At 50.8% G+C, this 57,671-nt stretch carries 47 protein-coding genes and 17 pseudogenes (1 of these 64 running past the window's edge); 30 read left to right on the top strand and 34 right to left on the bottom strand.

The genetic code is table 11. The annotated features are described in order from the left end of the window. Together IB144_RS26415 and IB144_RS26410 are read right to left on the bottom strand one after the other, a co-directional pair. A protein-coding gene (locus IB144_RS26415) for an alpha/beta hydrolase (protein WP_065808204.1) crosses the window boundary here: on the bottom strand, positions 1–298 show its beginning. The gene continues 710 nt to the left of window position 1, outside the view; the window shows 298 of its 1,008 coding nt (coding positions 1–298); its start codon is at positions 296–298; its stop codon lies off the left edge, out of view. A 216-nt stretch (positions 299–514) separates the two neighbouring features. Then, a complete protein-coding gene (locus IB144_RS26410; protein ID WP_064175060.1) occupies positions 515–1,282 on the bottom strand; it encodes an alpha/beta hydrolase in 768 nt (255 codons plus the stop codon). A 152-nt stretch (positions 1,283–1,434) separates the two neighbouring features. Here IB144_RS26410 and IB144_RS26405 point away from each other — a divergent pair, with 152 nt between their 5' ends. Further along, on the top strand, positions 1,435–1,902 hold the full coding sequence (locus IB144_RS26405) for a MarR family transcriptional regulator (RefSeq protein ID WP_064175061.1): 468 nt from the start codon (positions 1,435–1,437) through the stop codon (positions 1,900–1,902). Positions 1,903–2,264: 362 nt separating this feature from the next. On the opposite strand, the gene IB144_RS26400 is transcribed toward IB144_RS26405, so the two are convergent. After that, positions 2,265–3,401 carry an MFS transporter gene (locus tag IB144_RS26400; protein WP_149358968.1) on the bottom strand — a complete coding sequence of 379 codons (1,137 nt, stop codon included), beginning with the start codon at positions 3,399–3,401 and terminating at the stop codon, positions 2,265–2,267. A 52-nt stretch (positions 3,402–3,453) separates the two neighbouring features. Further along, a complete protein-coding gene (locus IB144_RS26395; RefSeq protein ID WP_104158589.1) occupies positions 3,454–4,182 on the bottom strand; it encodes a class I SAM-dependent methyltransferase in 729 nt (242 codons plus the stop codon). A 772-nt stretch (positions 4,183–4,954) separates the two neighbouring features. Here IB144_RS26395 and IB144_RS26390 point away from each other — a divergent pair. Continuing rightward, positions 4,955–9,186 (top strand): annotated as a pseudogene (locus IB144_RS26390) (sulfite reductase subunit alpha). A gap of 6 nt (positions 9,187–9,192) precedes the next feature. Here IB144_RS26390 and IB144_RS26385 read toward each other — a convergent pair. Beyond that, a complete protein-coding gene (locus IB144_RS26385; protein WP_130972266.1) occupies positions 9,193–9,321 on the bottom strand; it encodes a TOBE domain-containing protein in 129 nt (42 codons plus the stop codon). A 19-nt stretch (positions 9,322–9,340) separates the two neighbouring features. Here IB144_RS26385 and IB144_RS26380 point away from each other — a divergent pair, with 19 nt between their 5' ends. Then, on the top strand, positions 9,341–10,309 hold the full coding sequence (locus tag IB144_RS26380; protein ID WP_004099053.1) for an IS5-like element IS903B family transposase: 969 nt from the start codon (positions 9,341–9,343) through the stop codon (positions 10,307–10,309). Between the two features lie 92 nt (positions 10,310–10,401). Here IB144_RS26380 and IB144_RS26375 read toward each other — a convergent pair. From IB144_RS26375 to IB144_RS26360, 4 genes and pseudogenes are all read right to left on the bottom strand, one after another. After that, positions 10,402–10,622 (bottom strand): annotated as a pseudogene (locus IB144_RS26375) (DNA polymerase V subunit UmuC); the annotation flags it as partial. 2 nt (positions 10,623–10,624) lie between these two features. Continuing rightward, positions 10,625–11,152, bottom strand: a pseudogene (locus tag IB144_RS26370) (DUF969 family protein); the annotation flags it as partial. Then, positions 11,127–11,624, bottom strand: a pseudogene (locus tag IB144_RS26365) (IS5 family transposase); the annotation flags it as partial. The pseudogenes IB144_RS26370 and IB144_RS26365, both read right to left, overlap by 26 nt. 1,056 nt (positions 11,625–12,680) lie before the next feature. Further along, entirely contained in the window at positions 12,681–13,250 is a 570-nt protein-coding gene (locus IB144_RS26360; RefSeq protein WP_223168864.1) for a hypothetical protein, read from the bottom strand. 419 nt (positions 13,251–13,669) lie between these two features. On the opposite strand from IB144_RS26360, the gene mobI reads away from it, so the two are divergent. The 4 genes and pseudogenes from mobI to IB144_RS26340 form a co-directional block, all read left to right on the top strand. Beyond that, a complete protein-coding gene (mobI, locus tag IB144_RS26355; RefSeq protein WP_223168865.1) occupies positions 13,670–14,290 on the top strand; it encodes a conjugative transfer protein MobI(A/C) in 621 nt (206 codons plus the stop codon). A 20-nt stretch (positions 14,291–14,310) separates the two neighbouring features. Next, complete coding sequence (locus IB144_RS26350) at positions 14,311–15,099, top strand: hypothetical protein (protein WP_023288262.1); 789 nt, start codon at positions 14,311–14,313, stop codon at positions 15,097–15,099. A gap of 13 nt (positions 15,100–15,112) precedes the next feature. After that, positions 15,113–15,478, top strand: coding sequence for a hypothetical protein (locus IB144_RS26345; protein ID WP_228725304.1), 366 nt, complete (start codon positions 15,113–15,115; stop codon positions 15,476–15,478). A gap of 1 nt (position 15,479) precedes the next feature. Then, a pseudogene (locus IB144_RS26340) lies at positions 15,480–15,851 on the top strand (transposase); the annotation flags it as partial. Between the two features lie 54 nt (positions 15,852–15,905). Here the strand turns inward: IB144_RS26340 and IB144_RS26335 are convergent. The 4 genes and pseudogenes from IB144_RS26335 to IB144_RS26320 all read right to left on the bottom strand — a co-directional run. Next, positions 15,906–16,874, bottom strand: coding sequence for an IS5 family transposase (locus IB144_RS26335; protein WP_181578647.1), 969 nt, complete (start codon positions 16,872–16,874; stop codon positions 15,906–15,908). Between the two features lie 146 nt (positions 16,875–17,020). Then, positions 17,021–17,440, bottom strand: a complete 420-nt coding sequence (locus IB144_RS26330; protein ID WP_011251286.1) for a helix-turn-helix domain-containing protein — start codon at positions 17,438–17,440, stop codon at positions 17,021–17,023. Further along, a complete protein-coding gene (locus IB144_RS26325; protein ID WP_011251285.1) occupies positions 17,437–17,748 on the bottom strand; it encodes a type II toxin-antitoxin system HigB family toxin in 312 nt (103 codons plus the stop codon). Before IB144_RS26325 ends, IB144_RS26330 begins: the two co-directional genes overlap by 4 nt. Before the next feature lie 204 nt (positions 17,749–17,952). After that, positions 17,953–18,390 (bottom strand): annotated as a pseudogene (locus IB144_RS26320) (DDE-type integrase/transposase/recombinase); the annotation flags it as partial. A 113-nt stretch (positions 18,391–18,503) separates the two neighbouring features. Here IB144_RS26320 and IB144_RS26315 point away from each other — a divergent pair. From IB144_RS26315 to IB144_RS26300, 4 genes and pseudogenes are all read left to right on the top strand, one after another. Further along, the gene (locus IB144_RS26315) at positions 18,504–18,842 is read left to right on the top strand and encodes a transposase (RefSeq protein WP_023288266.1); all 339 of its coding nucleotides are present in this window, start codon (positions 18,504–18,506) and stop codon (positions 18,840–18,842) included. Beyond that, complete coding sequence (gene tnpB / locus IB144_RS26310; protein ID WP_149358976.1) at positions 18,839–19,186, top strand: IS66 family insertion sequence element accessory protein TnpB; 348 nt, start codon at positions 18,839–18,841, stop codon at positions 19,184–19,186. Before IB144_RS26315 ends, tnpB (IB144_RS26310) begins: the two co-directional genes overlap by 4 nt. Before the next feature lie 48 nt (positions 19,187–19,234). Next, positions 19,235–19,828 (top strand): annotated as a pseudogene (locus tag IB144_RS26305) (IS66 family transposase zinc-finger binding domain-containing protein); the annotation flags it as partial. Between the two features lie 206 nt (positions 19,829–20,034). Beyond that, a pseudogene (locus IB144_RS26300) lies at positions 20,035–20,394 on the top strand (LysR substrate-binding domain-containing protein); the annotation flags it as partial. 161 nt (positions 20,395–20,555) lie between these two features. Here the strand turns inward: IB144_RS26300 and IB144_RS26295 are convergent. Then, positions 20,556–21,992 (bottom strand): PLP-dependent aminotransferase family protein, encoded by a 1,437-nt coding sequence (locus IB144_RS26295; protein WP_149358977.1) that lies wholly within the window; start codon positions 21,990–21,992, stop codon positions 20,556–20,558. Positions 21,993–22,090: 98 nt separating this feature from the next. Here IB144_RS26295 and IB144_RS26290 point away from each other — a divergent pair, with 98 nt between their 5' ends. The 4 genes and pseudogenes from IB144_RS26290 to IB144_RS26275 all read left to right on the top strand — a co-directional run bounded on the left by IB144_RS26290 (position 22,091) and on the right by IB144_RS26275 (position 25,552). Continuing rightward, a complete protein-coding gene (locus IB144_RS26290) occupies positions 22,091–22,879 on the top strand; it encodes an arylamine N-acetyltransferase (protein ID WP_023288270.1) in 789 nt (262 codons plus the stop codon). 367 nt (positions 22,880–23,246) lie between these two features. Next, positions 23,247–24,215, top strand: a complete 969-nt coding sequence (locus IB144_RS26285) for an IS5-like element IS903B family transposase (protein ID WP_000654804.1) — start codon at positions 23,247–23,249, stop codon at positions 24,213–24,215. A gap of 58 nt (positions 24,216–24,273) precedes the next feature. Next, positions 24,274–24,573: pseudogene (locus tag IB144_RS26280) on the top strand (integrase core domain-containing protein); the annotation flags it as partial. Positions 24,574–25,291: 718 nt separating this feature from the next. Next, positions 25,292–25,552: a hypothetical protein gene (locus tag IB144_RS26275; RefSeq protein WP_149358982.1), complete on the top strand. Its 261-nt coding sequence runs from the start codon at positions 25,292–25,294 to the stop codon at positions 25,550–25,552. A 109-nt stretch (positions 25,553–25,661) separates the two neighbouring features. Here IB144_RS26275 and IB144_RS26270 read toward each other — a convergent pair whose 3' ends face one another. The 4 genes and pseudogenes from IB144_RS26270 to IB144_RS26255 all read right to left on the bottom strand — a co-directional run bounded on the left by IB144_RS26270 (position 25,662) and on the right by IB144_RS26255 (position 27,469). Next, positions 25,662–26,132 (bottom strand): RES family NAD+ phosphorylase, encoded by a 471-nt coding sequence (locus IB144_RS26270; RefSeq protein WP_004144067.1) that lies wholly within the window; start codon positions 26,130–26,132, stop codon positions 25,662–25,664. Further along, positions 26,129–26,572 (bottom strand): antitoxin Xre/MbcA/ParS toxin-binding domain-containing protein, encoded by a 444-nt coding sequence (locus IB144_RS26265; RefSeq protein WP_023288274.1) that lies wholly within the window; start codon positions 26,570–26,572, stop codon positions 26,129–26,131. The genes IB144_RS26270 and IB144_RS26265 overlap by 4 nt, the downstream gene beginning before the upstream one ends. Before the next feature lie 99 nt (positions 26,573–26,671). Beyond that, a pseudogene (locus tag IB144_RS26260) lies at positions 26,672–27,184 on the bottom strand (DUF4113 domain-containing protein); the annotation flags it as partial. Positions 27,185–27,283: 99 nt separating this feature from the next. Then, on the bottom strand, positions 27,284–27,469 hold the full coding sequence (locus IB144_RS26255; protein ID WP_071953846.1) for a DUF2188 domain-containing protein: 186 nt from the start codon (positions 27,467–27,469) through the stop codon (positions 27,284–27,286). Between the two features lie 19 nt (positions 27,470–27,488). Here IB144_RS26255 and IB144_RS26250 point away from each other — a divergent pair. Together IB144_RS26250 and IB144_RS26245 are read left to right on the top strand one after the other, a co-directional pair. Next, positions 27,489–28,325: pseudogene (locus tag IB144_RS26250) on the top strand (IS5 family transposase); the annotation flags it as partial. 32 nt (positions 28,326–28,357) lie between these two features. Next, the gene (locus IB144_RS26245) at positions 28,358–29,326 is read left to right on the top strand and encodes an IS5-like element IS903B family transposase (RefSeq protein WP_072193976.1); all 969 of its coding nucleotides are present in this window, start codon (positions 28,358–28,360) and stop codon (positions 29,324–29,326) included. A gap of 122 nt (positions 29,327–29,448) precedes the next feature. Here IB144_RS26245 and IB144_RS26240 read toward each other — a convergent pair whose 3' ends face one another. After that, the gene (locus IB144_RS26240) at positions 29,449–29,997 is read right to left on the bottom strand and encodes a GNAT family N-acetyltransferase (RefSeq protein WP_023320124.1); all 549 of its coding nucleotides are present in this window, start codon (positions 29,995–29,997) and stop codon (positions 29,449–29,451) included. Between the two features lie 602 nt (positions 29,998–30,599). Between IB144_RS26240 and IB144_RS26235 the strand changes: the two genes are divergently transcribed. Next, positions 30,600–31,514 carry an IS5 family transposase gene (locus IB144_RS26235; protein WP_327629989.1) on the top strand — a complete coding sequence of 305 codons (915 nt, stop codon included), beginning with the start codon at positions 30,600–30,602 and terminating at the stop codon, positions 31,512–31,514. Between the two features lie 220 nt (positions 31,515–31,734). Here IB144_RS26235 and tkt read toward each other — a convergent pair whose 3' ends face one another. Genes tkt through IB144_RS26220 form a run of 3 tightly spaced genes read right to left on the bottom strand, consistent with a single transcriptional unit; the run spans position 31,735 to position 35,191 of the window. Continuing rightward, positions 31,735–33,732, bottom strand: a complete 1,998-nt coding sequence (gene tkt, locus IB144_RS26230) for a transketolase (protein ID WP_148722914.1) — start codon at positions 33,730–33,732, stop codon at positions 31,735–31,737. A 21-nt stretch (positions 33,733–33,753) separates the two neighbouring features. Then, positions 33,754–34,704 (bottom strand): transaldolase, encoded by a 951-nt coding sequence (tal, locus tag IB144_RS26225; RefSeq protein ID WP_064357833.1) that lies wholly within the window; start codon positions 34,702–34,704, stop codon positions 33,754–33,756. A gap of 22 nt (positions 34,705–34,726) precedes the next feature. Further along, positions 34,727–35,191, bottom strand: a complete 465-nt coding sequence (locus IB144_RS26220) for an RpiB/LacA/LacB family sugar-phosphate isomerase (RefSeq protein ID WP_064357835.1) — start codon at positions 35,189–35,191, stop codon at positions 34,727–34,729. 345 nt (positions 35,192–35,536) lie between these two features. On the opposite strand from IB144_RS26220, the gene IB144_RS26215 reads away from it, so the two are divergent. The 5 genes from IB144_RS26215 to IB144_RS26195 all read left to right on the top strand — a co-directional run bounded on the left by IB144_RS26215 (position 35,537) and on the right by IB144_RS26195 (position 40,934). Beyond that, positions 35,537–36,649 carry an alcohol dehydrogenase catalytic domain-containing protein gene (locus tag IB144_RS26215; RefSeq protein WP_064357907.1) on the top strand — a complete coding sequence of 371 codons (1,113 nt, stop codon included), beginning with the start codon at positions 35,537–35,539 and terminating at the stop codon, positions 36,647–36,649. 75 nt (positions 36,650–36,724) lie between these two features. Continuing rightward, a complete protein-coding gene (locus IB144_RS26210; RefSeq protein ID WP_064357836.1) occupies positions 36,725–37,984 on the top strand; it encodes an MFS transporter in 1,260 nt (419 codons plus the stop codon). 111 nt (positions 37,985–38,095) lie between these two features. Further along, positions 38,096–39,100, top strand: coding sequence for a dihydroxyacetone kinase subunit DhaK (locus IB144_RS26205; protein WP_064357838.1), 1,005 nt, complete (start codon positions 38,096–38,098; stop codon positions 39,098–39,100). Between the two features lies 1 nt (position 39,101). Next, entirely contained in the window at positions 39,102–39,752 is a 651-nt protein-coding gene (dhaL, locus tag IB144_RS26200) for a dihydroxyacetone kinase subunit DhaL (RefSeq protein WP_064357840.1), read from the top strand. A 219-nt stretch (positions 39,753–39,971) separates the two neighbouring features. Next, positions 39,972–40,934 carry a sugar-binding transcriptional regulator gene (locus tag IB144_RS26195; RefSeq protein WP_064357841.1) on the top strand — a complete coding sequence of 321 codons (963 nt, stop codon included), beginning with the start codon at positions 39,972–39,974 and terminating at the stop codon, positions 40,932–40,934. Here the strand turns inward: IB144_RS26195 and IB144_RS26190 are convergent. Both IB144_RS26190 and IB144_RS26185 read right to left on the bottom strand, forming a co-directional pair. Beyond that, complete coding sequence (locus IB144_RS26190; RefSeq protein ID WP_310902697.1) at positions 40,928–41,125, bottom strand: hypothetical protein; 198 nt, start codon at positions 41,123–41,125, stop codon at positions 40,928–40,930. The genes IB144_RS26195 and IB144_RS26190 overlap by 7 nt on opposite strands. Further along, positions 41,107–41,228 (bottom strand): annotated as a pseudogene (locus IB144_RS26185) (hypothetical protein); the annotation flags it as partial. The pseudogene IB144_RS26185 and the gene IB144_RS26190, both read right to left, overlap by 19 nt. Positions 41,229–41,293: 65 nt before the next feature. Between IB144_RS26185 and IB144_RS26180 the strand changes: the two are divergent. Genes IB144_RS26180 through IB144_RS26170 form a run of 3 tightly spaced genes read left to right on the top strand, consistent with a single transcriptional unit; the run spans position 41,294 to position 43,629 of the window. After that, positions 41,294–41,698 (top strand): transposase, encoded by a 405-nt coding sequence (locus tag IB144_RS26180; protein ID WP_000839182.1) that lies wholly within the window; start codon positions 41,294–41,296, stop codon positions 41,696–41,698. Continuing rightward, a complete protein-coding gene (gene tnpB, locus IB144_RS26175) occupies positions 41,695–42,042 on the top strand; it encodes an IS66 family insertion sequence element accessory protein TnpB (protein ID WP_000612626.1) in 348 nt (115 codons plus the stop codon). Before IB144_RS26180 ends, tnpB (IB144_RS26175) begins: the two co-directional genes overlap by 4 nt. Positions 42,043–42,090: 48 nt before the next feature. Continuing rightward, entirely contained in the window at positions 42,091–43,629 is a 1,539-nt protein-coding gene (locus IB144_RS26170) for an IS66-like element ISKpn24 family transposase (protein ID WP_104897368.1), read from the top strand. Between the two features lie 51 nt (positions 43,630–43,680). On the opposite strand, the gene IB144_RS26165 is transcribed toward IB144_RS26170, so the two are convergent. The 7 genes and pseudogenes from IB144_RS26165 to IB144_RS26135 all read right to left on the bottom strand — a co-directional run. Beyond that, positions 43,681–44,619 (bottom strand): LysR family transcriptional regulator, encoded by a 939-nt coding sequence (locus IB144_RS26165; protein WP_064824458.1) that lies wholly within the window; start codon positions 44,617–44,619, stop codon positions 43,681–43,683. A 32-nt stretch (positions 44,620–44,651) separates the two neighbouring features. Then, positions 44,652–45,566, bottom strand: coding sequence for an alpha/beta hydrolase (locus IB144_RS26160; RefSeq protein WP_023287224.1), 915 nt, complete (start codon positions 45,564–45,566; stop codon positions 44,652–44,654). 10 nt (positions 45,567–45,576) lie between these two features. Beyond that, positions 45,577–46,446 carry a fumarylacetoacetate hydrolase family protein gene (locus IB144_RS26155; protein ID WP_064824459.1) on the bottom strand — a complete coding sequence of 290 codons (870 nt, stop codon included), beginning with the start codon at positions 46,444–46,446 and terminating at the stop codon, positions 45,577–45,579. A 16-nt stretch (positions 46,447–46,462) separates the two neighbouring features. Next, positions 46,463–47,086 carry a 3-isopropylmalate dehydratase small subunit gene (gene leuD, locus IB144_RS26150; RefSeq protein ID WP_023287222.1) on the bottom strand — a complete coding sequence of 208 codons (624 nt, stop codon included), beginning with the start codon at positions 47,084–47,086 and terminating at the stop codon, positions 46,463–46,465. Beyond that, positions 47,073–48,509, bottom strand: a complete 1,437-nt coding sequence (gene leuC / locus IB144_RS26145; protein ID WP_023288222.1) for a 3-isopropylmalate dehydratase large subunit — start codon at positions 48,507–48,509, stop codon at positions 47,073–47,075. Before leuC ends, leuD begins: the two co-directional genes overlap by 14 nt. Before the next feature lie 129 nt (positions 48,510–48,638). Next, on the bottom strand, positions 48,639–49,871 hold the full coding sequence (locus tag IB144_RS26140) for an MFS transporter (RefSeq protein WP_023288221.1): 1,233 nt from the start codon (positions 49,869–49,871) through the stop codon (positions 48,639–48,641). Between the two features lie 346 nt (positions 49,872–50,217). Next, positions 50,218–50,310, bottom strand: a pseudogene (locus tag IB144_RS26135) (hypothetical protein); the annotation flags it as partial. Positions 50,311–50,380: 70 nt separating this feature from the next. On the opposite strand from IB144_RS26135, the pseudogene IB144_RS26130 reads away from it, so the two are divergent. Next, positions 50,381–51,348, top strand: a pseudogene (locus tag IB144_RS26130) (IS5 family transposase). A gap of 188 nt (positions 51,349–51,536) precedes the next feature. Here IB144_RS26130 and IB144_RS26125 read toward each other — a convergent pair. Next, positions 51,537–52,553 carry an IS110 family transposase gene (locus IB144_RS26125; RefSeq protein ID WP_023288366.1) on the bottom strand — a complete coding sequence of 339 codons (1,017 nt, stop codon included), beginning with the start codon at positions 52,551–52,553 and terminating at the stop codon, positions 51,537–51,539. A 66-nt stretch (positions 52,554–52,619) separates the two neighbouring features. Between IB144_RS26125 and IB144_RS26120 the strand changes: the two are divergent. Further along, positions 52,620–53,593 (top strand): annotated as a pseudogene (locus IB144_RS26120) (IS3 family transposase); the annotation flags it as partial. Between the two features lie 210 nt (positions 53,594–53,803). Further along, a complete protein-coding gene (locus tag IB144_RS26115) occupies positions 53,804–54,340 on the top strand; it encodes a hypothetical protein (protein WP_023288364.1) in 537 nt (178 codons plus the stop codon). A gap of 137 nt (positions 54,341–54,477) precedes the next feature. Here the strand turns inward: IB144_RS26115 and IB144_RS26110 are convergent. After that, positions 54,478–54,754 (bottom strand): annotated as a pseudogene (locus IB144_RS26110) (IS3 family transposase); the annotation flags it as partial. A 344-nt stretch (positions 54,755–55,098) separates the two neighbouring features. On the opposite strand from IB144_RS26110, the pseudogene IB144_RS26105 reads away from it, so the two are divergent. Beyond that, a pseudogene (locus tag IB144_RS26105) lies at positions 55,099–55,839 on the top strand (tyrosine-type recombinase/integrase). A gap of 821 nt (positions 55,840–56,660) precedes the next feature. Here IB144_RS26105 and IB144_RS26100 read toward each other — a convergent pair. Further along, positions 56,661–57,671, bottom strand: coding sequence for a RepB family plasmid replication initiator protein (locus IB144_RS26100; RefSeq protein ID WP_017900946.1), 1,011 nt, complete (start codon positions 57,669–57,671; stop codon positions 56,661–56,663).

Here is a 57,671-nt window from a genome sequence, read left to right as displayed (position 1 = left end):
AAACAGGCAGAGTGCCTTGTGCGTTGTGAGGCTTCACAATTTTCAGCGTAATATTCAGGCCATCAACACTGATCGTTTTTTCGCTGACGTCCGCTGCCGGTAGCGTGGCGCCTTTCTGCGCATCAATCAACACCTGACGTGCGGCCTGGGGAGATAATTGTTCAATGGGCTTTCCCCCGCCTCCGTTTAATGCATCCAGGAATTGCTGGACATGGCGATCCGGTGCAGGTGTATCAGCAAAACAGTTGACTGAAACAGCTGCCATCGCGGCAGACAGTAATGCCGATTTGATATTCATTGTGTTACCTCATTAACGTTGCTTGCAATTAAATTGCAAACTATTCATATGATTAAGAAATAATCTGTATCAACACTTTAATAAACATTCCTGTCATCTCCCATGTGAATGCCATCTCACCAGTAAGGGGTATTCACATCACCGAAACAGGCAGGGGCGTAAGGGAAAAAGACAGGGCCCCTGCGGGAAATGGAGTTAAAGACAGGACAAAGACGTTTATTTTGCTGCTTCCTCAATAAGTGTCGCTACGTCCTGAGGATGAGAAACCATCACGACATGGGATGCCCCTTTGATCACAACGGTGTGTTTTGATCCCGCGCGTTCAGCCATGAAACGCAAACTTTTGACAGGGATATTTTTGTCGCTGTCACCGTAAATGAAGTAAGAAGGCAGTGTTTTCCAGGCGGGAGCCCCTGATTTTTCAGTTAATGCTGCTTCGGTCACAGGTCTTTGTCCTGCCGCCATCAATGCAGCATTTTCAGCTGACACGTCATGAGCGAATTGCTGATGGAACTTCGACTGCTCAATGGACAGATCGACGTTTCCATCAGCCAGCTTAACCGGTGCGGCAAGCGCTTCGCCAAGCGTGCTTCCGGGGAATTTCCCCGCCAGTTCAGCGGCCGCTTCACCCGCGTCAGGAGCAAATGCGGCGACATAAACCAGTGACTTAACATTTTTTGTTTCCCGGGCTGCATTCGTTATTACCTGACCACCATAGGAATGCCCGACAAGTACAACGGGTCCCTTAATATTGTTCACAACAGAAGAGACGTAAGCCGCATCAGTTGAAACACTGCGCAATGGATTAGCCGCTGCGACGACGTTATACCCGTCTTTTTGCAGGATCCGGGTGACACCATTCCAGCTAGAAGAGTCAGCAAAGGCACCATGGACCAGGACAACAGTGGGCTTTGCGGTTTCGGCGACAGCACTGGCAGACAGCAGAGCGGTGGCAATGGCGAGGGAGGCAGCAAATTTAGACATAATAGTTTCTCTCTTCAACGGTTGTATGTTCGTGCGCAATTTGTTTGTGCACGATTTGTTTGTGTGCAAATCAATTTAGTACTCCTTTTTGTCGTTGTCAATCGCTTGCAATTAAATCGCACACAAATTATTTTAGAGGCACTGGAGGACATATGACTAAAGACATCAATACCGGAGATTTACTCCCGGATGTGCACGGCATGCTCTGCTTCTCTCTCTACTCCGCGGGACATGCTTTTACGCAGCTCTATCGTCCAATGCTCGATAAGCTGGGATTAACCTATCCCCAGTACCTGGTGATGATCACGTTGTGGAATCAGGATGGACGTACTGTGAAGGAACTGAGTGGAATACTCTTCCTTGAGTCCAGCACGCTGACTCCTCTACTCAAGCGGCTGGAGACGGCGGGCTTGATCACCCGGACACGCAATCCGAAGGATGAACGTGAAGTGCTTATTCATCTCACAGAGAAGGGGAACAGATTGAAAATTGAGGCCAGCAATATCACGCGCTGTATTGTGGATACTCTTGAGATGGATGCGGATGTGGTTGCTGACATCAAAGCCTCAGTCGATAAGATCCGTGATCAGATACATCGTGCACATAAACCGGATATCTGATGATGCTATAAAGCAATATGGCCCTACATAACATTAAGTTATAGGGGCGTATGGAGCTGCATGACAAGGTCATCGGGCATTATCTGAACATAAAACACTATCACTAAGTTGGAGTCATTACCTGGTCAAAGCTACTTATCCGGATATAGCCAATACGTTGACCTTTCATACGCCTCCAATACTGAATGTGTCAGAAAAGAATCCATGACCTTTAATCACCAGTGTCAATAAATAGTAATAGTGACTTTACTCTGACAGTTTTCATTATCAGGCCTGACGTCAGATTAGGGTATATCCTAAATGGGCATAAGCAATATTAAGGAACCTGAGCGGCGTACGGATACTTTAGCCATACCTCGCCACTATTCGGGTTGCCCCACTACGCCGGAATTGACAAGCGGTCGAAGCACCATGAGGGCCACGCCATACAGAACCGTTCCAAGGGCTGCAACCCAAAGCGACCCGTTGGCATAACCGATACCGGCCAGGCTGGCCGATAGGGCTATCCCGATGTGCATCAGGCTCATGCCCAGAGCGATCAGAGCTCCGCGTCGTGCAGGAGCCAGTCTGGCGATGTGGTATTGCAGGGCGGGAGAACCCACTCCCCCCGCAAGCGCCCATAACGGCAATGCAATCAGCAAGGACCATGGCAGTGCACTTGCTACTGAAAATACCATTACATTCATGACCAAGCATATAACTAGGGCGATGCGCATGACGCGCCGCCCATCGCCGAGGTATGAAATCATCACGGGCATCATGAAATTGCCCGCCATACTGAGGACCCCGAGCAAGACGTACGTCAATCCGATGATGCCTGTTCCGTACCCAGCAACATCGCGCAAGCGCTCACCGATTAGCGTAAAAATGCCGATGCCACCGCCAAGCCCAAAACCCATTGCGATCAGAGCACCCAAGGCCCCCGGTACAAGCAAGGGGGCTTTGGGCTTAGGCTTCGTGATAACGACTACCGAATGCGATTGTGGTTTGATCACGAATGTCAGCGCCGCAAAAGGCACAGCTGCAAGGCCAAGCGCGATAAAGGCCACCCGCCAGGAGAACAGCGCGGTCAGTAGCGCCCCCAAACCAGGACTCATGATCATGCCAAGCGTCAAACCGGCCGAAACGAAGGCTATTCTACGCACCGCGTTGGTGCCCCCTGCATCGCTGGCGATCGCAAAAGCAACCGGCAGCATCCCGGCACTCGCCGCGCCGGTCAGCACGCGAAAGAACATCGCCATTTCAAACGTCGCAGCGAGGCCAGTCTCCAGAGAGGCTGCGGCGAAGAGAATTGACGCCGGGATGAGAATCCTCATTCTTCCATACCGATCCGACAACACGCCGAAAAAGAATGCACAAGCCGCATTGGCCAAGCTGTAGGCCGTGACAAAGAACGCCACGCTTTCCGGCCTCACGGATAAGTCGTTGCCGACTGGTGTGAGAATGGGCCCGAGCAGTAGTTCATCGGCACCGATGAGGAACGCGATGAAGAACAACATGATATTTTGGGTCCAAATCACTGTAGCTCCTCAACAAGTCGTGGTGATGGTCTTATCGTTGCGCAGAAATCAAAACCATCATGGGACGCTCCACCTCTTCGGCCAGCGCCGGGTTTGCTTTGATTTGTTCCTCAGTTGGTCCCCATTCATTGACATTGCGAATAGCAAAACCAGTAGTTATCAGCGTGTTAAGCGTGGTGCCCAAGGTCCGATGGTATTTTACCACCCCGTCAGCCAGCCAGTTGCTGACGCGCTTACCTTCATTTTGATAGTTGTTGACTGCCCACGACCGCTGACCTTCATCATCGGTAAGCCAGCCCTGACGTACCGGGCAGGTGTAGATTGGGTGCTCGGTAGTGAAGACAAACCAGCCGCCGGGTTGCAGCGCCTGATAGATGGTGGCAAATATCGGAGCGAGGTCGGGCAGGTAATGCAGAGCCAACTGGCTGTATACCAAATCGGTTGCCTGGCTCGGCAGTGCGAGCTGTTCAAGATCTCCGCGTTGATAGCAGATGCCGTTGTCATCGGTGAGCTCCCGTGCCCGTGCTAGCATTTTTTTAGACAAGTCGACACCGAGTACCTCGGCGGCTCCTGCCTCTCGCGCACTGCGGCAAAACCAACCGTACCCACAACCGAGATCGATGACCCGTTTTCCGGACAGATCCGGGAGCATGGCCTGAATAGAAGCCCACTCCGGGGCGGCCTCCAAACCGAACTGAGAGCGTGGCAGTTGGGCATAACTATCGAAAAAGGCCTGATTGTCGTAAATGTTTTGAGACATATTGAACTCCGAAAGAAATTTAGATCGCCTCAAAAATGAGACAAAAAAAAGCGAGCAAGGGAAAGCCCTGCTCGCTCTATGAAGCTGCCTTCAGGCAGCTTCAACGAAAAGGGCCTAGGATGAATTATCATCCTAGGCCCTGATTAATCGCCACACACATAGCCACCTCTATCTTTACAGACGAGGCACACGAACATCGTGGCGATAAATATAAGGAGGCTAAAACTCCTGCTCAGGCTCTGAACAACACTTCATCGCAAGCAATTGTCAGAGCTAACTCGGGTAACCAGCTGATCTGAATCGTACGTATTTTGCATACCAAGCCAATCAAATAGAATAGGTGATTATGCGCGATTTTTAACGCTTTTAGCGAAAAAAGTCAATTGGCGTTTTCTGTTATGTGGTGCGAGATTCTGTGGCTGCGCCGATGCTGACCAGCTCGCTCTCCGTTTATCATTATGGACTAGCCCGATAGGCGCTAAGAAGCACAAGGTTAGCGTACGTTTCCGTACGGTTGGGCTTCAGACCCCTTCTCTTACCATTAAGGCGCACATAAGGTGCGTCGCACTGCTTAAAAGCACCAATATAGATCATGCTGGTAATCTGAAGACGCCCATTATTTGCGCATGTTCAGCCATTACCGCATTGAAATTCGCACCACCATTGATCTTAATCGTCTGTAATGCGGACTTTTCTTCCCCATTGCCTGTATACCTACTCTGGTATAGTTCTTGCTATGTCGATATATATTTAATTATATAGCGAGGCAGCCATGACTTCCCAGCGCCAACAAGCGACGAAAAGCGTTTGCCCTTACTGCGGGGTTGGCTGCGGCATCGTGATGGCCGTGGAAAATAACCGGGTGACCAAGGTCAGTGGCGACAAACACCATCCCACCAACTTCGGCCGGCTCTGTACCAAAGGTTTTACCTGTGGTGAAGCAATTGCCGAATCCGGACGGCTGGACGCGGCCTATATCCGCCAGGCGCGCGGACGTGATCCGGTGCGCACCGACATGGATACGGCCATCAACGAGGCCGCCCGCCGCTTGCGCGCCATCCTCGACAGTCACGGCCCCGATGCGCTGGCGCTGTATGTGTCCGGGCAGATGTCCCTGGAGGCCCAGTATCTCGCCAACAAGCTGTGCAAAGGCTTCATCCGCACCAACAACATCGAATCGAATTCCCGGCTGTGCATGGCCAGCGCCGGCAGCGGCTACAAGCTGTCCCTGGGCGCCGATGGGCCACCGGGCTCCTATCAGGATTTTGATCAGGCCAACCTGTTCTTTGTGATCGGCGCCAATATGGCCGACTGCCACCCAATCCTGTTCCTGCGCATGATGGATCGGGTCAAAGCCGGCGCCAAACTGATCGTCGTGGATCCGCGCCGCAATGCCACGGCGGAAAAGGCCAGTCTGTATTTACAGATCAGGCCCGGCACCGATCTGGCGCTGCTCAATGGCCTGCTGCATCTGCTGGTGGCGAATGGCCACATCGACCAATCCTTCATTGATGAATTCACCGAAGGCTGGGATGTCATGCCAGCCTTCCTGGAGGACTATCCGCCGGAGCGAGTGGCCGATATTACCGGCTTGCCGGAGACCGATATCCGCACCGCGGCGCAACTGATCGGCGACGCCAGGGACTGGATGAGCTGCTGGACCATGGGCCTTAACCAAAGCACCCATGGCACCTGGAATACCAATGCCATCTGCAACTTGCATCTGGCCACCGGTGCCATCTGCCGTCCCGGTACCGGGCCGTTCTCCCTCACCGGTCAGCCCAACGCCATGGGTGGTCGTGAAATGGGTTACATGGGGCCGGGCCTACCGGGGCAACGGTCAGTGTTGGTGGAACAGGATCGCGTTTTTGTCGAAAACGCCTGGGGGCTTCCCGCGGGTACGCTGCGCACGGAGGTGGGTGGCGGCACCGTGGCCATGTTCGAAGACTGATGGCGGGCAGGATCAAGGCCTGCTGGATCATCTGCACCAATCCGGTGGCCACCGTGCCCAATCGCCAGAACGTGATTGCCGGTTTGCAGGCGGCGGAACTGGTGATCACCCAGGATGCCTTTCTGGACACGGAAACCAATCGTTACGCCGACATTCTGCTGCCGGGCGCGCTGTGGGCGGAAGCCGAAGGGGTGATGATCAATTCCGAACGCAATATGACGCTGATGCAAAAGGCGGTGGAGCCCCCCGGCGAGAGCCTGCCCGATTGGCAAATCATCGCCAGAGTCGCCTGTGCCATGGGCTTCGAGGATGCATTCAGCTACGCATCCGCTGCCGAGGTATTCGAGGAAATCAAACAATTCTGGAACCCAGCCACGGGGTATGACATTCGCGGCGCCAGTCACGCTGCACTGAGAGAATCCCCATTGCAATGGCCTTGCGCGCCGCAGGCGGCCAGTGACCGCAATCCCATCCGTTACCTGAACAATGGTGTCAGTCAAACGCTGGCGGTGCATGAGGATGGTAGCCGACCGCGTATCGTGTTTGCCACGAAAAGCGGCAAGGGGGTATTCCTGGCTCGACCCCATGGCGATCCAGCGGACATGCCTGACAGCGATTTTCCTTTCGTGCTCAACACCGGGCGCCTGCAACATCAATGGCACACGCTGACCAAAACCGGCAAGGTTCCCAAGCTCAACAAACTCAATCCGGGACCCTTTATTGAAATTCATCCCGAGGATGCGGCCGACCTGGGCATCCAGGATCAGACGTCGGTCGAAATCCGATCCCGCCGGGGCCGCGCCATCTTGCCCGCTGTGGTCACCGACCGGGTACGCCCCGGCAACTGTTTTGCACCGTTTCATTGGAACGATGTGTTCGGTGAGGAGCTGGCTATCAATGCCGTGACCAGCGATGCAATCGACCCCATTTCCAAGCAGCCGGAATTCAAATTCAGCGCAGTGGCGTTGAGCCCCGTCAGCCCGCCGAAACCCACTGCAAACATCCATGTTACACAACAGCAACAATCCGGCACGGCGATGAATGCCTCCGCGCCAGCGCTGTTTACCCGAGAACTCGATATGACTGTCATTCACTCTCTGGCTCAACTATTGGGCCTTGCGGAGCCACCCTCCATAGCGTTAGTCCCCGATGAAAAACTCTACCTGCAAGGGTACCTACTTGGTTTGCAACAGGATGCCAGTCGCTTACAGGGTGGTGTGCCGACCTTGCCCACCACAGCGCCTATCGCCCGTGAGCGCCGCTTGCTGATCGATGGCCTGTTGTCCGGTTTGTTTGCCCGCACCAGGTTGAATGACAGTGACCATCTTGCGCTGCCAACGGGTTTTGATGAGGTTGGCACCACGCCGGAAAAACCGAAAGTGCTGGTCCTCTGGGCTTCCCAGACCGGCAATGCCGAGGACGTTGCAGGCCAATGCCGTGACCGCTTGCGGGATCAGGGAATGGAAGTGCAACTGCTGGGCATGGATGGAGCCAATGTGGAAATGCTGGCGACCAGCCGCTGTGTACTGCTGTTGGCCAGCACCTTTGGCGACGGCGATCCACCGGATAACGGTGCTGCATTCTGGGACGCGCTGGCCGGTAGCCCGGCACGGCTGGAAAGCACAGAGTTCGCGGTGCTGGCCTTTGGCGATTCCAACTACGATCAGTTCTGTGGTTTCGGCCGCAAGCTGGACGCTCGCCTGGAGGCCATGGGTGCCCGGCGACTGATACCGCGGGTGGATTGCGAGCCCGATTTCGAGGACAGCGCCCGGCAGTGGCTTACCAGTGTAACAAAGGCGCTTGCGCGTGCGGCAACAGCGGCCAAAACCGCCGAAAGAATTCCGGTGTTAACGATTGGAGATAACGATCCCGATGAGGTACCGGAATTCACCCATGGAAAAGTACCGACTGCGAAAGTACAGGACGCCGCCCAGCAGTGGAGCCGGAAACAACCCTATCCCAGCCAACTGTTGCTCAATCAACCGCTGAATGGCAAAGGTTCGGGCAAGGACACGCGGCAATACGGCTTCGACCTGACGGGCAGCGGCCTGCAGTATGAAGCGGGCGATGCCCTCGGCGTATGGCCGCGCAATTGTCCCGCCCAGATCGGCACGCTTTGTCAGGCGCTGAGCCTGAATGAACAGGAGACTGTGGAGGTTTCGGGCAAAGGCGAGATAACACTGGCCGAGGCGCTGGCCAGCCACTACGAGATCGGCAACATCAGCAAAGATTTCCTGCGTTTCGTCGCTGCCCACAACGACAACCCCCGGCTTGTTGCATTGCTGGAGGATGACAGCAATGCGGCTTTGAAAAAGTGGTTGTGGGGGCGTCAGCTCATCGATGTTGTGCGGGCCTTTCCCATCAGGGTGAGCGCGCAGATATTTGTCGACGCACTCAAACGCTTGCAGCCCCGCTTGTATTCCATTGCCTCCAGCCCCAAAGCGCATCCGGACCAAGTGCATCTCACCGTGGGCACGATACGCTATGCCTTCGAGAACCAGGCGCGCAGCGGCGTGTGCTCGGGCTTTCTCGCGGATCGCGCCGGCGGGCAAGCGGTGCCGATTTTTGTGCAGAAATCCGGACATTTTCGCCTGCCCGCCGACCCGGACAGGCCGGTAATCATGGTGGGACCCGGCACCGGTATTGCACCCTTCCGGGGTTTTTTACAGGAACGGCAGATCACCGGCGCGAAAGGCAAGAACTGGCTGTTCTTTGGTGAGCAGCGTGCTGATACCGATTTCTATTACCAGGATGAGTTGGAAGCACTCCGGAAACAGCAAGTGCTTACGCGACTGGATACGGCGTTTTCCCGAGATCAGCATGAAAAAATTTACGTCCAGCATCGAATGATCGAACAGGGTGATGCCCTGTGGCAATGGTTGCAAGAAGGGGCCTATTTCTATATCTGCGGCGATGCCAGTCGCATGGCCAGGGATGTTGACATTGCGTTGCGGGACGTGGTGCAGTCACACGGTAAAATGAGTGCGGATAAAGCCGAGGAATATGTAAAAAACCTGGTGAGAGACAAGCGTTACTTGAAGGATGTCTATTGATACACCTCAGTCATCTTTTAGCAGAATGACACTGGGTGCCTTAAATAAGGCACAGGCTGCATCGCCTTCTTTCAGGTTCAACTCGGTTGCGCTGGTATTGGTGATGATCGCACTCACCGATTGGCTTTGTTGAATGAATCGAACTTTTGCTGAGTTGAAGGATCAGATCACGCATCTTCCCGACAACGCAGACCGTTCCGTGGCAAAGCAAAAGTTCAAAATCACCAACTGGCCCACCTACAATAAAGCCCTCATCAACCGTGGCTCCATAACTTTCTGGCTGGATGATGAAGCTATTCAGGCCTGGTATGAGTCGGCAACGCCTTCATCACGGGGAAGACCTCAGCGCTATTCTGACCTTGCCATCACGACTGTGCTGGTCATTAAACGCGTATTCAGGCTGACCCTGCGCGCTGCGCAGGGCTTTATTGATTCCATTTTTTCTCTGATGAACGTTCCGCTACGCTGCCCGGATTACAGCTGTGTCAGCAGGCGGGCAAAGTCGGTTAATGTCAGTTTCAAAACGCCCACCCGGGGTGAAATCGCACACCTGGTAATTGATTCCACCGGGCTGAAGGTCTTCGGTGAAGGCGAGTGGAAAGTCAAAAAGCATGGCCAGGAACGCCGCCGTATCTGGCGTAAGCTGCATCTCGCCGTTGACAGTAAAACACATGAAATCATCTGCGCTGACCTGTCGCTGAACAACGTTACGGACTCAGAGGCCTTCCCGGGTCTTATCCGGCAGACTCACAGAAAAATCAGGGCAGCATCGGCAGACGGCGCTTACGACACCCGGCTCTGTCACGATGAACTGCGGCGTAAGAAAATCAGCGCGCTTATCCCACCCCGAAAAGGTGCGGGTTACTGGCCCGGTGAATATGCAGACCGTAACCGTGCAGTGGCTAATCAGCGAATGACCGGGAGTAATGCGCGGTGGAAATGGACAACAGATTACAACCGTCGCTCGATAGCGGAAACGGCGATGTACCGGGTAAAACAGCTGTTCGGAGGTTCACTGACACTGCGTGACTACGATGGTCAGGTTGCGGAGGCTATGGCCCTGGTACGAGCGCTGAACAAAATGACGAAAGCAGGTATGCCTGAAAGCGTGCGTATTGCCTGAAAACACAACCCGCTACGGGGGAGACTTACCCGAAATCTGATTTATTCAACAAAGCCCTGACGTTCCTGGTGCAAGTTTTCCGCAGCACGTTAAGCATACTGGCACATTGCCTGCCGCATGGATTCATACGTTGTTATACGCTGCCCAAAACTTCTGCTGCATATTATCTGTTGTTTTTGTGGTGGGGCATCCTTCAGGTCGATACAACTTTCCCCCGTAGTTCCCTCACTGTTCGTTCAAGAACTACGGTGAAGTTTCATCTTATGAATACAGGATTTGCCCTAGCCAGCTCTAGCGCAGTGGTTATGCCCATTACGCGTCAATTAGCAGCACTGCGCCAAAAGCAATAAAGATATCTTCTCCGAAGAAAACTGCGATGTTGTCACACGCGGCGGCATGGGCTTTGATTTTGTCGCGAATATGCTGTGGGACTTCGCCGTATTCGTTCAGCGCCGCTCCTTCGGCCATCGAGGCCAGCAGCGGACGCACCGTCTGGACATGGCCGCCCAACGACATCAGCCCCAGCGCGGCCGTGGCTTCACGCGCAACAAAATAAAGCATCAGAATACGCGCCGAAGTGGCACTAGCGATCTTCGCCACCCAGGCCTGGGCGCGCTCCTTAAGCCCGTAATACTCCAGCAGACCAATGTCAGGTAGGATCAGAATGAAGGTGGCCAGCGAACGGCTCTTCACGAACTTCTCACCGAAGGTTTCCAGCAGCATGCCGAAATCCATACCGACCAGCAAACCCGTCGCCAGCCCCGTTACCACGACCACCAGCAGCGGGTTGAAGCGCAATGCAAAACCAATAACCACGCGACAGGTCAGCGCAGATGATTTCATGTGTTTTACTGTCAACGGCGAGATGCAGCTTACGCCAGATACGGCGGCGTTCCTGGCCATGCTTTTTGACTTTCCACTCGCCTTCACCGAAGACCTTCAGCCCGGTGGAATCAATCACCAGATGCGCGATTTCACCTCGGGTGAACGTTTTGAAACTGACATTAACCGACTTTGCGCGCCTGCTGACACTGGTGTAATCCGGGCAGCGCAACGGAACATTCATCAGTGTAAAAATGGAATCAATAAAACCCTGCGCAGCGCGCAGGGTCAGCCTGAATACGCGTTTAATGACCAGCACAGTCGTGATGGCAAGGTCAGAATAGCGCTGAGGTCTTCCCCGTGATGAAGGCGTTGACGACTCATACCAGGCCTGAATAGCTTCATCATCCAGCCAGAAAGTTATGGAGCCACGGTTGATGAGGGCTTTATTGTAGGTGGGCCAGTTGGTGATTTTGAACTTTTGCTTTGCCACGGAACGGTCTGCGTTGTCGGGAAGATGCGTGATATGATCCTTCAACTCAGCAAAAGTTCGATTTATTCAACAAAGCCTCCCGTCGATACAAAAGTGATATGGCAGATGATACTTGCGGTGTGTAAAGCTGATTTTCCATGTATTATTAATTATTTTTATTCAAAGGGAACAAAGGACTGAGAATAACGCATAATAGCAACTTGTCATTTTTTTGCACTGCATGTTGGGCAGGAATAATACCTGTCCGGTGCATGTATGAAGGGCTTTTTACATGGCAGGAAATAGTCTTTACAGTCAGCTTCCGGTATCCCGCCGAGAATTTCAACAGCCCTATTGACTTTGGGTGAGTAGTATTCCAGCGTATGCCCGCATTTATTAAAAAATCAACAATTATATTAAAATACATTTCTCTTATTGATTCTGTAGGGTTTTACGTGTCATATCCGAAAATGTGAATAGCATTGTTCACAACGACACTTTAGAGCAACATGGCGTATTTTTCACCGAGCCATTTACCTACCCTTTTTTTGTATTTGTCCCTTTTATCCACTCCAAACTATCGACAACTTTACGACCATGCAGAACTATTATTTGATATTTATTGGCATCAAATTACACTAACTTTATTGCACTTATCAGACTATTTAACTAGCTTACTTCGCTCTTTTTTTAAGCCCATTATTCGCATTCTCCTTAACGTATATCTGGTCCTGTTCTGTCGACCGGCAGGAAAAACCACTTCATGTTTTCAGAAAACTTAACTTTAACGAAGCATGCTCGGACACTTTTATTTTCCATCCTGAGTTAACCTTAATCAAATTACAATATCAAGGATGTGAAGTCTGTTAATTCATATAACATCCAGACATCGCCAAAATAATTTAATCTTCTCATATGAATCTTTAAGAGAAAATTCGAACCGTAAGTTTTTCATATTTCGCATGGGGATGAAACCTTCCAGAACATCAGCCATAATCTCGTAACCTCATGCATATACTTTGTGATCACGTCGTCCGGTATCATAGGTTATAAACCGGGGAAAGAGAACCACATTTGTCACCTCCACAAAGGCGGACATTTCTGTATCGAGGAGTATCTGAAAGCGTCATTAGACAGGGCCAAATAAGCCCTGACATAAGCTGGTTTAAATCTGGCCAGACTCCATAGATTGACCAGGAAATTCATCTGTATAGAGACGATGTTTTTCCTGAATAACTCAATATCGACGAGTTTATAAACAGACTGCTTCCCGCTCAATAATTCGGATGGCTCATTTGTTTTCATCTCGGTACTGTCAAAAGGTCTGCCGTACGTTTCAAACTTCAGTAACTGAGAGTCATCCAGGATTAATTTTATTAACTCATCCCATAAAACAGGCTTCCCGTTGACACGGGGAACTAGCAGGCTACCTGGTCTGGCTTCTGACAGGGCAATTCTATTTAGACGCGCATCAGTGGCGGGATGGAAAAAACGCTCCAGCAGGTTCTCCGGTATATAGCGGTAGTCCGACGCGAGATCACGAGGCAACACACTGAGTAGTTTTTTCTGACTACGTATCAACTGCAACTCCGAGCGGAGAAACGCCTTAATGACCGTGTCAGTCTGTTCGTTGGGTTGTACGTCCATACGCTCTCCAGAGTACTTTTAAATCGCGCTACATACGGTTACTTAAGGGCTGTTATTATATCAAAGCCATCTTAGAGATACTACCCAAAAAAAACAAGTACTAATATTATTAGATACTAAATTATAAAAAATCACTGTCCTTTTACCTTGTACTGGTACTTATAACATTAGGCACTTTTTATAGAAACTGCACAGTTTCGCTCGGTTTCATTAGTACCTTTTCATCAAAAAAGTACTAATGAGGATAGATTTTCATTAGTACTTTTTCCTGTGAAAGGTACTAATGGCAGGACTGGAATCCTACACTTTCATTAGTACTTTTTTTGCAAATAGTTACTTATGTATAAGGGTACCTATTACTGGTTAGCAAAAAAGTTACTTTTTCTATCTCCAAGTTTGCGTGAAGTGGTTTTCCGGGGATGGATCGCACACCGTGCGGGCCACAGGCAGAGGTTGTTGGACGTGCTCACAAAAAAGTTACTTTTTTTAGCCGACGGCATGAGCACAAAAAAATTTTAAAAAAAAATGCAAACGCCCTTGTTAGTTCAGAAAAATCTGTTTGGATTCCTGTAGTCTGTGTTGCTGGAGGAGTTGATATGAACCCGATAATTACGGCACATCAGGAAATCGTTATCGAGAACTCGGTTCGCTATATCGAGTTACTGAAATCGGAGGCTTCTAAAATTCTGGATGAATACTGGGAGGCCTGGAAGGCACGAAACCAACTGATATCCCAGACCACGTATGCAAACGGGGGAAGGTTTATACCTGGTCGTTTTGCTCCTGTGCTGAGAAAGGTTGGACCGTCGCAAAAACTGACAATTGTATGGAAAGATTTTTCGCCCAGGTTCAAAAACAAAATTGAACATCATGGCGTGGTTGTTAAACCTAAACTCGGAGGATACAGCGTTAGTTGTTTTAAAAATGCTCTGGACTGGGAACTGGAGATGATCCAGGAAACAGAAAACAAAATTAAACCAATCCGTGATCTCCTCGCGGAATTCCATCAACGAAAACTGGCCGACATCAAAAGACTGTAAAAACTGAAGAGGTTAATATAATGGCTGACAACGCATCCCCAAAAACTGAACCGCGCAATCAACGAAACACTGGCAATAACCGACCGTTAGGGATGGTCATTTCAAAACTAAAGCCACTTTCAAGTGAGTTCTATACGCACTTTCATGAAAAAAACAGAGCCTGCCTGCGCCAGTTTAACGCCATCTCCAATGCCATTTATAATATTTTCCGCCTGGTAGAAGGTGACCAGGCGACAAGCACTAAAGTTCAGAAATGGCTCTCCGGTGTTTACGAAGAACTGTCGGGTAATGTAAATACCTTCAAAGAGCAGATTGACAAAAATGTCGCCCGACTGCCTCTGGATGATTCTTCATTCGAAGGGTTCGACTATGGTGAATTTGAAATTCGCTGGAACCACCCAATGACCTATAAATTGCTGGATATTATCCAGACCATCAACGTCCTGACTCGTCAGGCACATCAGTTGTGGTTATACGGTCAGATATCACAACAGGTTCATGACCGAATTATCCTGCAACTCCTGAGCTCACTGCGGGTTGCGATGGACAACATAACTAAAATACTGAACGCTGAAAACCGCGTGAATGGAAAATACGACGCATTGCCATTCATTCAGTACATTAAGCGGTTTAAATCGGTGGAACTTTATATTGCCAGTCTCGAAACTAAAGCCCCTGTTCAGTCCGGTCACAGTGACAGTTCTGCTGATGCTGGCAGTGAGCCGACATTAAAACCAGAAGCAGCAGCTGGCACCGGTAAACCATCTGACAAAACACAGCCTTCTGCTACTCCTGTTTCGGTACAATAACTCACAGGTTGATATGAGTATTATATCCAGGATTTTTTTAAAAATTAGGGTCGCCCTCTTCGGAGGGCCTGACCACGATATTGTTTTTTATACAGATGATGAGTACGATATCCCGCACACGCCTAACAAGGATGTGCAAAGCTATCTTGATTGTCCAAGTAAGCCTGCGGGTATAACACTCTTTTCAGAGCGTGAGATTCTATCTGTACATGCTAACCGGTTACAGGAAATTAATATGTATATCGGTTTGCCAAATTCAGACCTGAGTGAGGAGGCCTATACCTTCACTAATCTGGTCATTAAGCCATTGATGGAATATACACGCTGGATATATCTTTTACCTGCGTCGGCTTTGTTGAATAAATCGAACTTTTGCTGAGTTGAAGGATCAGATCACGCATCTTCCCGACAACGCAGACCGTTCCGTGGCAAAGCAAAAGTTCAAAATCACCAACTGGCCCACCTACAATAAAGCCCTCATCAACCGTGGCTCCATAACTTTCTGGCTGGATGATGAAGCTATTCAGGCCTGGTATGAGTCGGCAACGCCTTCATCACGGGGAAGACCTCAGCGCTATTCTGATCTCGCCATCACCACCGTTCTGGTCATTAAATGCGTATTCCGGCTGACCCTGCGGGCTGCACAGGGTTTTATTGATTCCATTTTTACACTGATGAATGTTCCGTTGCGCTGCCCGGATTACACCAGTGTCAGCAGGCGCGCAAAGTCGGTTAATGTCAGTTTCAAAACGGCTTTGTTGAATAAATAAGATTTCGTGCGAACGACCCTGTAGCTGGCTGGATTTTCAGGCAATACGCACGCTTTCTGGCATCCCAGCCTTTGTCATCCTGTTCAACGCACGCACCATGGCCATAGCTTCCGCTACCTGACCATCGTAGTCACGCAGCATCAGTGAATCTCCCGACAACTGCTTCATTCTGTACATTGCCGTTTCCGCTATCGAGCGACGGTTATATTCCGTTGTCCATTTCCACCGTGCATTGCTTCCGCTCAGCCGCTGATTAGCAACGGCACGGTTGCGGTCTGCGTACTCACCGGGCCAGTAACCTGCTCCTTTTCGGGGAGGAATAAGCGCGCTGATTTTTTTGCGGCGCAGTTCATCGTGACAGAGCCGGGTGTCGTAAGCCCCGTCTGCCGCGGCTGCCCTGATTTTTCTGTGAGTCTGCCGGATAAGGCCCGGGAAGGCTTCTGAGTCCGTGACGTTATTCAGCGACAGGTCTGCACAGACAACTTCATGTGTGTTGCTGTCAACAGCAAGATGCAACTTTCGCCAGATACGACGGCGCTCTTTGCCGTGCTTTCTGACTTTCCATTCGCCTTCACCAAAGACCTTCAGCCCGGTGGAATCAATCACCAGGTGTGCGATTTCACCCCGGGTGGACGTTTTGAAACTGACATTAACCGACTTTGCCCGCTTACTGACACTGGTGTAATCCGGGCAGCGCAACGGAACGTTCATCAGGGCAAAAATGGAATCAATAAAACCCTGCGCAGCCCGCAGGGTCAGCCGGAATACGCGTTTAATCACCAGAACGGTGGTGATGGCGAGATCAGAATAGCGCTGGGGCCTTCCTCGTGATGAAGGCGTTGCCGACTCATACCAGGCCTGAATCGCCCCATCATCCAGCCAGAAAGTGAGGGAGCCACGGTTGATGAGAGCTTTGTTGTAGGTGGACCAGTTGGTGATTCTGAACTTTTGCTTTGCCACGGAATGGTCTGTGTTGTCGGGAGGATGCGTGATCTGATCCTTCAACTCAGCAAAAGTTCGATTTATTCAACAAAGCCACTAAGAGCCTCTTCATTCCCTGGCTTTACTACTTCGTCTGACATGGAAGCTTCCTTACAAATGAAATTAATCATAACTAAATCACCATCAGGTGATTTAGTTATATCTTTCGGTTATAGGAACCACTCAGGTTTTACACCGAAGCGCGCGGAAAGAGCTTTTATGTGAGTGATGGTCAAAGAGCGCTGCCCTGACAGGATTTGGCTGACCAATGATTTAGATCCGATCTCATCCTTAAGGTCTGAATAAGACAGCTTGTGCTGGTCAATCAGGGTTCGCAGAAGTGCAACGCCGACTGGTATTTCAGCAATAGCTTTGTTGAACTCAGCGAAACGAGGGCTGTTATCTTCATAGTCGGCAATCTTACTCGCCAGGAAGTCAATAAGTGGGTTCTCGTCGTCGTTCTCGATCAGATAATCCACCAGCTCCATCGCTTCGCGGTAATCGCTCTCGGAAGAACTGCCCCCTAGGAAGGGGACGGCAGCTACGAGTTGTTTGGTTGCTTCAATGGCTTTTGCAGTGTCGGTAATCATTCTTTGTTCTCCCTGTAATAGCGGGTCAACTTGTCGTAATCAGCGTGGGTTGCGATGTGCTTCACGTAAAAGCGCTTATTTACGAAATTGATATAGGCGATAACCCTCAAGTTGTTGCCCCCTACATCCAAAACCCACCACTTATTCCTGTACTTAAAATTATCCAGGCTCGGTATCAGAGTTAGCATCTCAGCTGGAGAAGAGAAGTCCGTCTCGCGCACTAAGCGGTACAACGCCCGAATGGCTAACGAATCGTTGGGATATCGCTTTGCCGCTTCCTCAAAAGGCTCTTTTGAAATTACGTGCATCTTGCGGTCGTTCCATCCGTTTACATTATGTGAACATTATAGCATCGCTCTTTGCCGTTTACAATATGTGAACGTTACCTTTGCATTTCACAACCTCGCCAAAATCCCCACTTAACCTGAATAGAGTGGACCTTAAGGGCATATGGGCCGTTTTGATGCGTGGCTAACCGACGAGTTAAGCCAAAAGCAGGAGGTGACCTGCTCCCCGTTGCTTTCCGGGCTACGTACCGCCGTATGTTTAGGCTCCAGTCCTACCATTCTGGCGAACTGACGCGTCTGATAAGAACGGTAGGCTGAACCGTTGTCTGTCAGCCACTCAACGGGGGATGTCGGCAGGCTGTTACCGAAGCGACGCTCCACGGCACCCAGCATGACGTCCTGCACGGTTTCACTGTCATATCCACCGTTACTGGCCGCCCAGTAAAGTGCCTCGCGATCGCAACAGTCCAGAGCGAACGTGACCCGCAGTTTTTCATCGTTATCACAGCTGAACTCGAAGCCGTCAGAGCACCACCGCTGGTTACTTTCTCCAACGGCCACTTTCCCTGTATGCGCCCGCTTCGAGGGCGGTATTTCCGGTTTACGCTCAAGCAGCAGCGCATTCTGACGCATGATGCGGTATACGCGTTTGGCATTGATCACCGCCATGTCGTCAGTTTCTGAGTAAGCGTACAGCGTGAACCGTCTGGTCATAATCTGAAGCATCCGACAAAGTGGTGTCCACCAAATAAGTAGTGGGAACCAAAGTGTCAGATATGCAGAAAAATATGACTCCCGGCAGGCGTAAAGGCTGCCCTAATTATTCTCCTGAGTTTAACATCTCAAAACTGGCGCTTGAAAATGGCATTAATGCCAATCTGCTCTTTAAATGGCGCCAGCAGTGGCGCGAGGGAAAGCTGCTATTACCTTCCTCTGAGAGTCCTCAGTTACTTCCTGTGACTCTCGATGCCACCGCCGTACAACCAGAACCGCCCGCTGAGGACTCAGAGCTCAGCATCAGCTGTGAGGTAACGTTCCGGCACGGGACACTCCGCCTCAACGGCACTGTCAGCGAAAAGCTTCTGACACTGCTGATACAGGAACTGAAGCGATGATCCCGCTAACAACAGGCACCAAAATCTGGCTGGTTGCCGGTATTACCGATATGAGAAACGGCTTCAACGGCCTGGCGGCAAAGGTGCAGACGGCGCTGAAAGACGAACCGATGTCCGGCCATGTCTTCATCTTCCGGGGCCGCAGCGGCAGTCAGGTTAAACTTCTGTGGTCCACCGGCGACGGGCTGTGCCTGCTGACCAAACGGCTGGAGCGCGGGCACTTCGCCTGGCCGTCAGCTTGCGATGGCAAAGTGTTCCTCACACCGGCACAGCTGGCGATGCTCCTTGAAGGTATCGACTGGCGGCAGCCTAAAAGACTGCTTACGTCACTGACTATGTTGTAGGCCTCTTTATCCTGGTCGACGCTGAATGAGCCTGGTAATATATCCGGTATGAACAGCTCACGTCCTGACGATATCGATGAACTGAAACGTCTCCTTGCCGAACAGGAGGCGCTGAATCGTGCCCTGCAGGAAAAACTGCACGAGCGTGAACGCGAAATAGACCATCTGCAGGCGCAGCTGGATAAACTTCGCCGGATGAACTTCGGCAGCCGTTCCGAAAAAGTCTCCCGCCGTATCGCACAAATGGAAGCCGATCTGAACCGGCTTCAGAAAGAGAGCGATACGCTGACCGGTCGGGTGGATGACCCGGCAGTACAGCGCACTCTGCGTCAGATCCGCACCCGCAAACCGTTCCCCGAATCACTCCCCCGCGATGAAAAACGCCTGCGGCCAGCGGGTTCCTGCTGCCCGGAGTGTGGTGGTGCGCTGAGTTACCTGGGTGAGGATGCCGCTGAACAGCTGGAGCTGATGCGCAGCGCCTTCCGGGTTATCCGGACAGTACGTGAAAAGCATGCCTGTATTCAGTGCGATGCCATCGTGCAGGCCCCCGCGCCTTCACGGCCCATCGAGCGGGGTATCGCAGGACCGGGGCTGCTGGCCCGCGTGCTGAGTTCAAAGTATGCAGAGCACACCCCGCTGTACGGGGTCTGAAGTCCAATGGAACGAAAACGTACGTTAGTGAAGTAACTATCTGATATATAAACATAATAGACGCAGAAAAATCGCTTAAGACGGCGTGTTTTTAATCAATAAATGGCATTTATCGGACATTGTTGTCTACAAATCGATTTTTCAGACATGTGTTTATCTCTTACCGTACGTTTTCGTACGGTTGGACCTCAAACCCTTTAAACGAACTTCCGCGTATTCACCGTAGACAGAACCCTGATGCGTGGCATCACTATGCCCGGGAATGTGGAATACACCTTGATAATCCAGCTCAGGGTGTGCGGTACGATCTACATGAAATGGCCATCGCTGCCGTCATCGCAGGACAAGGCGTAGCATTGGTTCCGCGTATGTATGTCGAGAATGAATTGCGTTGCGGTATGCTCGTTTCGCCCTGGCCAGCCTCAGGATGCCTGAGCAAAAAATTCTGTTTAGTAAAACCGACGGAAACGGGGATCAATGAGGCTGCGCTGGAAAGTTTTGAACGCTGGCTGCTTGCTGAAATTAATACTCTCACCAGCCTCAATGCTGAACGATGACATTCCGTCCGCTCCTCGCTGTGAGTTCAACCGATGGATGCAACCCATTGGTTAAATGCTCTGCGAGTGATTCATAGTATGGGGTTTTTCCTGGCCTATAGTAGTGCGGCCCCACAGTCCCATGTTTATATTTTTTAAGTCTGGACTTAGGCAGGCATTCGTTATTTGCGCTGACCTGCCAGTTCATGACAAAGCGCACCGATCTTTTCAACTGCATTGAGCAGCATGGACGAGGGTTCATTCGCACAATTTAACCTCAGGAAGTTCTGAAACTCGGCCCCTGGGGAAAACAGGAGGCCAGGACTGACACCAATGCCCAGCGCCAGCGCGCGACGGTGTACCACCAATGAATTCAGCGGATGCGGGAGTTCTATCCACAACAAGAAACCGGCTGTCGGCACGGTAACACGAGTGCCCTGTGGGAAGCTTGCCTTGACCCGGGCGATAACGGCTTGTACCCCCTCTGATATCCGGAACTTCAAGCGTCGTAAATGACGATCGTAGTCCCCACTTGCCAGTATATTGCTCGCGGCAGCCTCAAGCAGCGGTGCGCCAGCCCAATCCCCGGCCATGCGAGCCTGCAATACCTGAGTGTGATAGCGTCCTGCCGCAACCCACCCGATTCTCCAGCCCGGGGCAAGGGTTTTGGATAATGAACTGCAGTAGATCACACTCCCGCTCTGGTCGAACGCCTTGCAGGCCGGAGGACGCTGCCCTTCACCGGCCAGATCACCATACACATCGTCCTCAATTAAAGGGATGCCTGCACGTTCAATCAGAGCAACAAGTTCCTGCTTACGGGTGACGGGCATACTGGCACCGAGTGGGTTTTGCACCGTGGGCGAAGCCAGCACGGCTGCGGGACGGTGACGCTGAATAGCTTCATCCAGAGATGCCAGCAACAAGCCTTCAGCAGGATCCGTGGGGATTTGCAATGCCTTGAGGCCTAAGTCCTCAAGCAGCAGGAGCGTACCGAAGTAGGCAGGTTGCTCAATTGCCACTACGTCACCTGGCTGACATACAGCCCGCAGAGCCAGACGCAGTGCTTGCGTCGCTCCAGCCGTGATGACGAGATCATCCGAACCAAAACGGGCTCCCCACTGTGCAGCGCGTACGGCTATATTTCTGCGCAGGTCTGCCCTTCCCGGCGGCAGGCTGTAGCTCTGCCCGTGCGCGTCAAGGCGGCGGGTTGCAGTCTGTAGCGCCCGCTGTAGCGTGTTTGTTGGCAACCATATTGGATCGGGCAGCGCTGCACCAAGTGGCACCAGACGGGCTTCTGCGCTACTAAATAGTGAACGGGCTACTGCTGACATTGTCACGGGAACTGGGCCAGGTAAATCCTGGGAAGACGGCATGTTCTGAGATGTGTTTATCTGGCAAACGAAGTAGCCCGAACGCGGACGCGCTACAATCAGGCCCTCGGCCTCGAGACAACGGAGTGCTTCCAGTGCCGTTGGGAGGCTAACCTGCTCTCGTTCGGCCAGTTTACGTGCGGAGATCATCCTGTCGCCGACTCGCAATACACCTGATGCAAGGGTAAGGCGCAGCATTTCAGCAATCCGGCGGTAATGTGGGGACAACAGACGTGGAGCGGACATTGCGAACTGTACAGTCTGATTTTCGATAGATCTGACTATACAGACAATGATGTGGCCCTTCTATAGTGGTGCCGAACCCGCTCAATCAAGGAGGCATTATGCATAGCGATAACTTCGATCTTTCTGCTTATTTCCGTCGCATAAACTACACCGGGCATGCAGCCGCCGATACCGCCACGCTGCACGCGCTCATGCGTCATCAACTCTTTTCGGTGCCCTTCGAGAATCTGGATGTACAGGCTGGCAAAGTCGTATCCCTGGTACCCGAAGACATTGCAGATAAACTGCTACATCGAGGTCGTGGCGGATACTGCTATGAGGTTAATGGGCTATTTGCAATGGCATTGGACGCTTTAGGTATTACCTACCGTTTCGTTGCCGCTCGCCCGATGTTCTACCCGGCACGCCGACCGAAAACGCATATGGCATTAATTGCTGAAGTTGATGATCGCCTGTGGCTTTGCGATCTAGGGTTCGGCAGCTATGGTATTCGCGCGCCGCTCGCTATAGACATGACAGATACCGATATCGAACAGGATTTCGACACTTTCCGACTTATCCGTGACGTTAATAACGAGTATCTGCTACAAGCGAAGGTGGAGGGTGCATGGGCTAATCAATACAGTTTTGATCTGTCCCCCCAGGAGTGGATTGATTTCGTCCCGGCCAACTACCTCAATTCCACCCACCCTGATGCCATCTTTGTGCAAAAGTTACTGATCGTGCAGCACGCCCCCGAGGGTCGCCTGATTTTGCTAGGTAATTTGCTGAAGACGATCACCGCAGAGGGTATCGAAACGCAACAACTGATGGATGACGGTATTGCCCTGGCCCTGAAAAATCGCTTTGCTCTGCCTGTACCGCAATACATCGGGAAGAGCGCTTAATCCTGAGTACAGCCTTCCCTCTTTTTATTCTAATGAAATAGACAGAGGGCTGGCTGGCACGCCTGTCGCAGACTAGTCATTCACAAATGAGGGTCTGGATTTAGTTTTATTTCAGTTGCAACACCGATGCTAATTGACCATTCATTGAGCAGGTAATCAATGCCTGCTTTTCGCTCAAAGCTGCCTGTCAAAGTGGTCAAGCTTTTCCATAGCTCAGAGGTACCAAAAATCACCTTAACGAATGGAAGGGACTTCCCCTGGATATGCGCCTGATTAACTCTTGTGCAATCATGGGGTAAACATAGCCCCGGAGGGATTCGTTATGACCATCACTAGGCTTTGTTGAATAAATCGAACTTTTGCTGAGTTGAAGGATCAGATCACGCATCTTCCCGACAACGCAGACCGTTCCGTGGCAAAGCAAAAGTTCAAAATCACCAACTGGCCCACCTACAATAAAGCCCTCATCAACCGTGGCTCCATAACTTTCTGGCTGGATGATGAAGCTATTCAGGCCTGGTATGAGTCAGCAACACCTTCTTCACGAGGCAGACCTCAGCGCTATTCTGACCTTGCCATCACGACTGTGCTGGTCATTAAACGCGTATTCAGGCTGACCCTGCGCGCTGCGCAGGGCTTTATTGATTCCATTTTTTCTCTGATGAACGTTCCGCTACGCTGCCCGGATTACAGCTGTGTCAGCAGGCGGGCAAAGTCGGTTAATGTCAGTTTCAAAACGCCCACCCGGGGTGAAATCGCACACCTGGTAATTGATTCCACCGGGCTGAAGGTCTTCGGTGAAGGCGAGTGGAAAGTCAAAAAGCATGGCCAGGAACGCCGCCGTATCTGGCGTAAGCTGCATCTCGCCGTTGACAGTAAAACACATGAAATCATCTGCGCTGACCTGTCGCTGAACAACGTTACGGACTCAGAGGCCTTCCCCGGGTTAATCCGGCAAACCCACCGGAAAATCAGGTCAGCCGCCGCCGATGGCGCTTACGACACCCGGCTATGTCACGATGAACTGCGGCGTAAGAAAATCAGCGCGCTTATCCCTCCCCGAAAAGGTGCGGGTTACTGGCCCGGTGAATATGCAGACCGTAACCGTGCAGTGGCTAATCAGCGAATGACCGGGAGTAATGCGCGGTGGAAATGGACAACAGATTACAACCGTCGCTCGATAGCGGAAACGGCGATGTACCGGGTAAAACAGCTGTTCGGGGGTTCACTGACGCTGCGTGACTACGATGGTCAGGTTGCGGAGGCTATGGCCCTGGTACGAGCGCTGAACAAAATGACGAAAGCAGGTATGCCTGAAAGCGTGCGTATTGCCTGAAAACACAACCCGCTACGGGGGAGACTTACCCGAAATCTGATTTATTCAACAAAGCCGTAAGGAGTTCCTCGGTAACTTTGATAAAACGCTACAGGAAGCCTCGATTAAACACATCTGGACCTATCCGTACACACCGAAAATGAATGCGACCTGTGAGCGATTTAACCGGACACTTAGAGAACAATTTTTTGAATTCAATGAATTGTTGCTTTTTGAGGACCTGAATTTGTTTAATCAAAGAATGGCTGAATATCTGGTGCTGTATAACAGCAAAAGGCCACATAAATCACTCGAACTGATGACGCCAGTGGACTATATTTTACGTGAGAGTAAAAATTGCAATATGTGGTGGACCCATACATCTCCTTGCCTTACGGCAGCTAAGAGGCTACTCTGTTGGTGTCTAGTCAAGCAGATGGCCTCGTGTGGTTGGTTAATGAAAATTAACGTCCTACGGGGCTTTCTTCTTTCTGCCTCACAACATCAAAACACTCAAACATCATGAGGCAAAAAGCCTCAAGCGCCGACACCATTATACCGTGTTTACTCCCATCCTCCCAGGGCTAATAAGCTGGTAAGTTAATAACTTTTAAGATGGTTTCCGCCGTGTTTCTGCCCTGCATCCCGGCATCTGCTGGAGTTCAGTCATGAATTTTCCCCTCAGTCGATATGCTCCGGTTACCACTTCTGCGCCGTCCAGTGTAGCGGTTCTGTGCAGACGCAATGTAGTGCCAGAACAACCCCCTTGTTCGCCGGCTGCGCCCATGTCTGATGTTAACCAAACGACTCAGCTACCAGATTGAAGATTTACGCCCAAATAGAGGTCTACGCCTATGACAAAATTCTCCAGGCAATATCAGATATCAGTAGCGTCATATCCGAAAGAGATTTTTAAAGTCACTTTTCCTGATTGTATTTCTTTCAAAATTTAATGAAGGTAAGGTTATTTAGCCAATTGACGCGCCACTTGAATAAGTTATTATTACTTACAGTCACTCTGAACTATCAGCAATTTTACAGGCTCAACAATGCCTGTAGAAATATCTTTGTATCGGTATTATTTTAAGGAATCAATTATGACACTCACTGCATATTACCAGCTAAGGAATACAAAGGCCGCAGGTCTTGGTTTCGAATTGCTGACCAGTGAACCGGGAGCCTTTATTGTGCTGGAAGAAAGCAGTTATGAGAAACCGTATGAAATTGCCCGCTATGGGCATAATGGGAGTGCAGGCGCTCGTTCGAATGCGTTCAGTTGCGCGATGAATAAAGCCCGTAGCCTGCAGAATTACAGTGGAGCAAAGCTGGATTACAACGTTTACGAAGAAACTGCCTGAATCATCCTGTAATAGCTGTGTGTAGTCTTTGCCCGCCGCTGACGGGCTTTTTTATGTGACACCGGACAGGAGCGCCAGGCATCATGACAACGCCCTCTCCTCCTTTGCTTCACTTCCTGTCAGGTTTAAGACGACTATCAAACCGGAACGGTATCTGTTGAGCCTTCTGCACGATCCCGTAAAACTCAGGGTGCTCAGGATTTAACAGATAATTGAACTCTACCGGCGATAAGGCTGAGGGAACACGCAGTGCAACCGAGCTCCTGGTAAATGACCAGGCATCTCCGTAATCAGCCAGTTCCTGAGGCGCATCCTCATCAGCCCAGTTGTCCGGTAATTCATCCATGTTTGCGCTTTGGATCAGTTCATCAGGCACATCGATACTCAGTAGCGTGAAAGAGTCCATTATCTGTGCCGCATGCAGGTGTACCAGCGTCTCCAGCATCGTTAGTGAAGCCGTTTCGGAGACATATACCATTGACACCCCCACGCTATTCCAGCGCCCACCAGCCTCTTTCGCACCATATCCGGTCCAGGCCGTAGAAAGATACTTTGTTTTCGTCAGCCTGTAGAGGATCACGAGTACACCCCATGCTCCAGACGCGTAATCAGCTTAATGACCTCATAGGCTCCAGTTTCGGATGCCATCAGGTCTGCTGGCACTTTCCAGCTCAATGCCCGGTTAGGTTCGTTCAACCACTTCTGTGCGGCTTCCCTGTCGCCTTCAAACAAATCTACCACCCGATCAATGACGCGGATAATACGTACCAGACGTTCACTTTGTTCCGGGTTAAAACGTGCCTTCACACTGCGGCTAAATGTGGTTGACGGGATACCGGACATTTTTCTCAGGTCATTCTGGGTTATTCTGGCCCAGTCAGTTATCCGGTTCGCCACCTTCCCGTCCAGACCTTCATTTATTTGGCCCAGAAGCGCTACGCCATCAGCATTATTTAACCCGGCAACCTGCCAGAGGCGCTGTGGTCTGGCTGGAGTTGAGGACAAACTAAATGTTTTCATAGCAAACCTCCATTTGGTATTTTCATTATACCCAAATGGTAACACCAGAGCAAATATCAACCACCAGCAGACGGAAGGCATTTTTCCTGATTGCGATACTCAGAGTGTAGCGATCGGTATCGAGTCCCACCTCGTTGTGTAGGCTGGAGAGAGCATATCTCTCTTCATTGACCACGCCGGTGCGATGCCCCGACCGGCAAACCATACTTTGCCTTTGCCTGAGTTGTTTATCGTATCCAGTACGTTCATGAGCGCGTCACTGTTTGCATACGACCTCCCTTCATCAAATAACGATAGCTGGGTAACTCCGCAGGGACGGAAATCGTTGAGCATGACTCCCGCCTTTGCATAGTTATGTCCGTCTTTCCAGATTTTATCCAGAGCCCGGCCCGCCGCCGCGATAATGTCCCGCGTATCACGTGATGGAATGCAGAGCTGTTCGCTGGAGACTTTGCTGTAATAGGGTTCATGTTTTGAAAAAGTCGAGGTTTTTATGAAAGCTGATACCTGACCGCAGTACTGACGTTCCTGGCGCAATTTTTCCGCAGCACGTTCAGCATATTGGCAAATTGCCTGCCGCATGGATTCATACGTTGTTATACGCTGCCCGAAACATCAAGAAAAAGATTGTGCTCATTAAATGAACAGATTAGGCTTTCTATTGAAATTGATAGAAAAAAGAGGCTGCATAGCCTTTTTTTTCCTCACTTCTCATCCTTTAGGGGGGAATGGATCTTTTCCATGGGAGTCTCTATCTCTGATTTGTCCATTTGGTCGATGAATAACCAGTTCACTTTCCTGATTGCGGGAGATTGAACGAGCCGCATCTATTGCTTCCTGTTGTGTACGATGGGTAGATGTTACCCGTTCATTACCCTCTCCACGGCTTTGTTGAATAAATCGAACTTTTGCTGAGTTGAAGGATCAGATCACGCATCTTCCCGACAACGCAGACCGTTCCGTGGCAAAGCAAAAGTTCAAAATCACCAACTGGCCCACCTACAATAAAGCCCTCATCAACCGTGGCTCCATAACTTTCTGGCTGGATGATGAAGCTATTCAGGCCTGGTATGAGTCAGCAACACCTTCTTCACGAGGCAGACCTCAGCGCTATTCTGACCTTGCCATCACGACTGTGCTGGTCATTAAACGCGTATTCAGGCTGACCCTGCGCGCTGCGCAGGGCTTTATTGATTCCATTTTTTCTCTGATGAACGTTCCGCTACGCTGCCCGGATTACAGCTGTGTCAGCAGGCGGGCAAAGTCGGTTAATGTCAGTTTCAAAACGCCCACCCGGGGTGAAATCGCACACCTGGTAATTGATTCCACCGGGCTGAAGGTCTTCGGTGAAGGCGAGTGGAAAGTCAAAAAGCATGGCCAGGAACGCCGCCGTATCTGGCGTAAGCTGCATCTCGCCGTTGACAGTAAAACACATGAAATCATCTGCGCTGACCTGTCGCTGAACAATGTGACGGACTCAGAAGCCTTCCCGGGTCTTATCCGGCAGACTCACAGAAAAATCAGGGCAGCATCGGCAGACGGCGCTTACGACACCCGGCTCTGTCACGATGAACTGCGGCGTAAGAAAATCAGCGCGCTTATCCCACCCCGAAAAGGTGCGGGTTACTGGCCCGGTGAATATGCAGACCGTAACCGTGCAGTGGCTAATCAGCGAATGACCGGGAGTAATGCGCGGTGGAAATGGACAACAGATTACAACCGTCGCTCGATAGCGGAAACGGCGATGTACCGGGGCTTTGTTGAATAAATCGAACTTTTGCTGAGTTGAAGGATCAGATCACGCATCCTCCCGACAACACAGACCATTCCGTGGCAAAGCAAAAGTTCAGAATCACCAACTGGCCCACCTACAATAAAGCCCTCATCAACCGTGGCTCCATAACTTTCTGGCTGGATGATGAAGCTATTCAGGCCTGGTATGAGTCGGCAACGCCTTCATCACGGGGAAGACCTCAGCGCTATTCTGACCTTGCCATCACGACTGTGCTGGTCATTAAACGCGTATTCAGGCTGACCCTGCGCGCTGCGCAGGGCTTTATTGATTCCATTTTTTCTCTGATGAACGTTCCGCTACGCTGCCCGGATTACAGCTGTGTCAGCAGGCGGGCAAAGTCGGTTAATGTCAGTTTCAAAACGCCCACCCGGGGTGAAATCGCACACCTGGTAATTGATTCCACCGGGCTGAAGGTCTTCGGTGAAGGCGAGTGGAAAGTCAAAAAGCATGGCCAGGAACGCCGCCGTATCTGGCGTAAGCTGCATCTCGCCGTTGACAGTAAAACACATGAAATCATCTGCGCTGACCTGTCGCTGAACAACGTTACGGACTCAGAGGCCTTCCCGGGTCTTATCCGGCAGACTCACAGAAAAATCAGGGCAGCATCGGCAGACGGCGCTTACGACACCCGGCTCTGTCACGATGAACTGCGGCGTAAGAAAATCAGCGCGCTTATCCCACCCCGAAAAGGTGCGGGTTACTGGCCCGGTGAATATGCAGACCGTAACCGTGCAGTGGCTAATCAGCGAATGACCGGGAGTAATGCGCGGTGGAAATGGACAACAGATTACAACCGTCGCTCGATAGCGGAAACGGCGATGTACCGGGTAAAACAGCTGTTCGGAGGTTCACTGACACTGCGTGACTACGATGGTCAGGTTGCGGAGGCTATGGCCCTGGTACGAGCGCTGAACAAAATGACGAAAGCAGGTATGCCTGAAAGCGTGCGTATTGCCTGAAAACACAACCCGCTACGGGGGAGACTTACCCGAAATCTGATTTATTCAACAAAGCCCATAGCGGACAGAAAGCAAGACCCCAAGGTCCGCTATGAGCGATAAGCAGACGTGACATAATCGTATTATCCACCCTTACGAGCATTCCATTCGTCACGGGTAATTTCCCATAGCTCAGAATCCAGAATACCGCTGACATACGCTTTCTTTTCAGTCCTGATGAGCCGCATGCCACTGCTTTCTGAAATACGTTTGGAACGGTTATTGAGAGCCGCTTTCGGCGCACGCAATACAGTCTTATTTAAAGAATTAAACCAATAATCTGTAGCTGCATTACAGGCCTCGCGCATAAATCCTTTTCCCTGATGCTCCGGAGCTAACCAAAATCCTCGATTATTATCCTCAACATCATACAGACAGATTAAACCTACCAGGTTGTCAGGTGTTTCACGATGTCTGATAGTCCAGATCCAAGCGATTCCATTTGCTATATCAGGCAAGGCCACGTTATTGACATAATTCTCGGCACCATTATCCGGATAGGGCCATGGTACTGATGAAACCATGTACCGAACAATCTCCCAGCGAGGATAAAGTTTTTGAATTTGTGAGGAATCATCTGAGGATAATGGTTTTAACAGTAAGCGTTCTGTATAGAGTATAGGTATTGGCATCCGCGCTTTTCCTTCCTGAGCATAGTGTCTATTATTGTTTAAGCCATTAAATAGCTATCTCAATGTAGCTTGATATATAGAAAACATCCATACAATTGGTGGTGCGGTTAACAAAAAGACAGGGGCAGTTTTTGACACAAAGCAGACGTTAAGACTACAGCATCGGGAAGCTTGCGAATGCCGCGTCAGCGGCATGGAGGCGCCAGCTGAAGTTGAATGGAGTACCGCGGGTAACTGGCGCCGTCGCCCGGCGCAGCCGGCTCCTGGTTCACAAATTCTGCCTGTCAGCCCCCTGCCCTGGTTAGCCTTAACCCGCTATCAGCAATGAAGAAATTAAGGTAATCCCTTTTAACCCCGGTGAGCGGGCTTTACGGCGTTTACGACGTAAAGGGCGTGATTCTGAATGTGATCCATTCATAATCAGCGCTACCTTTAGAGGTTGAATACCCAGCCCCTGGTAAACATAACGTTCCAGGGGGTACTTTACGATGAAGGATATTTTTACAGCGTAAATTCGTTTCCGGGTCCAGTGCCTAGGTTATTTACTATATAAGCATCTATTCTCTGATCAGCTTTGTTGAATAAATCGAACTTTTGCTGAGTTGAAGGATCAGATCACGCATCTTCCCGACAACGCAGACCGTTCCGTGGCAAAGCAAAAGTTCAAAATCACCAACTGGCCCACCTACAATAAAGCCCTCATCAACCGTGGCTCCATAACTTTCTGGCTGGATGATGAAGCTATTCAGGCCTGGTATGAGTCAGCAACGCCTTCATCACGAGGCAGACCTCAGCGCTATTCTGACCTTGCCATCACGACTGTGCTGGTCATTAAACGCGTATTCAGGCTGACCCTGCGCGCTGCGCAGGGCTTTATTGGTTCCATTTTTTCTCTGATGAACGTTCCGCTACGCTGCCCGGATTACAGCTGTGTCAGCAGGCGGGCAAAGTCGGTTAATGTCAGTTTCAAAACGCCCACCCGGGGTGAAATCGCACACCTGGTAATTGATTCCACCGGGCTGAAGGTCTTCGGTGAAGGCGAGTGGAAAGTCAAAAAGCATGGCCAGGAACGCCGCCGTATCTGGCGTAAGCTGCATCTCGCCGTTGACAGTAAAACACATGAAATCATCTGCGCTGACCTGTCGCTGAACAACGTTACGGACTCAGAGGCCTTCCCCGGGTTAATCCGGCAAACCCACCGGAAAATCAGGTCAGCATCGGCAGACGGCGCTTACGACACCCGGCTATGTCACGATGAACTGCGGCGTAAGAAAATCAGCGCGCTTATCCCTCCCCGAAAAGGTGCGGGTTACTGGCCCGGTGAATATGCAGACCGTAATCGTGCAGTGGCTAATCAGCGAATGACCGGGAGTAATGCGCGGTGGAAATGGACAACAGATTACAACCGTCGCTCGATAGCGGAAACGGCGATGTACCGGGTAAAACAGCTGTTCGGGGGTTCACTGACACTGCGTGACTACGATGGTCAGGTTGCGGAGGCTATGGCCCTGGTATGAGCGCTGAACAAAATGACGAAAGCAGGTATGCCTGAAAGCGTGCGTATTGCCTGAAAACACAACCCGCTACGGGGGAGACTTACCCGAAATCTGATTTATTCAACAAAGCCCCCTTAAGGACAAAATCGCTATTGATCTGACCAAGAATAAAATCCTGCGCTAATTCTGTCTCAGAGCAAACGTTCCCCCAGCAATAACAGCTGCCGGGGGAATGACGCCATTACAGCAGTACTTTGGCTTTAGCAACCACGTTGTCGACGGTGAAGCCGAACTCTTCGAACAGCTGCTCAGCCGGTGCAGACTCACCGAAGGTGGTCATGCCAACGATAGCGCCGTTCAGGCCAACGTATTTGAACCAGTAGTCAGCGATACCGGCTTCTACCGCGACGCGGGCAGAAACGGCTTTCGGCAGTACGGATTCGCGATAAGCGGCATCCTGCTTGTCGAACGCGTCGGTGGACGGCATGGAGACCACGCGCGCCTTCACGCCTTCGGCAGTCAGTTTGTCCCACGCGGCCACTGCCAGCTCCACTTCGGAACCGGTGGCGATGAAGATCAGCTCCGGCTGGCCGGCACAATCTTTCAGCACGTAACCGCCGCGGGCCACGTTTGCCAGCTGCTCTGCGGTACGCTCCTGCTGCGCCAGGTTCTGACGGGACAGAATCAGCGCGGTCGGGCCGTCGTGACGCTCTACGCCATATTTCCACGCAATCGCGGATTCAACCTGGTCACACGGACGCCAGGTGGACATGTTCGGGGTCACGCGCAGGGAAGCCACCTGCTCTACCGGCTGGTGAGTCGGGCCGTCTTCGCCCAGACCGATGGAGTCGTGGGTGTAGACCATCACCTGACGCTGTTTCATCAGCGCGGCCATACGTACCGCGTTACGCGCGTATTCCACGAACATCAGGAAGGTGGAGGTGTACGGCAGGAAACCGCCGTGCAGCGCGATACCGTTGGCGATAGCGGTCATACCGAATTCACGCACGCCGTAGTGAATGTAGTTACCGGCAGTGTCTTCGTTGATCGGCTTAGAACCAGACCACAGGGTCAGGTTGGACGGCGCCAGGTCAGCGGAGCCGCCGAGGAATTCCGGCAGCAGCGGGCCAAACGCTTCAATCGCGTTCTGCGAGGCTTTACGGCTGGCGATTTTCGCCGGGTTCGCCTGCAGCTTAGCGATGAATTCGTTAGCTTTGGCGTCGAAGTCAGACGGCATCTCACCTTTCATACGACGGGTGAATTCGGCCGCTTCCTGCGGGAAGGCCTTGGCATAGGCAGCGAACTTCTCATTCCATGCGGCTTCTTTTGCCTGGCCAGCTTCTTTGGCATCCCACTGAGCATAAATGTCAGACGGGATGTCAAACGGCGCGTGTTTCCAGCCCAGCGCTTCGCGGGTCAGCGCGATTTCTGCGTCGCCCAGCGGTGCGCCGTGGGAGTCGTGGGTACCGGCTTTGTTCGGCGAACCAAAACCAATGATGGTTTTGCACATCAGCAGGGACGGTTTGTCGGTGACCGCACGCGCTTCTTCTACTGCGCGTTTGATGGCGTCAGCGTCGTGACCGTCAACGCCGCGCACCACGTGCCAGCCATAGGCTTCAAAGCGTTTCGCGGTATCGTCGGTGAACCAGCCTTCAACGTGGCCGTCGATGGAGATGCCGTTGTCATCATAGAAGGCAACCAGTTTGCCCAGTTTCAGGGTACCGGCCAGGGAGCACACTTCGTGAGAGATGCCTTCCATCATGCAGCCGTCGCCCATGAAGGCGTAGGTGAAGTGGTCGACGATGTCGTGGCCCGGACGGTTGAACTGCGCCGCCAGGGTCTTCTCGGCGATAGCCATCCCGACCGCGTTAGCGATACCCTGGCCCAGCGGACCGGTGGTGGTTTCCACGCCCGCGGTGTAGCCGACTTCCGGGTGCCCCGGCGTCTTAGAGTGCAGCTGGCGGAAGTTTTTCAGCTCTTCAATCGGCAGATCGTAGCCAGTGAGGTGCAGCAGGCTGTAAATCAGCATCGAACCATGGCCATTTGACAACACAAAACGGTCACGGTCAGCCCAGGCCGGATTGTTCGGGTTATGGTTCAGGAAATCACGCCACAGCACTTCGGCAATGTCAGCCATACCCATCGGGGCACCCGGGTGGCCGGATTTGGCTTTCTGGACCGCATCCATGCTCAGTGCGCGCAGTACATTAGCTAAAGTTTTTCGAATTGAATTTTGCATCGTCATGCTATTCCCTGCTCTTTATAGCATTTCTCGGATTTGATTTTCTAACCGGATCTGGTCAGCGGCAAACAGGCGAATACCTTCCGCGAGTTTCTCTACAGCCATCGCGTCCTGGTGATGTTCCCAGAGAAATTCCGACTGCGTCATCGGTAACGGCGGCGTGTCGGTCACACAACCCGCTTCCAGACGGCGTGACAATGGTTCGTCAGTCACCGCCAATTCATCAAGAAGTGCCGGAGAAATCGTCAGCCGATCGCAGCCCGCCAGCGCCTGAATCTGCTCGAGACGGCGGAAGCTGGCGCCCATAACCACTGTCTGATAGCCGTGCGCCTTATAGTACTGATAGATATTGCGTACCGACGCTACTCCCGCATCTGTCTCCACGTCGTATTCTATCTGCGGCTGATTTTTCTGATACCAGTCGTAAATGCGCCCGACAAACGGCGAAATCAGGTATACCCCTGCCTCAGCACACGCTCGTGCCTGGGCGAAGGAAAACAACAGAGTCAGATTACAGTTAATTCCACTGCGCTCGAGCTCTTCAGCAGCACGGATTCCTTCCCATGTGGCGGCAAGTTTAATCAGGATACGCTCGCATCCCACGCCGTTTTGTTTATATAACTGTACAATCTTTCGTGCTTGCGATACGCACATTCCCCGATCCCAAGCATAACGGGCGTCAACTTCGGTGGAGATTCTCCCCGGCACGTGGCGCAGCACCTCAGTACCGATATCCACCGCCACTTGGTCACAGGCGTTCAGCAACTGAACCCTTTCATTACCGCCCTGCCTGCGTGCCTTACCGATGGCGTCGTTAATCAGTGGCTGGTACTGCGGCAATTGTGCGGCTTTCAACACCAGTGATGGGTTCGTTGTGGCATCCTGCGGAGCAAACTTTTTAATTGAGTCAATATCACCGGTATCAGCCACCACAGTGGTGATGGCCTTTAGGGCATTAAGCTGGTTCATGATTTATTCCTCGGCAAGAGAGTTATTCGCTGATTTTACTGGCCTGCTCGTAGTGGCTGATTTTCTCCACCTTCGGTAAAGATGCCCCCCCCTCAAATTCAGCAGTCAACCATGCATCAAGGATTTTCTTCGCCAGTTCCGGTCCTATCACTCGAGCACCCATGGTGATGATCTGTGCGTCGTTGCTCTTACGCGCGCGCTCGGCGGAGAAGGTGTCGTGACACTGCGCGGAACGGATATCTTCCACCTTGTTGGCCACAATATTCATACCTATGCCGGTGCCACAAAGCAGGATACCGCGGGTGTGCTTCTTATCTTTAATCGCCATGGCTACTGTCCAGGCTATATCTGGGTATATAGGATTTTTTACTCCACAGTCGTTGCTGTAGTCGGTCACTTCATAGTTGGTACTCTGCAAATGGGCAATAAGAAGTTCTTTTAATCCAACTGCCGCATCATCAGCACCAATCGCAATGCTCATAGTCATGTTTTTTGTCCTCCAGGAATACCTTGATACCAAAGTACAGTGATTGATCATATGTTCTGTAGCCAGAATACGTCCAGATGAACACAAAAACAAGTTTCGAACATATGTTTTATTTTTTTGACAACAGGGCTGCTTTGTTTGCGTGCCATAAAATCTTTATATTAACAAATAAATAACAAAAAAGAGCTAAATGACCAATTTAATGGCAAGTGCGGTCTACCGGACGATATTTTTTGATGGGCTTCACAATTACTAAACCTCGCACTGCGATCATTCATATGTTCATGTACATTTCATATGTATCAAGCAACGCAACTTCTTCATCACGCGATTAAGGGCAAACAAATGTGTGTATCCTGTGAAAACAAAGTAGTAATGGCAGATGGTATTCCTGAAACAATGAAAGCTGTGGTGGCATACGCCCCTTACGACTACCGTCTGCAGGACGTACCAGTACCGAAAATCGGTCCACATGAAATACTGGTGAAAGTAGAAGCGTGCGGCATCTGCGCTGGCGATACCAAGGCCTTTGACGGCGCACCGAGCTTCTGGGGTGATGAGAATCAACCTGCTTATATAAAGGCACCGATGATTCCGGGTCACGAATTCATCGGCCATGTGGTGGGCTACGGTCCGGGTGTGACCGACTTTAAACTGGGCGATCGTATTATTTCCGAGCAGATTGTGCCCTGTGAAAAGTGCCGTTTCTGCCAGCGCGGTCAGTACTGGATGTGTGAAAAACACGACCTGTATGGTTTCCAAAATAACGTCAACGGCGGTATGGCGCAGTACATGAAGTTCACGAAAGAAGGCCGTAACTATCACGTACCGGATGATATGCCGATTGAGAAAGCTATTCTGATTGAGCCTTATGCCTGCTCCCTACATGCGGTACAACGCGCAAACATTAAACTCGGCGACATTGTCGTGTTGGCGGGTGCTGGTACCCTCGGCCTCGGAATGGTCGGAGCTATTAAAAAGTCCGGCGCGGCGAAGTTGGTCGTGCTGGATCTTTCTGATGACCGTCTGGCGCTAGCGAAAAAATTTGGTGCCGACATCGTGTTGAATCCGAAGCGCGACAATGTGGTTGAACTCATCAAGGAAATGACCGAAGGGTACGGCTGCGATATTTACATTGAAGCAACCGGTGCACAACAGTCCGTTGATCAAGGACTTAAAATGATCCGCAAACTCGGCACTTTTGTGGAATTTTCAGTATTTAAAGATCCAGTAACCGTCGACTGGAGCATCATCAGTGACCGTAAAGAGCTGGACGTGCTGGGAGCGCACCTCGGCCCGTACTGCTACCCACTGGTCATCGAAGGCATTGCAAACGGAGACTTCCCGACTGAAGGTGTAGTGACACAGATCCTGCCGCTGTCCCAGTTCGCCGAAGGTTTCGAAATGATGAAACGTGGTGTAGGTTCCATTAAGGTCGTCCTGGACCCAAATCTATAATCCTGGCGCAATAAAAAAATAAACTTCCCGACCGTAGGCTGTGTCACTGCAGCCTGCTTTATAGAGGCACTAAACATGTTTATGTGGTTATCTCAGAAAACGGGCTTGCCGGTAAAACTGATTTGGGGTTATTTAGGGGTTATGGTGTTTATGATGGGGGAAGGGCTGGAGCAAGGATGGCTGTCGCCTTATCTGATTAAAAACGGTATGACGGTACAAGAATCAGCGCTGCTCTTCAGTGTATACGGCTTTGCCGCGGCCATTTCTGCGTGGTTCTCCGGCGTACTGGCTGAAATATACTCCCCCAAACGCGTGATGATTGTTGGACTGGCGCTGTTTATTGTTGGATCGGTGATTTTCCTACGCTACGGCCTGCCGAGTAACAATCTGGAAATTATGATCCCGACGTATGCGTTAAGAGGTCTCGGTTATCCACTTTTTGCTTATGGCTTTCTTGTGTGGGTAACCTATGAAGCGCCACCACAGCGTCTGGGTTCAGCAGTGGGTATCTTCTGGTTCGTTTACAGCGGCGGTCTGAGCGTATTGGGTGTGTTCTATTCAAGTATTGCCCTACCATACCTTGGTGAAATACACACACTGTGGAGCGCTCTGATTTTCGTGGTGCTGGGTGCATTGATTGCGTTAGTGTTGAACCGTAACAAAGAAGTTCAGAATGCAGGCAAGTCTAAGGATAAACTCTCTTTTAGCTACGTTAAAAAGGGCATAACCATTGCCTTTGAAAATCCCAAAGTCGGTCTGGGCGGCATTGTACGTACCATCAACACTGCCGGGGCCTATGGTTTTGTGGTCTTCATCCCAACTTATATGATGGATCTCGGCTTCACTCGTACTGAATGGTTACATATGTATGCCGCGCTATGGGGCGTCAACATTGTTTTTAATCTGATTCTAGGTGTGCTGAGTGATGGTGTAGGGTGGCGTAAAATTGTGCAGTGGTGCGGTTGTGTGGGTTGTGCAGTGACCTGCCTACTGTTTTACTACGTACCGTACTTTCTTGGTCCAAACTACTGGCTGACAGTGATTGCAGCCGGTATGTTCGGGGCCTGTCTGGCGGGTTACGTGCCACTGTCAGCAATGATGCCGTCATTGGCTCCAGAAAACCGCGGCGCAGCGATGTCCGTCTTGAACCTCGGAGCCGGTCTTAGCACCTTCTTTGGTCCAGCTATCGTCGGTGTATTTATCGGTAGCGTTGGTGCCTCCGGGGTTATTTGGATTTTCAGTGGCCTGTATATTGCCTCCGCCGTTATGATGAATTACATCCGACTTCCGAAAGAAGAGCCGGGGTATGTGAAAAAAACGGCCAAAGAATTTTGATGCTGTTAACGAATTAAATCCTGCGCGAATCAGTTTTTGGCTGATCCATGATAAATAGCGCAGGTCTTAAATTAAAGACTGATTATAATGTAAATACATTAAGGAATTATGATGAACAGAATTATCAATGACCCTGATTATGTTGTCGAAGATGCGTTGAAAGGCTATCTGAAAGCGCACCCGGAATATTTGGCTGCAACCGATAATTCACGTGTCATGAAATACCCTCAGGCTCCGATTCAGGGCAAGGTAGGAATTGTGACCGGCGGAGGCTCCGGTCATGAACCGGCCTTCCTGGGGTATGTTGGTAAGAACATGCTCGACGCGGTAGCAATTGGTGAAATTTTCTCTTCCCCGACAGCAGGAGCCTTCCTCGATGCATTTAAGTCTGCGGACAGCGGCGCGGGAGTGGCTTGCCTGTATGGCAACTATGCTGGCGATAATATGAACGTCAAGATGGCTATCAAAAAAGCCTCGGCATTAGGTATGACGGTGAAAACTGTCGTTGCGAACGACGATGTGGCCTCTGCTCCGGCCAGTGACAAGGCCAAACGCCGCGGCGTAGCCGGGGAAATCCTGATGTGGAAAGTCGGCGCAGCAGCTGCAGCCAAGGGCTATGACCTGGACAGCGTGATTGGTGCTGCGCAGAAAGCGATTGATAACTGCCACTCCATCGGAGTCGGTCTGTCTTCATGTACCATTCCGGCAGTGGGTCATCCGAATTTCCATATTGAAGACGGCACCATGGAAATAGGTATCGGTCATCACGGCGAGCCGGGGATTGAAGTCTCCCCTATCCAGAAGGCCTCAGGAATTGCAGCCGCTATGCTGGATTATATCACGACCGATATGACACCGAATGCAGGTGACGAAGTAGTAGTGCTAGTGTCCGGCCTCGGTGCTACGCCAGTGATGGAACTATATATCTACTACGCGGAAGTGGAAAAACTGCTCACCGCACAAGGGGTTCGTATTCATCGCCAGTATGTGGGTAACTACTTCACCTCGCTGGAGATGATGGGGGTTACCCTGACGGTTATGAAGGTGGATGCGGAACTGAAAGAATTAATGGATCTTCCAGTGCAGTCAATCGGTCTCACTCAGGTGGAGGTATAAGATGGGCACACAACTTTCAACGGCTCACGGTACCCAAATTACCAGCGATTTGATTTATATTATCGTCAGCAACCGTGAGTATCTGAGCGAGATTGATGGCGCAATTGGTGATGGCGACCACGGCATTAATATGGCCAAGGGGTTCTCCATCTGTGGCGACACGGTGAAAGGCAAAAATCTGACGCTGGCAGAGGGGTTCGATGCTATTTCCGACGCGCTGATGGAAGGTATCGGCGGCTCGATGGGGCCGTTGTACGGCAGCTTCTTCTTCGGTATGGCACAAGGCGCACGCGGCAAAAATGTACTGACCAAACACGATTTTTTGATAATGCTGGAAAACGGTCTGACCGAGCTACAGGACATCAGCAACGCACAGCCGGGTGATAAGTGCTTGATGGATACTCTCTGTCCGGCGATTGATGCCTTTCGTAAAGCACTCCAAAACGGAGCTACCTTTGACGAGGCGCTGGAAACGATGAAAACCGCAGCGGCAGCAGGACGCGATTCAACTCGCGACCTGATTGCAAAAATTGGTCGAGCCAGCCGACTAGGTGAACGCTCGCGCGGAGTGCTGGATGCCGGCGCCACCTCCTGCTGCTTACTGCTAACTCAATTAGCGGACACTACGCAGAAAGTGCTCGATCCGGCATAGCTATGTCTAACGATTACTTTCATAGCAGACGCCCTCTCCGGCGTCTGCTCGTCACATGAACTTCCTATCAACGACATCCTGCAGTATCCTGTTATTCATCTTTCTATGCCTGAAGCAATTGGCATCAGGTACGAGATATTACGCAGTTGATATCAACCACAATTAACCACAACTGCCGTAATATTTTTTATCATCTCCACAGCCCAGGAAGCGCTCTGAATGGATAAATCTCAAGTCTCACAAGAATATGAACTTCTTACTGAAATCGCTGTTGCTTATTATTGTGATGAAGTGACGCAGGAGGAAATCGCGAAAAAATTCGGATTTTCGCGCATTAAAGTGGGTCGACTGCTGAAACGGGCGAAAGAGGCAGGGATCGTAGAGATCAACGTCCGCTATCATCCAGTGTTCAGTGCCCAGCTTGAAAAGCAGCTCAAGGAGCGTTTTTCTATTAGCCGCGCTCTGATTGCACTAGATTATCCTGATGAGGAAGAACAGCGCCGTCAGGTCGCTTCGCTGGTATCCGGGTATCTGAATAATATCTTGAAGGATAATATGGTAGTAGCGGTAGGCCAGGGTCGTAATGTAGCAGCTGTAGCGGAAAAATCCGGTGCAATCTCGCGACGGGATTGTCGTTTTATATGCGGCACTGGTGGTACCCATCGTACTGGAGATGTCATTAATGCCGACCATATCAGCCGCCTGCTGGCGAAAAAATTTGGTGGCAGCAGCGAGTCACTATATGCACCAGCTTATGTGGAAAATATTCAGCTAAAAGAGATGTTATTGCAAAACACCACCGTTCGGGAGACTCTCGACCGGGCACGCAAGGCGGATATTGCACTTGTAGGCATTGGTGATATGAATGAAGACAGTTATATGGTCAAGCTGGGTTGGTTCACACCGCAGGAAATTAACGATGCCAGTTTAAATCAGGGCGTTATTGGAGATATTGCGGGTTATGATTTCTTTAATGCACAGGGCCATCATGTTAATACAGTGATGGATAATCGTGTTATTGGGCTGAATATTGAAGATCTGCGTCAGATCCCTTGCGTAATTGCCATTGCTTCAGAAGGGACCAAAGCGATGTCTATTATGGGGGCTTTACGCACTGGAGCGATTGATATTATCGCTACTAGTGTCAGAAACATTCGCACAGTTTTAAGTATGAGTCAGTAACGAGCCATGACAGAAGAACACCTTAGGAAGGTGCGAATAAGCAGGTCATTTCTTCCCAAGCTGACTCGCTGATTAAAATTTCGCGGATCTGGGCCGATTTTTTTCCCGCAAACACATCGAATCAGCCTATTTAGGCTATTTTTTCCACCATTTCTGGCGTTATTTCCGGTTTTTACTGAGATCTCTCCCACTGACGTATCATTTGGTCCACCCGAAACAGGTTGGCCAGGGTGAATAACATCGCCAGTTGGTTATCGTTTTTCAGCAGCCCCTTGTATGTAAGCGTCGTCTCAGCACCGTCTGGCAGATCCTGATATTCCTGAGAGGATAGTGGACACCAAATATGGTGGACGCTATCCATGAAATCATTAACCGCAGTGCGTAAAAAAAGCCCTAATTATCCCGTTGAGTTCAAAATCAAAATGGTTGAACTCTCGCATCGACCAGAGATCTCCGTAGCGCAACTCGCTCGTGAGCATGGGATCAACGATAATTTGCTGTTCAAGTGGCGCCAGTACTGGCGCGAAGGAAAACTACGTCCTCCTTCAACAACAGAAAACAACGTGCCTGAGCTGCTCCCGATAACACTTGATACCGAAGATGTTGTCCCTGCAACCTCCCCCCGGTCACAACCTGTAGCTGCTGCGGCACCTGAATCACTCAATATCAGCTGTGAAGTGACGTTCCGGCACGGATCACTCCGTCTGAATGGTGCCATCAGCGAAAATATCCTGAACCTGCTGATACGGGAGCTCAAACGTTGATCCCATTACCATCAGGGACAAAGATCTGGCTGGTCGCTGGCATCACCGATATGAGAAACGGCTTCAACGGCCTGGCGGCAAAGGTGCAGACGACGCTGAAAGACGATCCGATGTCAGGTCACGTTTTTATCTTCCGTGGGCGTAATGGCAGTCAGGTAAAGCTCCTCTGGTCTACCGGCGATGGACTGTGTCTGCTGACCAAACGGCTGGAGCGCGGCCGCTTCGCCTGGCCGTCAGCCCGGGATGGCAAAGTGTTCCTCACACCGGCACAGCTGGCGATGCTCCTTGAAGGTATCGACTGGCGGCAGCCTAAAAGACTGCTTACGTCACTGACTATGTTGTAGGCCTCTTTATCCTGGTCGACGCTGAATGAGCCTGGTAATATACCCGGTATGAACAGCTTACTTCCTGACAATATCGATGAACTGAAACGTCTCCTTGCCGAACAGGAGGCGCTGAACCGTGCCCTTCTGGAAAAGCTGAACGAGCGTGAACGCGAAATAGATCACCTGCAGGCGCAACTGGATAAGCTGCGCCGGATGAACTTCGGCAGCCGCTCCGAAAAAGTCTCCCGCCGTATCGCGCAGATGGAAGCCGACCTTAAGCAGTTGCAGAAAGAAAGCGATACCCTTACCGGCCGGGTGGATGACCCGGCCGTGCAGCGCCCGCTGCGGCAGACCCGTACCCGCAAACCGTTCCCTGAATCACTTCCCCGTGACGAAAAACGGCTGCTGCCGGCAGCGTCATGCTGCCCGGAATGTGGTGGTGCGCTGAGTTACCTGGGTGAAGATGCCGCCGAACAGCTGGAGCTGATGCGCAGCGCCTTCCGGGTTATCCGGACAGTACGTGAAAAGCATGCCTGTACTCAGTGCGATGCCATCGTGCAGGCCCCCGCGCCTTCACGGCCCATCGAGCGGGGTATCGCAGGACCGGGGCTGCTGGCCCGCGTGCTGAGTTCAAAGTATGCAGAGCACACCCCGCTGTACCGCCAGTCTGAAATATACGGCCGCCAGGGTGTGGAGCTGAGCCGCTCACTGCTGTCGGGCTGGGTGGATGCGTGTTGCCGGCTACTGTCACCGCTGGAAGGGGCGCTTCAGGACTATGTGCTGACTGACGGTAAGCTCCATGCTGATGACACGCCTGTCCCGGTGCTGTTGCCAGGTAATAAGAAAACGAAGACCGGGCGGTTATGGACCTACGTTCGTGACGACCGTAACGCCGGGTCAGAGCTGGCGCCGGCAGTGTGGTTCGCTTACAGCCCGGACAGAAAAGGTATCCACCCGCAGAGCCATCTCGCTGGCTTCAGCGGTGTTCTGCAGGCGGATGCGTACGCCGGGTTCAACGAACTGTACCGCAATGGACAGATAACGGAAGCTGCCTGCTGGGCTCATGCCCGCCGCAAGATCCACGATGTGCACGTTCGCACCCCGTCAGCGCTGACGGAGGAAGCCCTGAAACGGATCGGTGAGTTATATGCCATCGAGGCGGAAATAAGGGGGATGCCGGCGAAGCGACGCCTTGCAGAACGTCAGCAAAAAGCTAAACCGCGGCTGAAATCCCTGGAAAGCTGGCTGCGTGAAAAGGTGAAAACGCTGTCGCGACACTCAGAACTGGCGAAAGCGTTCACGTACGTACTGAACCAGTGGCCGGCGCTGGCTTACTATACTGACGACGGCTGGGCCGAGGCAGATAACAACATAGCTGAGAATGCGCTACGGATGGTCAGCCTGGGCCGCAAAAACTACCTGTTCTTCGGTTCGGATCATGGAGGAGAGCGGGGAGCGCTGCTGTACAGCCTGATCGGGACATGCAAACTGAACGGAGTGGAGCCAGAAAGCTACCTCCGTTATGTCCTTGACGTCATTGCTGACTGGCCGATAAACCGGGTCAGCGAACTACTCCCCTGGCGCGTAGCACTGCCAACTGAATAACACATCCCCGTCAATACGGTTCTCGCTGCACGCTTACAGTAATTCGGGGAGCTAAAATCGCTCAGAAAAGTACCGGGTAAGATAAGTAATGCACGTTTTAATTCTCCCGTTGGTAGACGGACGCTGAGGATACACAGCCCAGATATCCGCTTCCTGATACCATTGAGGGAGGATATGAATGAGCTTGCCATTTTCGATATACTTCTCCACATCCCAGGTAGAACGTAATACAATTCCGTGGTTCAGTAATGCCCAGGTCAGCACAACACTGCCGCTGTTTGACGTATGAAACGTATTCAGACGGCAGGTAAATTCCTGTTGTCCATCCGTCAACACCCAGTTTCCAAGAACAGCATTACGCTCCTGGAGCATCAGACAATGATGATCAACAAGCTCATCAATTGATGATGGCATACCAGCCTGATGAAGGTAATCCGGGGAGGCACACAAAATACGACGGTTTGTGGCGAGTTTTTTCGCTATATAAATTTCTTTAAAATCATTCCCGACGTGTATCTCAATATCTATCCCTTCTTCAACCAGATCAACATCGCGATCGCTGAGCAGTAATTTTACTTTAAGCCCTGGATACGACCGTATCAGCCCTGACAGCGCCCCGGCAACATACTCGTTTCCAAAACCGAAAGAGCAACTGATGGTGATATTGCCGCTGAGCATATCATCCGGCTCTGTAATGCTGCTGACGTAATCCCCCATCTGCTCAACCAGCTGTATCGCTCCGGAGAGGGCATTTTCACCGTCAACGGTCAGACGTACCATCCGGTTATTGCGAAAAAATAAGCGGGTATTCAGGTTTTTTTCAAGCAGTGCGATCCGTTTACTGATATAGGAAGCCGATTGCCCAAGCTCAAGCGCTGCCCGGGAGAAACTACCGTTTCGGGCAACGGTGATAAACACTTGTAAATCTTCAACAGAAGGCCAGCCTTCATGAGGCTGGCGGTAATATTTACCAACAATATTTTTTTTCATAATCAGTCAGAAAATTCAGGAGTACAGGAGCGTTATAGCACTGTTCCGAGAAAAGACTGAACACGGTGAAGAAAAATTTCCGGGATCTCTTCATGAGGAGAATGCCCGCAGGGAAGCGCTTCTCCCCTGATATCTTTTGCCTTTCCGGACCAGGTCTCAACAACATCATATAACTGACCTACTGTGCCTTTTGCCCCCCACAGTAAAAGCAGCGGACACTCGATACGCTTGTGTCGATCCTGTTGATCATCATCCAGATCTATGGAAGCCGAAGCCCGATAATCCTCACAGACTGAGTGAATCATATCCGGATTCTGGTAGCACCTCAGATAGTCATTAAATGCCTTATCTTCAGTAGCCCCTGGGGTCTTGAGCTGACCTCCGATATGTTTTCGCAAGAAAAACTCCGGGTCATGCGCAATCATTTTTTCCGGCAATGGCTCCGGCTGGATCAAAAAAAACCACCAGAAATAACGAGTGGCAAAAGCTTTATCGGTCCGTGCATACATGGTGGCAGTGGGGGCGATATCAATGAAAGTACAGCTTGTAACCCGGTGGGGATAATCAAGAGCAAGCCTGTGCCCCACCCGCCCCCCCCGATCATGACCAATAAAGGAAAAAGTCTGGATCTGGAGTGCATTCATCAGCATGACAATGTCATTTGCCATGACACGTTTTGAATACGGGCGGTGTGTCTCATCGCTGGCGGGTTTTGAACTGTCACCATATCCGCGCAGGTCGGGAAGGATAACCGTATAATATTTTGCCAGTTCCGGCGCAACCTTACGCCAGGTAACATGGTTTTGCGGGTGCCCATGCAGCATCACCAGAGGAGCTCCGCTGCCCCCTATCGCAACCCGGAGCATGATACCATTTTCCAGGACAACATCCCTGAGTTCAAAGCCAGGAATGAAAGGGGATGCACCACGTTCATAGATTGTATTCATGACCTTGTCCTTATACCAGCATAGCCGCAGCATCTGTATATCCTGCATCCCGAACGACATTGTGCAGTACCCCGATATGCTCAATTTCCACTTCCACAACATCACCATCATGCAGAAAAAGTGGCGGCGTACGTTTCTTCCCGACCCCACCGGGAGATCCGGTAAGAATGACATCACCGGCAGAAAGAACGGTAAATGTGCTGATATAAGCAATGAGAAATGCGATGCTGTGTATCATATTCGCCGTGGAGTCCCGCTGAACTTCGCGACCATTTAATCGGGTAACAAGCTGTATATTTTGTGGTTCCGGGATTTCATCTGCCGTAACAAGCCAAGGACCAAAAGCCCCCGTTGATGGCCAGTTTTTTCCTGCTGTATACCAGGTGTGCTGCCAGTCTCTTACAGAACCATCCATATAGCAGCTGTATCCGGCCACGAAGCTTAAAGCCTGTTCTTCAGAAACATGTGAACAACGCCGACCTATCACAACAGCAAGTTCGCCTTCATAATCAAACTCACAAGTGTTCTTGGGTTTGAGCAATACCGAATTATGACCGACTTGAGTATCCGGAAAACGAATAAATAAGGTGGGTGCCGGATTTATTTCATTAAATTCCTTTCGCTTTTCCGCATAGTTCATACCTGCGCAAATAATTTTCCCAGGCTCATCAATGACGGGAAGAAACGGTATAGCCTGAATATCGTGATCCGGATTGTCATACCGAAATGTTGCGGCTTCCGGCAGGGCATTATTTTCCAGCAAGGATTTGAGGGTCGGATATCTGTCCCCCAGTCTCAGAAAGAGATCAATAATACCGGTATTCTCCTTGATGATGCCGTAACGTCTGCGGTTATGAATACTGTACTGAACGAGTTTCATTATTTATCTCCTGTTATCAGTCCGTTACAGGTTGTGGTTTCAGCCAGGGGGAGCGGGAAAAATACTGTTTTTCAAACCGCGTTATGTCCTGCTGATATTTTAACGTCCAGCCAATAGCATCCCCTCCAGCAGATAACATCTCACGAACCATCTGACTGACATGGAAAGGAAATACACCATTTTGTGTGATGATCTCCCCGTCCGTGAGAGAAACGGTGATACGGTTCATTTCAGGATCGTTTGCAATCCGGCTTAACTGTTTTACTGAAGCATCGTCCAGGGAGAGGGTCAGTATGCCGTTACGCTGGCAGTTATCATTAAAAATACCGGCAAAAGTAGAGCCGATCAGCGCCCGGATACCGAGCTGTTTCAGACCCCATACAGCATGCTCCCGGCTGGAACCGCATCCAAAATTTGGACCTGTCAGCAAAAAAGAAGCATTCTGCCAGCCAGGCCTGTTTAAGATGAAGTCCTCATTCAGTTGCCCGTCCGGGGTAAAACGGAGATCAAAAAACACGCCTTTATCCAGACCGGCACGATCAATTCCCTTAAGGAATTGCTTTGGCATAATGACATCGGTATCAATATTCGCGTCAGGCATGGGAGCAATGACACCTGTAATCTGATTAAACTCGTCCATTTTCTTCTCCGGAATCAAGCAAAAGGCGTACATCTTCAAGGTGTCCGGCAACGGCAGCTGCTGCGACCATGGCGGGGCTCATCAGATGTGTTCTGGCACCTGCCCCTTGTCTGCCGGGAAAATTGCGGTTAGTACTGGATGCACAGCGCTCCCCCGGTAGAAGTACATCCTCATTCATGGCCAGACACATTGAACAGCCGGACTGCCGCCATTCAAATCCTGCATCAATGAATATTCTCGCCAGCCCTTCGTTTTCTGCCTGCTTCCGGACCTGCGTGGAACCGGGAACAATAATGCCTCTTACGTGGGGCGCAATTTTTCTGCCTGCCAGCACACGGGCTGCGGCTCTGAGATCTTCAATCCTTCCATTCGTACAGGAGCCAATAAATGCATGGGAGATCCGGATATCGCGAAATGGTGTACCGGGTGCAAGCTCCATATACTGCAGAGCCTTCTTTATAGCCTGCTGCTTTAAGGGGTCCGGTTCTTTTCCGGGAAAAGGAACTGAACCGCCAATTGAACCGGTCTGGTCGGGGCTTATTCCCCAGGTCACTTTGGGTTCAATTTCCCGGCAGTCAATTTCCACTGTTTTGTCAAATACCGCATCAGGATCGCTGTACAGGGTTGACCACCGGGCTAATGCCTGGTCCCATAACTCGCCATTCGGTATCTGAGGTTTCCCCTGAATGTAATCAAACACTTTCCGATCCGGGGCAATAATTGCGCCACGGGCGCCTGCTTCCACAGCCATATTACATAGGGTCATGCGTCCTTCCATACTGAGGGAACGGATTGCTTCACCCTGAAATTCTATGGCATACCCTGTAGCACCAGATGCACCGGTTTTTTCAAGCAGCTGTAGAATGATATCTTTGGCTGAACAGGCCCAGGGTAATGTATTGCTAACCATGACCTTCATATTCTTTAGTCGACGATATATGAGCGTCTGCGTCGCCAGAAGATGTTCTATTTCCGATGTACCAATGCCAAATCCAAGCGCGCCAAACGCACCATATGTCGTGGTATGACTGTCACCTGCGGCAATAACCATACCAGGCATAATCAATCCCTGTTCATGCGCTACGACGTGTTCAATTCCCTGACGCGGATCCATCACATCGAATAGCTCAATTCCAAAGTCCCGGGCATTCCTGCGAAAATAATCCACCTGCAGTTGTCCGCCGGGATCGGTCATGGACGCATCCCTGTCTGGTCTGGTGGGATTAACGTGATCGATATTAAGCAGAAAAGCCTCCGGATGGCGTACCGTACGATGATGCTCCCGTATGCCACTGAAAGCCTGCGGGCTTGTATATTCATTAAGGATAGAACGGTCTATATAAAGAAGGACATGCCCTTCTTTATCAAGTTCCCGCACTGTATGTGTTTCAATCAGTTTTTCGTAAAGTGTTTTGGCTAACATTGACTTATCCAGAGTAACTAATGCTACAGGCTCAGGGGTGATAAATACGTCGCTTTTGTATCATGCCATAAATCTGGCAATACATTATTTCTATAAAGAAAAGTACTGCATTACAGAGTGTGTATTGAACTAAATAATTTCGGAAAGACTGTTTTTCTCGGCTGCTTTTTGATACTCGTATTTCGCTGATATCACCCGTGTGATCATAAGCCCAATGCCCAGCATAACAAGACAGGATATCGCCAGACCGCCCCACCCTTGTATGGCGAACAACCAGCCATTGACATACCCCATTACCGCACCACCGGAATAATAAGAGAGTAAATAAAAAGAGGTGGCCTGTCCTTTTGCACTGGATGTTCTGGCACTGACCCAGGCAAGAATGATTGAATGTGATGAGAAGAATGCAGCTGAAAGGAGCACCACGCCAGATATAAATAACCAGACAGACTCAGCAATAAATGTAATAAACACCCCAACCATCATAAAACTAATTAAAAAACTTAAAACATTCATTGATCCATATCGGATTGCCTGACGAGCAGCATAAGGTGCAATGAAAAAAGTAAGGGAAAAACTCAGTGGTATTAGCCCAATCCATGTATAGTCGAGGTTGTACGGAGCATTGTGTAAATTAAAAGCTAAAAAATTAAAGATGGACGTAAATGAACCGAACAGAATAAAACCTGTTATGAAACATAACGAAACTTTAATGTTTCTGATATGGTTCAGTCCCCCCCGGAAGACAACCGATAACTGTAGTGATGAGGATGCTTTAAAATTTCTCGATGCCGGTAACAGGAATTTCACCGCAAGAGCAATAATAATCAGGACACAACCAAAAAGAGAAAATATAACTTCAACAGAAAAATGCTCCATCATCTGGGTCGCAATAACCCTCCCTGACATACTTCCCAGAGAATTGCCAAAGATAAAATAACTGGTGATGATCCCGGCCATACCCGGAGAGACCTCTTCACTGATATATACCGTAATTGCTGCAGTAACACCGCTGACCGCAATACCCAGCAGTGCCCGGAAGATAACTAAAACCTGCCATGATGGTGCCAGCGCGCACAGTAACGTCAAAACACCTCCGGCAAAAAGGGATGCAAATATTACAGGTTTGCGACCAAAGCGATCCGATAACGAACCGCTGAACAACATGGCAAATGCCAGGAACCCTACTTCGGCAGATAATATCATGCCAACCTGATTCAGCGGAATATGATAAACCTCACTCAGTTTTGGTAGCAGCGCCTGAATAGAGTACAGTGATGCAAGTTCAGCCAGTCCGGCAAGTGGCAGAATAAACAACATTGGAAAATAACTGCCACTTCCGTCTTTTATTATATTCCCCATTACTATCTCCAGTATTTATTTCCTGACACAACCTCAGGTCAGGATTCAGCATCTAAGGTAGTGAATAAAAAAATTATGTAGGGTGATAGCCATCACGCTTTATCCTTAGCAATATTTCACAAATGTGTTTTACTAATTTCCAATAAGACATCTTGATGCACTAAAAAAATTTACCCAGCCCAATTTAAACTATCCTAGAAGGGATTATCAGAGTGTCTCAACTGATAATTTCTGAAGGTAAAAATATGACAGACAGCAGATGGCGGATAGACTGGCCCCCTGAATCTCCAGACAGTTGGTATCACTTAAGTTAGTGGTAAGCGTAAAGTGATCGCCGTATTGACGACTATTTATTGGTGGGATCTGCCTTCCATGACAGGAGCTCGGCGACTTTGTTCGACGGCCACTCCGGTAGCACACTCAGTATATGGCGAAGGTAATCACCGATCCGTTTCAGGGCCTCTTCTGCTGTGAAGTGGCTTTGTTGAATAAATCGAACTTTTGCTGAGTTGAAGGATCAGATCACGCATCTTCCCGACAACGCAGACCGTTCCGTGGCAAAGCAAAAGTTCAAAATCACCAACTGGCCCACCTACAATAAAGCCCTCATCAACCGTGGCTCCATAACTTTCTGGCTGGATGATGAAGCTATTCAGGCCTGGTATGAGTCGGCAACGCCTTCATCACGGGGAAGACCTCAGCGCTATTCTGATCTCGCCATCACCACCGTTCTGGTCATTAAACGCGTGTTCAGGTTGACCCTGCGGGCTGCACAGGGTTTTATTGATTCCATTTTTACACTGATGAATGTTCCGTTGCGCTGACCGGATTACACCAGTGTCAGCAAGCGCGCAAAGTCGGTTAATGTCAGTTTCAAAACGTTCACCCGGGGTGAAATCGCGCATCTGGTGATTGATTCCACCGGGCTGAAGGTCTTCGGTGAAGGCGAGTGGAAAGTCAAAAAGCATGGCCAGGAACGCCGCCGTATCTGGCGTAAGCTGCATCTCGCCGTTGACAGTAAAACACATGAAATCATCTGCGCTGACCTGTCGCTGAACAACGTTACGGACTCAGAGGCCTTCCCGGGTTAATCCGGCAAACCCACCGGAAAATCAGGTCAGCATCGGCAGACGGCGCTTACGACACCCGGCTCTGTCACGATGAACTGCGGCGTAAGAAAATCAGCGCGCTTATCCCGCCCCGAAAAGGTGCGGGTTACTGGCCCGGTGAATATGCAGACCGTAACCGTGCAGTGGCTAATCAGCGAATGACCGGGAGTAATGCGCGGTGGAAATGGACAACAGATTACAACCGTCGCTCGATAGCGGAAACGGCGATGTACCGGGTAAAACAGCTGTTCGGGGGTTCACTGACGCTGCGTGACTACGATGGTCAGGTTGCGGAGGCTATGGCCCTGGTACGAGCGCTGAACAAAATGACGAAAGCAGGTATGCCTGAAAGCGTGCGTATTGCCTGAAAACACAACCCGCTACGGGGGAGACTTACCCGAAATCTGATTTATTCAACAAAGCCGTAATTCGCACACAATCGCCTCAACAACTGGACGGCCTCTGAGGCCAGTATAAAAATCAGGTTCCGATTGTGCAGGTGCAACCTGTCACCATTTCTCAGTACGCTGCAACTTTTTCTGGCAGGGGATTAATTTCACACTACCTGATACTCGGTCTCATTTCTCAGCATCGACCAGATTATTCGCGCGTTTTTGTTAGCGACCGCCACGGTCGTTTTATTAAATCCGCGCCGTTCCTTTAACTGGTTAACCCACTGATTCATATGGCCATCATTGTTATTCGTGGCAACCCTGACGACAGCGCGGGCACCATGAATAAAAAGTGTCCGCAGATGCTTGTCGCCTTTTTTCGTCATATTCATCAGCACCTGTCTGTCACCACTCGAATGCTGGCGTGGAACCAGACCCAGCCATGCAGCAAAGTGGCGGCCATTCTTAAATTCAGTTCCTTTGCCAATAGCAGCAACAACGGCCGTGGCCGTTTTAGGGCCAATGCCTTTAACTCTGGCGATACGCTGACAGGCTTCTGATTGCCTGAATACTGTTTCAATTTCCTTATCAAAAAAATGGATCCGACGCCCGAGATCGTTAAAGAGCTCATAGAGCTCGGCAATTGTTCTGCGCATACGGGAACTTAGACCGTTTTCTGCATCTTCAAGGATAAGAGGAATAGCCCGGCGAACTCTGGAGACAGCACTGCCAATGGGGATCCCCCGGTCAAGTAACAGCCCTCTTATTTGACAGACTGTAGCAGTGCGGTGATTGACAATACGCTGCCTTGCCCGGTGTAAAGCCTGGATATCCTGCTGTTCGGGGCTTTTTGGTGGCACGAACTGCATTGTCGGTTGCATTAGAGCCACTGCGATGGCCTGTGCATCATTACCATCATTTTTTTGCCCGCGGACAAAGGGTTTTACATACTGAGGACTGATGACCTTTACTTTGTGCCCCAGTTTCTCAAACTCACGCTGCCAGTAAAATGCCCCGGTGGACGCTTCGATCCCAATCAGACATGCAGGAATATTTGCCAGCGTCTGGAGCAATTCTTTTCGGCCAGTTCGTTTCGTATAAACCGGTTTGCCGGCCTGGTTTAACCCACAGAGCTGAAAAACATTTTTAGCCAGATCAATACCCAGAAATACGATATTCATGGTGATTCTCCTGGTGAGCACATTTCGTACAGTTAACCGCAGCGGGAGGAGGTAGTCCATCCCATTAACTGGAAGAAAAAGTTTGGCGGCATGGGCGTGACAAAACTGCGCCGCCTGCGGCAACTGGAGGATGAAAATCAGCGGCTGAAGAAACTGGTGGCAGACCTGAGTCTGGACAAGGAGATGCTGCAGGAGGTACTGTTCTGAGGCCGGCTCAGAAGCGTCAGGCGGTGCATTTTCTGCGGGAGGCTTACCGTATCAGTGTCCGGCGGGGATGCGAACTGCTGATGCAGAGCAGAACCGTTTACCACTGGCAGAGCTGGCGGGATGATCGGGCGATAACCCTGCGTATCCGGGAAATAGCGGAAACCCGGATCCGCTACGGTTGCCCGCGTATTCATATTCAGCTGCGGCGGGAAGGCTGGCCTGTTAACCACAAGAAAACACACAGGATTTACTGTCTGGAAGGCCTCAACCTGCGCAGAAAGCGCCCCCGCAGGCATGTCAGTGCAGCACATCGTCAGCAACGTCCGGTCCTGACCGGAGTCGATCAGTGCTGGAGTATGGATTTCGTGTCGGATAACCTGTTTAACGGACGACGTTTCCGGGCGCTGACTGTAGTGGATAATTTTAGTCGGGAGTGTGTGGCGATCCATGCCGGAAAGTCGCTGAAAGGTGAGGATGTGGTCGGTGTGATGGAAAGGTTGCGGGTGCCGGGCAAGCGCCTGCCGGTACGTATTCAGACAGATAACGGCAGCGAGTTTATCTCGAAAAGTCTGGATAAATGGGCGTATGAGCACGGTGTTACAATGGACTTCTCCCGCCCCGGAAAACCAACGGATAACCCGTTTATTGAATCATTTAACGGCAGTCTGCGGGATGAATGCCTGAACATTCACTGGTTCCTGTCGCTGGAAGATGCGCAGGACAAACTCGACAACTGGCGCAGGGAATATAATCATGAGAGAACGCATTCATCATTAAATGACATGACTCCGGCTGAATTCATCCGAAGTCTCCGGAAAGACGAAGCTCTCTGATTTAGCACTGCACTGAATTTGGGCCAGGGTCAAAGTTAAAAAGGAGCACACTAAAAGCCTTAGCTCTACAGAGGTTCCTCCTGGTGCTCCCTCGGGAGACTATCTAATGCTAGAGACCAGTGCTTATATTTTTGCGATGAAGCAACCTAGAGGGTATACCTACATTGGTCTGGTGAAGAATTTAATCAACGAAGGTGAAGGACATATTTGGTGGAAAATATAAATAACGATGTACCACAGCATCAACCTTACCGAAATGAAAAGGTATTTAATTCCGGTAAGACAGCACTTGAGCTCAATTTTTCTGAGACAAATGGCAGTGTGAATCTTATCCTTGCGGGGCCTTTAGTATCGAAGCCGGGAAGTTTTGACTGGACTGGTCAAAAGGCCTTTTCAACAAAGCTGAGTGATGATGAAGTGATCACCTTGTGTATGGCGTTTCTTCGCCTTACTCATGAGGCTGTTCTGAAACATAAAAAAACAAAGCACCATAATAAGCAAGTCTACAAAAACGTAAAAGTTACTTTTGATGGTAAATCCACAGCAATGATGGAGGGGGGAGTTGTAGCTATCAACAAAGACGAGAGAGACATTAATTTTATACATAAAATTATTATTGATCCTGCCGCTTGCCTTCGCTTAGGTCTTTTCCTCTTGTCCGTCATACTGGCCCGAAATCCAGGGGTCCCATCTGACGCGGTTCTAACGTGCATGCGTCTTAATGCAAATGCTCAACTACAAAAGTAACTTTTCTATCTTATCATTCCCGTTTTACGGGAATTTCAAAAAAAGATACTTCCCTTAATGGGGAAAATACGCTCGGTTCATAGGATACATTAGATGTAACTATGGACTGACCCCATGCCTGTAGACAAATTCTGTCCTCACGACGAGGCCTGTTCGAAGGCCTCCGGACTGACGCCGCCGGGATGACTGTGGCGCCGGGTCCGATTGTAGAACACTTCAATGTAATCGAAGACATCCGCCCGGGCCAGATCCCGGTTTGGTATGTTCTCTTACTAATGCGTTCTTTTTTCAGTGAACTGAAGAACAATTCGGCCACCGCATTATCCTGGCAGTTGCCACGCCGGCTCAAGCTCGGTGCCAGGTTATTGGCCCGCAGAAGCGGTGCCAGTCGTCACTGCCGTACTGGCTGCCCTTACACAACCACAGACGGAACATGTTAAAGATCATTCCTGCCGATCGCATCTGGAAGGTAGCCGTTTCTCGTCTCCATTAATGCCAGTGTCAACATAGCTGTTTGTCCTGGCATTACCCCATTTCTCCCAAAAACGACGAAAGTGCCTGCAGGCCGCGTCATAACTGGCTTAAACATAGATCTTAACCGCAAAAGGATCCTTTACGCATTTGGTTTTACCCGCAATAATGTGGGATAAGACAACAAAAGGATCCGCGCGCTGCGATTTATTGTCATGGCAGGATCAGCCGCTTCAGGCCAGAATAGCTGTATCCAAACCCGTTGTGCGCTACGTGAAAAATAACTCATGAACAGCATCATTCCCCTGCAGAATTCACCAGATCGCGTCTCCCTGCTGCCGATCCGCCCCGGGCGTTGATTTTGCGACCGCGGTGGCACTCCGGCGGATGGCCACCTCAACAGGTGCCACGCCGGCTTACCTCCTGGCGCCGGAAGTGAGCGCCCTCCTCTGGTATATGCCGGACCAGCGTCACCACATGTTGTTCGCCACCATGTGGAATACCGGGAGCCGTATCGGTGAAGCCCGGACGCTCACCCCGGAATCCTTCGACTTGGATGGTCTGCGCCCTTTTGTTAGGGTGCTTTCGGAGAAAGTGCGGGCGCGCCGCGGGCGGCCGCCAAAAGATGAAGTGCGCCTGGTGCCGCTGACGGATGGCAGTTTTGTGCGTCAGATGGAAAGCTGGATGGTCACCACCCGCCCCGCCGGCGGGAGCCGTTATGGCCGGTCACGGATGAGACAATGCGCAACTGGCTGAAACAGGCGGTGAAGCGGGCTGAAGCTGATGGCGTGCATTTTTCGATCGCCGTGACGCCGCATACCTTCCGGCACAGCTATATCATGCACATGCTTTATCACCGGCAGCTTAGGAAGGTCATCCTGGCGCTGGCCGGGCATAAGGATCCGCGCTCGATGGAAGTCTATACCCGGGTATTTGCGCTGGACATGGCTGCCACCCTGGCCGTTCCCTTTACCGCTGACGGTCGAGATGCCGCGGAGATCCTTCGCTCTCTGCCACCGGCCGGCTGAGATTGTCGGGCAGGCGGCCGGGGCTTTGCCACTTAGTGAAGGAGATAAAGACAAACGCATTCCAGACGAGGCAGAGTCAGTCAGTCGCTTCTGAGTCTCTCACCGTGCCGGCTGCAGAAGCGTTACGCTTATCCAGTATGACCCGGGCATCATTCCGTCCGGGTCTGGAGAGAAATATTCATACCGCATCCCGTGTCCCCTCACCTTCTCATTGCACCATGACATCATTCGTATTAAGGAGCCCCGGTCCTCTGGTGACCAGCTGACATCTTCATACCGCAGACAATAAAACTTACTGCGATCCGGATATCAGCAAGTTACAGGGGATATACCTGAGGGCCTTTCCAACCGGGTAAGCCAGGTCGTTATTCAGTATATCGTCGGTGACTGCGTCCCGGGCCATTTCTGACAGCCATCAGGTTTCCTCTTCATGATTGCAGATATCAGTGCGAAGCTGGCTGAGGGTACGATAGGATTAACGAACTTCGGAGGACTGGTTTTAGCAGCTCTTGTATGGCAATGCCGGAATCAACGCTCTGCTGAGTGGCTTCATTCAGTGCGCACCGGGGATTTACTGAAATATTGACTGTGGGATGCAGTCACGTGGAGAGCTCTCAATTGGTCGGGTAACACCCTCGTCAAACTTGCATGCTTCAGTCAATATCAGCATATTCTGGCCATAAATGACATACCGCAGTCAATATTGTCCGATCTTTACCTGCAGGAAGGAGAGCGAATATTGACTGTAGTATGCGTGATGCACCTCACAGTCAATAACTAATTGCGTATGCATACGGCAGTCATGGTAATGCATATCGCAGTCAATTTTCCGGCTTCATCGCCGATAGCGCTTCAGCAAGTTTCTGCGGATCGATGCCTGCAGCCTTCAGTGCCTTGATGACTTCGTCATAATTCTGCTCCGGCGCCTTCTCTTCTTCCTCCTTGCGCGGTACCTTCACCGTCCCGCTGATGAGTTTGGGATTGCGATAATGAACGCTAAAGTAAGTCGCCCGGCCACGTTTAAACTCGGTGTAATCCAGATAGCCGATATCCCGAAGTTGCTCCATAGCCTTTCGGACCGTGTGGTTCTGCGTATAGACATTTGAGGTAAGATTCAGCCGGTCCCGCATACGTTTCATGGAGATAGGTGCGGGATTCTGGGGAAGGCTCTCGATGTAGGTATACAGCGCCTGGGCAGATTCCTTCCGCTGCAGGGCGTCAATGGCTTTCAGCCGAAGCAGGACCCGCCTGTCCATATGGTAAAGCTCAAAGAGCTTGGGTTCAGCCTTGATCTCCACGATATCCTCGTTGATGTCATAATAGGCTGACTGCACCAGATGGGTGGTCCATCCTTTGGTCTCGCTCTGGAACTTCAGGGTAACCGAGGCGAGTTTAAACAGGGAATTGCTGATGCGATCCCGCATTTTCTTGTTTGAGCGCCGTGAGTCAAATCCACACATCTTAACGAATTCAACGAACGACAGTTCCAGAGTGTCACTTTTTACCCCATACTCAGACATCGAGCGAATGATCCCGAGCCAGACTTTAAAATCCGTGTCCATATCAAGACGCGAACCGGTGATCTTAACGTCGGTGTACCCTTCGCTTTTGGCGATGGACAGCTGTACGAGCTCCTCAGTGGCATCTGTGACGTTTTTACGGTTTGCCTTACTCCTGGAGGTTGATTTCAGGGTTGGAACGAAGAGACCGAGCCTCATGAGCGCTACCGGCTGCACAGTACTGGTACTGTTGACATCCAGCTTAACAACTTCGCCGGTTGTCTTGTCCACTTCCTGAAGATTGAGAGGTAAGCTGTTATTTTCGCTCGTCAT

Source organism: Klebsiella sp. K4 (assembly GCF_014596785.2).
GTDB lineage: Bacteria > Pseudomonadota > Gammaproteobacteria > Enterobacterales > Enterobacteriaceae > Klebsiella > Klebsiella pneumoniae.
The sequence above is the reverse complement of the archived record's forward strand: the minus strand, read 5'-3'. Positions and strand labels throughout refer to the sequence as shown.

What these genes read in the sequence shown, in the direction of transcription:
- IB144_RS26410 (WP_064175060.1), bottom strand. Translation starts at nt 1,282, where the DNA reads ATGTCTAAATTTGCTGCCTCCCTCGCCATTGCCACCGCTCTGCTGTCT.
- IB144_RS26405 (WP_064175061.1), top strand. Translation starts at nt 1,435, where the DNA reads ATGACTAAAGACATCAATACCGGAGATTTACTCCCGGATGTGCACGGC.
- IB144_RS26400 (WP_149358968.1), bottom strand. Translation starts at nt 3,401, where the DNA reads ATGTTGTTCTTCATCGCGTTCCTCATCGGTGCCGATGAACTACTGCTC.
- IB144_RS26395 (WP_104158589.1), bottom strand. Translation starts at nt 4,182, where the DNA reads ATGTCTCAAAACATTTACGACAATCAGGCCTTTTTCGATAGTTATGCC.
- IB144_RS26360 (WP_223168864.1), bottom strand. Translation starts at nt 13,250, where the DNA reads ATGGACGTACAACCCAACGAACAGACTGACACGGTCATTAAGGCGTTT.
- mobI (WP_223168865.1), top strand. Translation starts at nt 13,670, where the DNA reads ATGGATCGCACACCGTGCGGGCCACAGGCAGAGGTTGTTGGACGTGCT.
- IB144_RS26350 (WP_023288262.1), top strand. Translation starts at nt 14,311, where the DNA reads ATGGCTGACAACGCATCCCCAAAAACTGAACCGCGCAATCAACGAAAC.
- IB144_RS26345 (WP_228725304.1), top strand. Translation starts at nt 15,113, where the DNA reads ATGAGTATTATATCCAGGATTTTTTTAAAAATTAGGGTCGCCCTCTTC.
- IB144_RS26330 (WP_011251286.1), bottom strand. Translation starts at nt 17,440, where the DNA reads ATGATTACCGACACTGCAAAAGCCATTGAAGCAACCAAACAACTCGTA.
- IB144_RS26325 (WP_011251285.1), bottom strand. Translation starts at nt 17,748, where the DNA reads ATGCACGTAATTTCAAAAGAGCCTTTTGAGGAAGCGGCAAAGCGATAT.
- IB144_RS26315 (WP_023288266.1), top strand. Translation starts at nt 18,504, where the DNA reads ATGCAGAAAAATATGACTCCCGGCAGGCGTAAAGGCTGCCCTAATTAT.
- tnpB (WP_149358976.1), top strand. Translation starts at nt 18,839, where the DNA reads ATGATCCCGCTAACAACAGGCACCAAAATCTGGCTGGTTGCCGGTATT.
- IB144_RS26295 (WP_149358977.1), bottom strand. Translation starts at nt 21,992, where the DNA reads ATGTCCGCTCCACGTCTGTTGTCCCCACATTACCGCCGGATTGCTGAA.
- IB144_RS26290 (WP_023288270.1), top strand. Translation starts at nt 22,091, where the DNA reads ATGCATAGCGATAACTTCGATCTTTCTGCTTATTTCCGTCGCATAAAC.
- IB144_RS26275 (WP_149358982.1), top strand. Translation starts at nt 25,292, where the DNA reads ATGACACTCACTGCATATTACCAGCTAAGGAATACAAAGGCCGCAGGT.
- IB144_RS26265 (WP_023288274.1), bottom strand. Translation starts at nt 26,572, where the DNA reads ATGAAAACATTTAGTTTGTCCTCAACTCCAGCCAGACCACAGCGCCTC.
- IB144_RS26240 (WP_023320124.1), bottom strand. Translation starts at nt 29,997, where the DNA reads ATGCCAATACCTATACTCTATACAGAACGCTTACTGTTAAAACCATTA.
- tkt (WP_148722914.1), bottom strand. Translation starts at nt 33,732, where the DNA reads ATGCAAAATTCAATTCGAAAAACTTTAGCTAATGTACTGCGCGCACTG.
- tal (WP_064357833.1), bottom strand. Translation starts at nt 34,704, where the DNA reads ATGAACCAGCTTAATGCCCTAAAGGCCATCACCACTGTGGTGGCTGAT.
- IB144_RS26220 (WP_064357835.1), bottom strand. Translation starts at nt 35,191, where the DNA reads ATGACTATGAGCATTGCGATTGGTGCTGATGATGCGGCAGTTGGATTA.
- IB144_RS26215 (WP_064357907.1), top strand. Translation starts at nt 35,537, where the DNA reads ATGTGTGTATCCTGTGAAAACAAAGTAGTAATGGCAGATGGTATTCCT.
- IB144_RS26210 (WP_064357836.1), top strand. Translation starts at nt 36,725, where the DNA reads ATGTTTATGTGGTTATCTCAGAAAACGGGCTTGCCGGTAAAACTGATT.
- IB144_RS26205 (WP_064357838.1), top strand. Translation starts at nt 38,096, where the DNA reads ATGAACAGAATTATCAATGACCCTGATTATGTTGTCGAAGATGCGTTG.
- dhaL (WP_064357840.1), top strand. Translation starts at nt 39,102, where the DNA reads ATGGGCACACAACTTTCAACGGCTCACGGTACCCAAATTACCAGCGAT.
- IB144_RS26195 (WP_064357841.1), top strand. Translation starts at nt 39,972, where the DNA reads ATGGATAAATCTCAAGTCTCACAAGAATATGAACTTCTTACTGAAATC.
- IB144_RS26180 (WP_000839182.1), top strand. Translation starts at nt 41,294, where the DNA reads ATGAAATCATTAACCGCAGTGCGTAAAAAAAGCCCTAATTATCCCGTT.
- IB144_RS26170 (WP_104897368.1), top strand. Translation starts at nt 42,091, where the DNA reads ATGAACAGCTTACTTCCTGACAATATCGATGAACTGAAACGTCTCCTT.
- IB144_RS26165 (WP_064824458.1), bottom strand. Translation starts at nt 44,619, where the DNA reads ATGAAAAAAAATATTGTTGGTAAATATTACCGCCAGCCTCATGAAGGC.
- IB144_RS26160 (WP_023287224.1), bottom strand. Translation starts at nt 45,566, where the DNA reads ATGAATACAATCTATGAACGTGGTGCATCCCCTTTCATTCCTGGCTTT.
- IB144_RS26155 (WP_064824459.1), bottom strand. Translation starts at nt 46,446, where the DNA reads ATGAAACTCGTTCAGTACAGTATTCATAACCGCAGACGTTACGGCATC.
- leuD (WP_023287222.1), bottom strand. Translation starts at nt 47,086, where the DNA reads ATGGACGAGTTTAATCAGATTACAGGTGTCATTGCTCCCATGCCTGAC.
- leuC (WP_023288222.1), bottom strand. Translation starts at nt 48,509, where the DNA reads ATGTTAGCCAAAACACTTTACGAAAAACTGATTGAAACACATACAGTG.
- IB144_RS26140 (WP_023288221.1), bottom strand. Translation starts at nt 49,871, where the DNA reads ATGGGGAATATAATAAAAGACGGAAGTGGCAGTTATTTTCCAATGTTG.
- IB144_RS26125 (WP_023288366.1), bottom strand. Translation starts at nt 52,553, where the DNA reads ATGAATATCGTATTTCTGGGTATTGATCTGGCTAAAAATGTTTTTCAG.
- IB144_RS26100 (WP_017900946.1), bottom strand. Translation starts at nt 57,671, where the DNA reads ATGACGAGCGAAAATAACAGCTTACCTCTCAATCTTCAGGAAGTGGAC.